This window comes from Enterobacter cloacae complex sp. SHL022, assembly GCF_049237785.1.
Classification (GTDB): domain Bacteria; phylum Pseudomonadota; class Gammaproteobacteria; order Enterobacterales; family Enterobacteriaceae; genus Enterobacter; species Enterobacter hormaechei_C.
Map to the genome: position 1 here is coordinate 400,313 of NZ_JBMKJH010000001.1, position 57,671 is coordinate 457,983.

At 56.1% G+C, this 57,671-nt stretch carries 49 protein-coding genes, 4 tRNA genes and 1 other annotated feature (2 of these 54 running past the window's edge); of the genes, 29 read left to right on the plus strand and 24 right to left on the minus strand.

From position 1 onward, the window contains the following. Positions 1–1,071 carry the 3' portion of a class I fumarate hydratase FumA gene (fumA, locus tag ACOTZD_RS01970; protein ID WP_174401970.1) on the plus strand. The gene continues 579 nt to the left of window position 1, outside the view, so only the last 1,071 of its 1,650 coding nucleotides appear in the window; its start codon lies beyond the left edge, outside the window; its stop codon occupies positions 1,069–1,071. On the opposite strand, the gene ACOTZD_RS01975 is transcribed toward fumA, so the two are convergent. Continuing rightward, positions 1,060–1,965, minus strand: coding sequence for a LysR family transcriptional regulator (locus ACOTZD_RS01975; RefSeq protein ID WP_032609605.1), 906 nt, complete (start codon positions 1,963–1,965; stop codon positions 1,060–1,062). The genes fumA and ACOTZD_RS01975 overlap by 12 nt on opposite strands. Positions 1,966–2,060: 95 nt before the next feature. Between ACOTZD_RS01975 and ACOTZD_RS01980 the strand changes: the two genes are divergently transcribed. The 3 genes from ACOTZD_RS01980 (at position 2,061) to ACOTZD_RS01990 (ending at position 5,713) form a co-directional block, all read left to right on the plus strand. Then, positions 2,061–3,356, plus strand: a complete 1,296-nt coding sequence (locus ACOTZD_RS01980; RefSeq protein WP_045342342.1) for a serine hydrolase domain-containing protein — start codon at positions 2,061–2,063, stop codon at positions 3,354–3,356. A gap of 260 nt (positions 3,357–3,616) precedes the next feature. Then, positions 3,617–4,918 (plus strand): MFS transporter, encoded by a 1,302-nt coding sequence (locus ACOTZD_RS01985; protein WP_003859542.1) that lies wholly within the window; start codon positions 3,617–3,619, stop codon positions 4,916–4,918. 6 nt (positions 4,919–4,924) lie between these two features. Further along, positions 4,925–5,713: a substrate-binding domain-containing protein gene (locus tag ACOTZD_RS01990; protein ID WP_421636245.1), complete on the plus strand. Its 789-nt coding sequence runs from the start codon at positions 4,925–4,927 to the stop codon at positions 5,711–5,713. On the opposite strand, the gene ACOTZD_RS01995 is transcribed toward ACOTZD_RS01990, so the two are convergent. Beyond that, on the minus strand, positions 5,685–6,587 hold the full coding sequence (locus tag ACOTZD_RS01995; protein ID WP_003859540.1) for a LysR family transcriptional regulator: 903 nt from the start codon (positions 6,585–6,587) through the stop codon (positions 5,685–5,687). The genes ACOTZD_RS01990 and ACOTZD_RS01995 overlap by 29 nt on opposite strands. A gap of 266 nt (positions 6,588–6,853) precedes the next feature. On the opposite strand from ACOTZD_RS01995, the gene mtfA reads away from it, so the two are divergent. Then, positions 6,854–7,651 carry a DgsA anti-repressor MtfA gene (gene mtfA, locus ACOTZD_RS02000; RefSeq protein WP_003859539.1) on the plus strand — a complete coding sequence of 266 codons (798 nt, stop codon included), beginning with the start codon at positions 6,854–6,856 and terminating at the stop codon, positions 7,649–7,651. A 3-nt stretch (positions 7,652–7,654) separates the two neighbouring features. Here the strand turns inward: mtfA and ACOTZD_RS02005 are convergent, their stop codons facing one another. Beyond that, positions 7,655–8,854: an MFS transporter gene (locus ACOTZD_RS02005; protein ID WP_045346626.1), complete on the minus strand. Its 1,200-nt coding sequence runs from the start codon at positions 8,852–8,854 to the stop codon at positions 7,655–7,657. Positions 8,855–8,992: 138 nt separating this feature from the next. On the opposite strand from ACOTZD_RS02005, the gene ACOTZD_RS02010 reads away from it, so the two are divergent. The 6 genes from ACOTZD_RS02010 to ACOTZD_RS02035 all read left to right on the plus strand — a co-directional run bounded on the left by ACOTZD_RS02010 (position 8,993) and on the right by ACOTZD_RS02035 (position 17,202). Beyond that, positions 8,993–10,735, plus strand: a complete 1,743-nt coding sequence (locus ACOTZD_RS02010; RefSeq protein ID WP_174401972.1) for an IucA/IucC family protein — start codon at positions 8,993–8,995, stop codon at positions 10,733–10,735. After that, entirely contained in the window at positions 10,735–11,682 is a 948-nt protein-coding gene (locus ACOTZD_RS02015; protein WP_174401973.1) for a GNAT family N-acetyltransferase, read from the plus strand. The genes ACOTZD_RS02010 and ACOTZD_RS02015 overlap by 1 nt, the downstream gene beginning before the upstream one ends. Further along, positions 11,679–13,421, plus strand: coding sequence for an aerobactin synthase IucC (gene iucC / locus ACOTZD_RS02020; protein ID WP_269150365.1), 1,743 nt, complete (start codon positions 11,679–11,681; stop codon positions 13,419–13,421). The genes ACOTZD_RS02015 and iucC overlap by 4 nt, the downstream gene beginning before the upstream one ends. Then, positions 13,418–14,743 carry a lysine N(6)-hydroxylase/L-ornithine N(5)-oxygenase family protein gene (locus ACOTZD_RS02025; RefSeq protein ID WP_048240511.1) on the plus strand — a complete coding sequence of 442 codons (1,326 nt, stop codon included), beginning with the start codon at positions 13,418–13,420 and terminating at the stop codon, positions 14,741–14,743. The genes iucC and ACOTZD_RS02025 overlap by 4 nt, the downstream gene beginning before the upstream one ends. 26 nt (positions 14,744–14,769) lie before the next feature. Next, positions 14,770–16,959 (plus strand): TonB-dependent siderophore receptor, encoded by a 2,190-nt coding sequence (locus ACOTZD_RS02030; RefSeq protein ID WP_421636246.1) that lies wholly within the window; start codon positions 14,770–14,772, stop codon positions 16,957–16,959. A 167-nt stretch (positions 16,960–17,126) separates the two neighbouring features. Continuing rightward, positions 17,127–17,202: transfer RNA gene (locus ACOTZD_RS02035), tRNA-Asn, on the plus strand. A gap of 99 nt (positions 17,203–17,301) precedes the next feature. Here ACOTZD_RS02035 and cbl read toward each other — a convergent pair. Both cbl and nac read right to left on the minus strand, forming a co-directional pair. Next, the gene (gene cbl, locus ACOTZD_RS02040) at positions 17,302–18,252 is read right to left on the minus strand and encodes an HTH-type transcriptional regulator Cbl (RefSeq protein WP_063944315.1); all 951 of its coding nucleotides are present in this window, start codon (positions 18,250–18,252) and stop codon (positions 17,302–17,304) included. 96 nt (positions 18,253–18,348) lie between these two features. Beyond that, on the minus strand, positions 18,349–19,266 hold the full coding sequence (nac, locus tag ACOTZD_RS02045; RefSeq protein ID WP_003859531.1) for a nitrogen assimilation transcriptional regulator NAC: 918 nt from the start codon (positions 19,264–19,266) through the stop codon (positions 18,349–18,351). Positions 19,267–19,586: 320 nt separating this feature from the next. On the opposite strand from nac, the gene ACOTZD_RS02050 reads away from it, so the two are divergent. After that, a tRNA-Asn gene (locus tag ACOTZD_RS02050) sits at positions 19,587–19,662 on the plus strand. A gap of 92 nt (positions 19,663–19,754) precedes the next feature. Here the strand turns inward: ACOTZD_RS02050 and ldtA are convergent. The 3 genes from ldtA to ACOTZD_RS02065 all read right to left on the minus strand — a co-directional run bounded on the left by ldtA (position 19,755) and on the right by ACOTZD_RS02065 (position 23,913). Further along, positions 19,755–20,678, minus strand: coding sequence for a L,D-transpeptidase (ldtA, locus tag ACOTZD_RS02055; RefSeq protein ID WP_023324925.1), 924 nt, complete (start codon positions 20,676–20,678; stop codon positions 19,755–19,757). A gap of 62 nt (positions 20,679–20,740) precedes the next feature. After that, positions 20,741–23,434, minus strand: coding sequence for a cation-transporting P-type ATPase (locus tag ACOTZD_RS02060; RefSeq protein WP_174401974.1), 2,694 nt, complete (start codon positions 23,432–23,434; stop codon positions 20,741–20,743). Between the two features lie 47 nt (positions 23,435–23,481). Beyond that, positions 23,482–23,913: a universal stress protein gene (locus ACOTZD_RS02065; RefSeq protein WP_003859525.1), complete on the minus strand. Its 432-nt coding sequence runs from the start codon at positions 23,911–23,913 to the stop codon at positions 23,482–23,484. 472 nt (positions 23,914–24,385) lie between these two features. On the opposite strand from ACOTZD_RS02065, the gene ACOTZD_RS02070 reads away from it, so the two are divergent. From ACOTZD_RS02070 to ACOTZD_RS02080, 3 genes are read left to right on the plus strand one after another with little or no spacing between them, the layout of a single operon-like run. After that, positions 24,386–25,471 carry an efflux RND transporter periplasmic adaptor subunit gene (locus ACOTZD_RS02070; RefSeq protein ID WP_048210205.1) on the plus strand — a complete coding sequence of 362 codons (1,086 nt, stop codon included), beginning with the start codon at positions 24,386–24,388 and terminating at the stop codon, positions 25,469–25,471. Beyond that, on the plus strand, positions 25,471–28,533 hold the full coding sequence (locus ACOTZD_RS02075) for an efflux RND transporter permease subunit (RefSeq protein WP_174401975.1): 3,063 nt from the start codon (positions 25,471–25,473) through the stop codon (positions 28,531–28,533). Before ACOTZD_RS02070 ends, ACOTZD_RS02075 begins: the two co-directional genes overlap by 1 nt. After that, complete coding sequence (locus ACOTZD_RS02080; RefSeq protein WP_023314439.1) at positions 28,530–29,495, plus strand: acyltransferase; 966 nt, start codon at positions 28,530–28,532, stop codon at positions 29,493–29,495. The genes ACOTZD_RS02075 and ACOTZD_RS02080 overlap by 4 nt, the downstream gene beginning before the upstream one ends. Here ACOTZD_RS02080 and pagP read toward each other — a convergent pair. After that, complete coding sequence (gene pagP / locus ACOTZD_RS02085) at positions 29,492–30,067, minus strand: lipid IV(A) palmitoyltransferase PagP (RefSeq protein WP_003859516.1); 576 nt, start codon at positions 30,065–30,067, stop codon at positions 29,492–29,494. The two genes, ACOTZD_RS02080 and pagP, sit on opposite strands and share 4 nt — an antisense overlap. 256 nt (positions 30,068–30,323) lie before the next feature. Here pagP and shiA point away from each other — a divergent pair, with 256 nt between their 5' ends. Both shiA and ACOTZD_RS02095 read left to right on the plus strand, forming a co-directional pair. Further along, positions 30,324–31,640, plus strand: a complete 1,317-nt coding sequence (gene shiA / locus ACOTZD_RS02090; RefSeq protein ID WP_017383305.1) for a shikimate transporter — start codon at positions 30,324–30,326, stop codon at positions 31,638–31,640. 76 nt (positions 31,641–31,716) lie between these two features. Then, on the plus strand, positions 31,717–33,171 hold the full coding sequence (locus tag ACOTZD_RS02095) for an AMP nucleosidase (protein ID WP_023324933.1): 1,455 nt from the start codon (positions 31,717–31,719) through the stop codon (positions 33,169–33,171). A gap of 134 nt (positions 33,172–33,305) precedes the next feature. Here ACOTZD_RS02095 and ACOTZD_RS02100 read toward each other — a convergent pair. Both ACOTZD_RS02100 and emmdR read right to left on the minus strand, forming a co-directional pair. Then, a tRNA-Asn gene (locus tag ACOTZD_RS02100) sits at positions 33,306–33,381 on the minus strand. A 104-nt stretch (positions 33,382–33,485) separates the two neighbouring features. Beyond that, positions 33,486–34,904 (minus strand): multidrug efflux MATE transporter EmmdR, encoded by a 1,419-nt coding sequence (emmdR, locus tag ACOTZD_RS02105; RefSeq protein WP_023324934.1) that lies wholly within the window; start codon positions 34,902–34,904, stop codon positions 33,486–33,488. 226 nt (positions 34,905–35,130) lie between these two features. Between emmdR and ACOTZD_RS02110 the strand changes: the two genes are divergently transcribed. Then, positions 35,131–35,206: transfer RNA gene (locus tag ACOTZD_RS02110), tRNA-Asn, on the plus strand. 147 nt (positions 35,207–35,353) lie between these two features. Here ACOTZD_RS02110 and ACOTZD_RS02115 read toward each other — a convergent pair. The 4 genes from ACOTZD_RS02115 to dacD form a co-directional block, all read right to left on the minus strand. Further along, the gene (locus ACOTZD_RS02115) at positions 35,354–35,689 is read right to left on the minus strand and encodes a DUF496 family protein (RefSeq protein WP_000450410.1); all 336 of its coding nucleotides are present in this window, start codon (positions 35,687–35,689) and stop codon (positions 35,354–35,356) included. A gap of 147 nt (positions 35,690–35,836) precedes the next feature. Beyond that, the gene (locus tag ACOTZD_RS02120; protein ID WP_003859506.1) at positions 35,837–36,895 is read right to left on the minus strand and encodes an FUSC family protein; all 1,059 of its coding nucleotides are present in this window, start codon (positions 36,893–36,895) and stop codon (positions 35,837–35,839) included. Positions 36,896–36,986: 91 nt separating this feature from the next. Continuing rightward, positions 36,987–37,460 carry a DNA gyrase inhibitor SbmC gene (gene sbmC, locus ACOTZD_RS02125; RefSeq protein WP_003859504.1) on the minus strand — a complete coding sequence of 158 codons (474 nt, stop codon included), beginning with the start codon at positions 37,458–37,460 and terminating at the stop codon, positions 36,987–36,989. A gap of 118 nt (positions 37,461–37,578) precedes the next feature. Further along, positions 37,579–38,751, minus strand: a complete 1,173-nt coding sequence (gene dacD / locus ACOTZD_RS02130; RefSeq protein WP_047740833.1) for a serine-type D-Ala-D-Ala carboxypeptidase DacD — start codon at positions 38,749–38,751, stop codon at positions 37,579–37,581. 191 nt (positions 38,752–38,942) lie between these two features. Between dacD and sbcB the strand changes: the two genes are divergently transcribed. Continuing rightward, positions 38,943–40,379 (plus strand): exodeoxyribonuclease I, encoded by a 1,437-nt coding sequence (sbcB, locus tag ACOTZD_RS02135; RefSeq protein ID WP_371875505.1) that lies wholly within the window; start codon positions 38,943–38,945, stop codon positions 40,377–40,379. A gap of 124 nt (positions 40,380–40,503) precedes the next feature. On the opposite strand, the gene plaP is transcribed toward sbcB, so the two are convergent. The 4 genes from plaP to ACOTZD_RS02155 all read right to left on the minus strand — a co-directional run bounded on the left by plaP (position 40,504) and on the right by ACOTZD_RS02155 (position 43,929). After that, positions 40,504–41,862: a putrescine/proton symporter PlaP gene (gene plaP, locus ACOTZD_RS02140; protein ID WP_003859499.1), complete on the minus strand. Its 1,359-nt coding sequence runs from the start codon at positions 41,860–41,862 to the stop codon at positions 40,504–40,506. Beyond that, positions 41,852–41,914, minus strand: coding sequence for a membrane protein YoeI (yoeI, locus tag ACOTZD_RS02145; protein ID WP_099458931.1), 63 nt, complete (start codon positions 41,912–41,914; stop codon positions 41,852–41,854). Before yoeI ends, plaP begins: the two co-directional genes overlap by 11 nt. 219 nt (positions 41,915–42,133) lie before the next feature. Further along, positions 42,134–43,063, minus strand: a complete 930-nt coding sequence (locus ACOTZD_RS02150; RefSeq protein ID WP_023314446.1) for a LysR substrate-binding domain-containing protein — start codon at positions 43,061–43,063, stop codon at positions 42,134–42,136. A 41-nt stretch (positions 43,064–43,104) separates the two neighbouring features. After that, positions 43,105–43,929, minus strand: coding sequence for an SDR family oxidoreductase (locus ACOTZD_RS02155; protein ID WP_023314447.1), 825 nt, complete (start codon positions 43,927–43,929; stop codon positions 43,105–43,107). Positions 43,930–44,101: 172 nt separating this feature from the next. Here ACOTZD_RS02155 and hisL point away from each other — a divergent pair, with 172 nt between their 5' ends. The 9 genes from hisL to hisIE all read left to right on the plus strand — a co-directional run bounded on the left by hisL (position 44,102) and on the right by hisIE (position 51,318). Beyond that, positions 44,102–44,152 (plus strand): his operon leader peptide, encoded by a 51-nt coding sequence (gene hisL, locus ACOTZD_RS02160; protein ID WP_099516347.1) that lies wholly within the window; start codon positions 44,102–44,104, stop codon positions 44,150–44,152. Further along, positions 44,128–44,251: a sequence feature (His leader region), on the plus strand. It overlaps the preceding gene by 25 nt. Positions 44,252–44,296: 45 nt before the next feature. Beyond that, positions 44,297–45,196, plus strand: coding sequence for an ATP phosphoribosyltransferase (gene hisG, locus ACOTZD_RS02165; RefSeq protein ID WP_003859492.1), 900 nt, complete (start codon positions 44,297–44,299; stop codon positions 45,194–45,196). Positions 45,197–45,201: 5 nt separating this feature from the next. Beyond that, complete coding sequence (gene hisD, locus ACOTZD_RS02170; protein WP_174401976.1) at positions 45,202–46,506, plus strand: histidinol dehydrogenase; 1,305 nt, start codon at positions 45,202–45,204, stop codon at positions 46,504–46,506. Then, the gene (hisC, locus tag ACOTZD_RS02175) at positions 46,503–47,564 is read left to right on the plus strand and encodes a histidinol-phosphate transaminase (protein ID WP_045324832.1); all 1,062 of its coding nucleotides are present in this window, start codon (positions 46,503–46,505) and stop codon (positions 47,562–47,564) included. The genes hisD and hisC overlap by 4 nt, the downstream gene beginning before the upstream one ends. After that, on the plus strand, positions 47,561–48,628 hold the full coding sequence (gene hisB, locus ACOTZD_RS02180; protein WP_003859487.1) for a bifunctional histidinol-phosphatase/imidazoleglycerol-phosphate dehydratase HisB: 1,068 nt from the start codon (positions 47,561–47,563) through the stop codon (positions 48,626–48,628). The genes hisC and hisB overlap by 4 nt, the downstream gene beginning before the upstream one ends. Then, positions 48,628–49,218, plus strand: coding sequence for an imidazole glycerol phosphate synthase subunit HisH (gene hisH, locus ACOTZD_RS02185; RefSeq protein ID WP_003859485.1), 591 nt, complete (start codon positions 48,628–48,630; stop codon positions 49,216–49,218). Before hisB ends, hisH begins: the two co-directional genes overlap by 1 nt. Next, positions 49,218–49,955 (plus strand): 1-(5-phosphoribosyl)-5-[(5-phosphoribosylamino)methylideneamino]imidazole-4-carboxamide isomerase, encoded by a 738-nt coding sequence (gene hisA / locus ACOTZD_RS02190; protein ID WP_045330397.1) that lies wholly within the window; start codon positions 49,218–49,220, stop codon positions 49,953–49,955. The genes hisH and hisA overlap by 1 nt, the downstream gene beginning before the upstream one ends. Further along, positions 49,937–50,713 (plus strand): imidazole glycerol phosphate synthase subunit HisF, encoded by a 777-nt coding sequence (hisF, locus tag ACOTZD_RS02195; RefSeq protein WP_032659326.1) that lies wholly within the window; start codon positions 49,937–49,939, stop codon positions 50,711–50,713. Before hisA ends, hisF begins: the two co-directional genes overlap by 19 nt. Next, positions 50,707–51,318: a bifunctional phosphoribosyl-AMP cyclohydrolase/phosphoribosyl-ATP diphosphatase HisIE gene (gene hisIE, locus ACOTZD_RS02200; RefSeq protein ID WP_174401977.1), complete on the plus strand. Its 612-nt coding sequence runs from the start codon at positions 50,707–50,709 to the stop codon at positions 51,316–51,318. The genes hisF and hisIE overlap by 7 nt, the downstream gene beginning before the upstream one ends. Positions 51,319–51,356: 38 nt before the next feature. On the opposite strand, the gene wzzB is transcribed toward hisIE, so the two are convergent. After that, positions 51,357–52,337, minus strand: a complete 981-nt coding sequence (gene wzzB, locus ACOTZD_RS02205; RefSeq protein WP_174401978.1) for an LPS O-antigen chain length determinant protein WzzB — start codon at positions 52,335–52,337, stop codon at positions 51,357–51,359. A 193-nt stretch (positions 52,338–52,530) separates the two neighbouring features. Between wzzB and ACOTZD_RS02210 the strand changes: the two genes are divergently transcribed. Continuing rightward, a complete protein-coding gene (locus ACOTZD_RS02210) occupies positions 52,531–53,535 on the plus strand; it encodes an NAD-dependent epimerase (RefSeq protein WP_048240498.1) in 1,005 nt (334 codons plus the stop codon). A 49-nt stretch (positions 53,536–53,584) separates the two neighbouring features. Here the strand turns inward: ACOTZD_RS02210 and ugd are convergent, their stop codons facing one another. The 4 genes from ugd to gndA form a co-directional block, all read right to left on the minus strand. Beyond that, positions 53,585–54,751, minus strand: a complete 1,167-nt coding sequence (ugd, locus tag ACOTZD_RS02215) for a UDP-glucose 6-dehydrogenase (RefSeq protein WP_003859477.1) — start codon at positions 54,749–54,751, stop codon at positions 53,585–53,587. A 239-nt stretch (positions 54,752–54,990) separates the two neighbouring features. Continuing rightward, positions 54,991–55,872 (minus strand): glucose-1-phosphate thymidylyltransferase RfbA, encoded by an 882-nt coding sequence (rfbA, locus tag ACOTZD_RS02220; RefSeq protein WP_048240497.1) that lies wholly within the window; start codon positions 55,870–55,872, stop codon positions 54,991–54,993. Next, positions 55,873–56,958 carry a dTDP-glucose 4,6-dehydratase gene (gene rfbB, locus ACOTZD_RS02225; protein ID WP_174401979.1) on the minus strand — a complete coding sequence of 362 codons (1,086 nt, stop codon included), beginning with the start codon at positions 56,956–56,958 and terminating at the stop codon, positions 55,873–55,875. 89 nt (positions 56,959–57,047) lie between these two features. Further along, positions 57,048–57,671, minus strand: partial view of an NADP-dependent phosphogluconate dehydrogenase gene (gene gndA / locus ACOTZD_RS02230; protein WP_006811221.1) — the end only. 783 nt of this gene lie beyond the right edge of the window; only the last 624 of its 1,407 coding nucleotides appear in the window; its start codon lies off the right edge, out of view; its stop codon occupies positions 57,048–57,050.

Below are 57,671 nucleotides of genomic sequence, written 5' to 3' on the forward strand. Positions count from 1 at the left end.
TATCTATATCAGGAAACCAAAGCGCTGATCACCCCGGCGAAGCTGAAAAATTATCTGGTTGAGAAGATGCGGACCCTGGGCACCGCGGCCTGCCCGCCTTACCATATCGCCTTCGTTATCGGCGGCACCTCTGCGGAAGCCACGCTGAAAACCGTCAAGCTCGCCTCTGCGCGCTACTACGATGGCCTGCCAACCGAAGGCAACGCGCACGGCCAGGCGTTCCGCGACGTCCAGCTCGAGCAGGAACTGCTTCAGGAAGCGCAAAACCTCGGCCTGGGCGCGCAGTTTGGCGGGAAATACTTCGCGCACGATATTCGCGTGATCCGTCTGCCGCGCCACGGCGCCTCCTGCCCGATCGGCATGGGCGTCTCCTGCTCCGCTGACCGCAACATCAAGGCGAAGATTAACCGCGAGGGGATCTGGATTGAGAAGCTGGAGCACAATCCGGGCCAGTATATTCCTGAATCCCTGCGCCAGCAGGGAGAAGGCGACGTGGTAAGCATTGATCTGAACAAGCCGATGCCCGACATTCTGGCGCAGCTTTCCGCGCACCCGGTATCCACCCGCCTGTCGCTGAGCGGCACCATCATCGTGGCGCGTGACATCGCCCATGCGAAGCTGAAAGAGCTGCTCGACAACGGGGAAGAACTGCCGCAGTACGTTAAAGATCACCCGATTTACTATGCAGGCCCGGCGAAAACGCCAGAAGGTTACGCGTCTGGCTCCTTAGGCCCAACCACCGCCGGGCGTATGGACTCCTACGTAGACTTACTGCAATCCAACGGTGCGAGCATGATCATGCTGGCCAAAGGTAACCGCAGCCAGCAGGTCACCGACGCCTGTCATAAGCACGGCGGCTTCTACCTCGGCAGCATCGGCGGCCCTGCGGCGGTACTGGCGCAAAACAGCATCAAGAGTCTGGAGTGCGTGGCCTATCCGGAATTGGGTATGGAAGCGATCTGGAAAATTGAAGTGAAGAACTTCCCGGCGTTTATCCTGGTGGATGACAAAGGCAACGACTTCTTCCAGCAGATCCAGAATAAACAGTGCAAAGGGTGCTCACAGCGCTGAGCGTTTCCATAACGCCGGAAGCTGCGACAGCGTATCGTTGATCAACCCGCGCTTGTCGCTGCCCGGCTTCCAGATGGTGACCATCGTCTGGCTTATCCCCTGGCTGCCCACTTCGGTGGGCAGCCTTTTTACGTTTTTCCACTGCGTTGCGTGAAGATGGGTCGGCAAAAATCCCCAGCCGCAGCCCTGCTCCAGCAGGCCGCGCAGCATCTCCAGTTCGTTAGTGAAAAGCGTGTGCCCTGAAATTTGCAGGCGACGGGCAACCGGCTCGTCTGACGCGGCATGCATAACCACCTGTGGAACCAGAGAGAGATCGAGCAGCGACACCGGCGACGCAACCTCCGCAAAAAGCGCCGTTGCGGCGTAAAAATCCATTTCGATCGCCCCCAGCGCCCGCCACTCCATCTCATTGCCCACGCTGCGGTTGCGCGCCTGGCAGATCCCCAGATCGGCCTGACCGTTCGCCAGCATGGCTTCCGCCTCATCGCGCGATGCGCTGGTCAGGCTCAGGCGGATCTTTTTCGTCGCCAGCGTAGCGATCAGCGCCTGCAAAAAGGCTCTGGGGGTGAACGGATCGTAAACGAGGGCAATGTCCTGCGTCGCGCTGTCCGGCACCGTACGGGCAAACGCCTCAAACGCTTTGACCTGCCGCATCAGCAGGTGCGCCTGCCGCTGAAGCTGCTCCCCCTCCGGCGTCAGGCGCAGGCTACGCCCCTCCCGCAGGAACAGCGCGTAGCCCAGCCCATCCTCAAGGAAATCGATCAGATCCCGCAGGGTTGTACGATCTTTGCCGAGTTTACTGGCCGCCTTCATCAGGCTGCCGTGCTCAGCGACGGCGGTGAACGCCTCAAGCTGGGCAAAGGAATAGATCAGTGATGCCACGTCATTCTCCACGCGATTTTTCCGGGGGATTTTCCCCCATAACGCGTTTTTTATTATAGGCCTCAGGTTCTTAAACTGAAGTCCTTCCTGAGCCAAACGAGATAAATATGAAAATCAAAACAAACCGCACACTGCTCACGGCGCTGGTTATCAGCAGCCTGCTCTCGCCCGCCGTCATGGCGGCCTGCAACGGTACCGACCTCACGACCTGTCCGGCGCCTTTCGATGCCAGACTCCCGGACGCACATACCATGCTCACCTGGAGCCAGGCCGATCGCGTGGTGGGCTTTCGCAATGACTACCGCAACTACGCGGGCGATGTGTTCCGCCACGGCAACGCTACGCCACTGCTGCCCGCAGAAAAACCGCTCACCGATGCCCGCTATCAGGTGAAGGGTAAGATTTACAATCTTCAGGATTACCTGAAACGCCAGAACGTCAGCGGCATGCTGGTGCTGAAAAATGGCAAAGTGGCCTATAAATATCTGGGAGAAGGCAATACCGACTCTACGCTCTGGACGTCGCGTTCCGTGGGCAAATCCGTGGTCTCCGCGCTGGTGGGTGTTGCGATTAAAGAAGGGAAAATCCACTCCCTGGACGACCTTGTCACCCAATACGAACCGGATTTAAAAGGCACCGCCTGGGAGGGCGTAACGCTGAAACAGCTCATCACCCACACCTCGGGCGTGGCGTGGACTGAAGATTACACCAACGCGCAATCTGACTTCGCCCGGCTTACCGAATGCGAAGCGAAACCGGGCACCTACGACTGTGTGCGCACCCTGGTGAAGGGGTTACACCGTGAACACCCGGCGGGCGAAAACTGGTCCTATTCCTCGGGTGGTGCCTGGCTGTTAGGCGATGTGCTTGAGCGCGCCACCGGCATGACGCTCGCGGCGTATCTGGAGAAAAGCATCTGGCAGCCGTACGGTATGGCGAGCGACGGCGTGTGGCATGCCTACAGCAAAGGCCAGCACGACGTGGGTGCGCATGGGTTCAACGCCACGCTGGAAGACTGGGGGCGTTTCGGGGAGTTTATCCTGCATAACGGTACCCTGCCGGACGGAAAGCAGATCCTCCCCGAGGGCTGGGTGAAACAGTCCTCAGCCTGGACACAGGCCAAAGGATCGGTGTCCGAGGCGCATCCGAAGGGGTTGTACGGCTACCAGTGGTGGAACAATGAAGTGCCAGCCACCGCCACAAATGTGGAGCCGAAAGTCGAAAATTCGCTGAAGGATTCCCTGTGGGCGCTGGGTATTTTTGGGCAGATGATCATGGTTAATCAGAAAGAAAATCTGGTTATCGTCCAGTGGTCCACCTGGCCGCAGGCAGAGCCGTCATTCAGCGCCCAGCCGCTGGAAGCGTCGCTGATGTTTAGCGCGATTGCGAACGCGCTGCGCTGATAATCCCAAGCCAGGCCCCGCCTGGCTTCTCATCTGCGCGGTGTCACAAAACTGATATATCAGCGACTTAGCGAAACGTGGTAAATAAAAGATCATCGAAATGTTAAGTTATTGTTGAATATGTAAATACTGGTCAACGCATTGTCATTAATGCACCACACGCATCGGTTTATGCGCTATTTGCGCTTATTAATTTCCACTTCCTGATCCAGTTTTCAGAAACAGACGAGCATAACGTCGCTATAAAACTGGAGATAATCATGGTTTCCTCAACCTCACCTGCAACGGTTCGTGCGAAAGCGGGCGCGATTTTTCGCGTCACGTCGGGCAACTTTCTTGAGCAATTCGACTTCTTTCTGTTCGGCTTTTATGCCACCTACATCGCCCATACTTTTTTCCCGGCAAGCAGTGAATTTGCGTCACTGATGATGACCTTCGCCGTCTTTGGCGCGGGCTTCCTGATGCGTCCGATCGGGGCCATTGTGCTGGGGGCTTACATTGATAAAGTGGGTCGCCGTAAAGGGCTGATCGTCACCCTGTCAATTATGGCCGCCGGAACCTTCCTGATCGTGCTGATCCCTTCTTACCAGAGCATTGGCCTGTGGGCGCCGCTGCTGGTGCTGACCGGCCGCCTGTTGCAGGGTTTTTCGGCAGGCGCCGAGCTGGGCGGGGTTTCGGTTTATCTGGCGGAGATCGCCACGCCGGGCCGCAAGGGTTTCTACACCAGCTGGCAGTCGGGTAGCCAGCAGGTCGCCATTATGATCGCGGCGGCGATGGGCTTCGCCCTGAATGTGGTGCTGGAAGAGAGTGCCATTCGCGAATGGGGGTGGCGTATTCCGTTCCTGTTTGGCTGTCTGATTGTGCCGTTTATCTTTTTCCTGCGCCGCAAGCTCGAAGAGACCGAGGAATTCAGCGCCCGTCGCCACCATCTGGCAATGCGTCAGGTCTTCACAACGCTGCTCGCCAACTGGCCGGTCGTCGTCGCGGGCATGCTGATGGTGGCGATGACCACCACCGCGTTTTACCTGATCACCGTTTACGCGCCGACCTTCGGTAAAAAAGTCCTGATGCTTAGCGCGTCGGACAGTCTTCTGGTCACGCTGCTGGTGGCGGTGTCCAACTTCATCTGGCTTCCGGTGGGCGGCGCGCTGTCGGATCGCTTCGGGCGTAAACCGGTGCTGATCGCTATGACGCTGCTGGCGCTGGCGACCAGCTATCCGGCGCTGACGATGCTGGCCGCAGCCCCGAGCTTCTCAATGATGCTGACCGTGCTGCTGTGGCTCTCTTTCCTCTACGGCCTGTATAACGGCGCGATGATCCCAGCCCTGACTGAGATCATGCCAGCAGAGGTGCGCGTGGCGGGCTTCTCGCTGGCTTACAGCCTGGCAACGGCGGTCTTTGGCGGTTTCACGCCGGTGATTTCGACCGCCTTAATTGAGTACACCGGCGACAAAGCCTCCCCGGGCTACTGGATGAGCTTTGCCGCCGTTTGCGCCCTGCTGGCAACGCTCTATCTCTATCGTCGTCGCACGTTAATCCTGCAAACTGCCGTTAAGGAGTGATCCCTCATGCTTACATTCAGAACGGTGATTGCCGCCCTGACCTTCGCCACCCTCAGCGCGGGCGCGCTTGCGCAGGATGTGACGGTGATGATTTCTGGCGGCTTCAAAGCGGCGCTGGAGAAGCTGACGCCGCAGTACGAAGCGCAAAGCGGCGACAGGCTCATTGTGATCTCCGGCCCGTCGATGGGCAAAACGCCGCAGGCCATTCCGGCCCGGCTCGCCCGGGGCGAAAAAGCGGACGTGGTGATTATGGTGGGCGATGCGCTGGCGAAACTGGAACAGGATCGCAGGACGGCGGCGGGCTCCCGCGTGGAGCTGGCGGATTCGCCCGTCGGGATGGTCGTCAAAGCGGGCGCGCCGGTGCCGGATATCAGTACGGTGCCTGCCCTGCGGCAAACGCTGCTGAAGGCGCATTCCATGGCTTATTCCGACAGCGCCAGCGGCCGGTATGTTGAGAGCCAGCTGTTCCGTAAGCTGGGCATAGACGGCCAGGTCCACGATAAAGCGTACCGGGTTGAGCGTATCCCGGTGGCGTCTGAAGTGGCAAAAGGGAAATACGATCTCGGCTTTCAGCAGGTGAGCGAGCTTCTGCCGGTCCCGGGGGTGACGTTTGTGGGTAAGTTGCCTGACGACATGCAGTACATTACCCGTTTCGCCGGAGCCGTAACGCAGAAGGCTGACCATCCCGCTCAGGGAAAAGCGCTGCTGACTTTTCTCGCCTCGCCACAGGCCGCCAGCGTCATTACGGCAACGGGCTTAACGCCCGTCAGTGCACCTCGCGATACTGCTCGGTAATCAGCGTTTCGAGTTCGGCAGCAATATAGGACTGGATCCGACCGCGGCGGCGGATCAGCCCCACGGTTCGCCTGACTTCAGGCTCGGTTAAAGGTACCGACGTCAGCAGCGAATGCTCTGCGCGGGGCATTGACATGGCGGGAACGGCCGCAATGCCGATCCCGGCTTCAACCATCCCCAGCATGGTCGTCACGTGCCGCGTTTCGCAGATGCTGGGGCGCTCAGGCCGAATATGCCCGACCCGCTGGTCGAGAAGATTGCGGTTGCCGGAGGTCTTATCCAGACCGATATAATCCTGCTGATAAAAAGCCTGCCACGTCAGGCTTTTTCTTTTTGCAAGCGGGCTGTCGCGTCGGCAGGCGGCCACGTAGACATCCTCCACCAGCGGGACAAACTCGATGTCGGGCTGCAAACTCCGGGCAAAGCAGATACCAAAATCCGCCTGTCCGCGGGTGACGGCCTCGATAACATTTCCGGCGCTGCTGTCGATCAGTTTTATGCGCACGCGGGGGTAACGGGACTGAAAGCGGCGGATCACATCCGGCATAAAGTAACAGGCGGCTGACGGCACCGTCGCCACGGTGATCAGCCCCGTGCGCTCTTCGCTGGCCTTATCGATATCCGAAAGCATGGACTCCACGTCAGCAAGCAGTTGCCCGCACCGGTCGGCAAAGGTCTGTCCATACAGGGTCAGCGTGACGCGCCGGGTGGTTCTGTCGAACAGTTTTGTCCCCAGTGCCGCCTCCAGCTTTTCAATTCTGCGACTCAACGCCGACTGGGAAAGGCAGATAGATTCTGCCGCAAGACGGAAATTGCCGTATTCCAGTAAAGCGCGGAAGGCATAGAGATCGTTGAGGTCAAAATTGACGGGCATACTGACGGGATCCTTAAGCACGGTAGGGTAAGAAGAGATTTATCATAGCCGCGCACGACATACTTCACAAAATGAAGGGGATACCCCTAAAGCGCTATCAACATGACGGCACATAGTGATAGTTTATGCGGGCTGGATTCCTCTTAAACAGGCCGCCACTCTGCATGCAGCCGATGAGGAGTGTCATACTGCTTAACAGAGTATGTTGGCATGCTAACAGCCCCTGACCTTTCCATTTTGTTCACGTGCGAGTAACGAGCAAAGCGATGATTAAGTGGCCCTGGAAAACGAACGACGCTGGTCGAAATATGGCGCTCCCCTGGGATGAGGCTCTGGCGATCCCCGTGCTGGCGAATCTCTTGCCTGAAGAGCAATCAAAGCTGATTCAGCTGGCCGAGCGTTTTTTACAGCAAAAACGGCTGGTACCGCTACAGGGCTTCGAACTGGATCCGCTTAAAAATTCGCGCATCGCCCTGCTCTTCTGCTTGCCGGTGCTGGAGCTGGGTATCGAATGGCTGGATGGCTTCCACGAAGTGCTGATCTACCCGGCGCCGTTCATCGTCGATGATGAGTGGGAGGATGACATCGGGCTGGTGCACAACCAGCGTATGGTGCAGTCCGGGCAGAGCTGGCAGCAAGGGCCAATCATCCTCAACTGGCTGGATATTCAAGACTCGTTCGATGCCTCGGGCTTCAACCTGATCATTCACGAAGTGGCGCATAAGCTGGATACCCGTAACGGCGATCGCGCCAGCGGCGTGCCGCTGATCCCGCTGCGTGAAGTCGCGGGATGGGAGCACGACCTGCACGCGGCGATGGAAAACATTCAGGATGAGATCGACCTGGTGGGTGAAAGCGCGGCCAGCATTGATGCCTACGCCGCGACCGATCCCGCCGAGTGCTTTGCGGTGCTGTCCGAATATTTCTTTAGCGCACCTGAGCTTTTTGCCCCGCGCTTCCCGGCGCTGTGGCAGCGTTTTTGCCAGTTTTATCAGCAGGATCCACTCCAGCGTCTGCGGCAAAGTGAGGACGCAGCCAGCACATCCTCTCATCCGTTCCACTAATGTTTAAGGGGTACGATCGGTCGATCGTACCCACACGCTCACCGCGAGAAACAGCAGTGCCATTCCCCATGCGGCAGTAATCAAAAACTGCTCACCGTAAAAGCGCGTCACCACGGGTACCAGCAGCGCGCTGGCCCCGTAGCCCAGCGTATGGCTGGTGGCGATCACCCCTGCGCCTTTGCCCGTCGTCAGCCGATCGTTGAGCAAAAGCTGGTATCCCGGCGTTGCCATGGCGGCCCCCAGCGAAGTGATGACAATGCCCACGTAGAACAGGGCTAAACTGGCGAGAGACATCAGCCCAAGACCCGCCACCATCAGCACTGCGGCAATTAAGAGTAAAACTCTCGGGGTAAAATGCTGCGGGCGTACCACCAGAAACTGCGCCGCCAGGGTCGCCAGGGCGGCCAGACTTAGCAGCAGCGCGACATGATGGCTGATTTGCACGGCATCGCCATTGAATAACGGATGAAGATGCGGCGATAAGCCAAGCTGCATCAGGCTGACCAGCGCTGCCAGCAGCAGCGCCAGCACCAGGAAAGGCAGCATGGAGGCCTGTAACCGCGTCGACTGGTGCGCCACCGGCGGCAGCGGGGGATCGGCGGCTTCGCGCAGCACCAGCAGCAGCGCGATCAACGGCGCCAGCGCCATCAGCCAGAGCGGTGCGACCGGGCTGACGCTGAGCATCAGCGCGGCCAGAGGCGGTCCCAGCAGACGCCCGCAGCTCAGGCCAGAGCTTATCGTCGCCAGCGCCGCCATCCTTTTATCCAGCCCCGCGCGTTGAATGGCCCACGTCTGGGCCGCAGGCACCAGCCCTGATACCGTCAGGCCGTACAGCATGCGCGACAGAACCAGGCCCGCCATTCCCCAGAGGGCATTCAGCGCGCCGTTCGCCATCGCCCAGACTACCAGCGCCATCACGACGAAGCTCGCCAGGTAGCCGCCCAGCGAGGCCAGCATAACGATCTTACAGCCGTGCCGCTCGCTCTGGCGTCCCCACCAGGGCGATGCGGGTAAAAAGAGCATCGAGCCGAACATCAACAGCCCGGCCCAGACGGAGAGCGACAATCCGGTCAGGGAGACCAGCTGCGGCAGCATGACCAGCAAACCGTTTTGTCCAATACCTAATAAACCGGCGCCCAGTGCCAGGGGCCAGTTAGCTTTGGGGGCCACAACGTCAGTGAGATTCTCGGTACGGGTGCGCATAAAATTGTGAAGATAATGTCAATAAATGTGTGGAAATTATGAAGTTTATGAAAACAAATATTGCAAAAATAGTTGCCACTGTAAACAGAATGAATATCATAACGAGAATTATTATCAGTCATGGAATGAGGTACAACTATGCGTACTCTGCTCCGCTCCGCCGGTACAGATGTTGCGGCCCAGTGTTTTTTGAACGCGCTGCTGCGCGAAACGAAGGACTGGCACTATCTTCCCGCAACCCGTGCGGATGAGTTATCGCAGATTCATATCCCGCTCTCCCCAACCCAGGCCATTCGGGTTCCGGTACGCTATTTCTCCCCCACACAGCATCACCAGTATCTTTTCCCGGCAACGCTGATTCAGGCCGACAGCGACGGCGGTGACACGGTCACATTCCATCAACTGATTGATTTAATTATTGAAAAAGAGACGGTTAAAGGCGCTCTGGATGCCGATACGCTGGCTCGCTTTAAGCAGCGCGTCCTGGAAAGCCATACACACACCTGGCAGGCCATTGATTTACGCCACAACTGGGCAAACCTGCGCGATAAGCCGCTGACCTTTGCCGAAGCGGAACAGGCGCTGCTGGTCGGCCATGCTTTTCATCCTGCCCCAAAGTCGCACGAGCCGTTTAACGAGGCCGAGGCGCGTCGCTATCTGCCGGATTTCGCCTCCCGCTTCCCGCTGCGCTGGTTTGCGGTTGAGCATGAGCTGATTACCGGCGACAGCCTGAATGTCTCCCTGCGGGAACGTCTGCTGCGCTTTGCAGCGCAGAGCGCGCCGGCTCTTCTCGGTCACTTCACCGACACCTGCTGGCTACTGCCGATGCACCCGTGGCAGGCCGACTATCTGCTGGAGCAGGACTGGTGCCAGCGTCTGGTAGAAAAAGGCGCCCTGCGCGATCTGGGCGAAGCCGGTGCGCCATGGCTACCCACCAGCTCTTCCCGCTCGCTGTACAGTGAAACCAACAGCGACATGATTAAGTTTTCCCTGAGCGTGCGCCTGACCAACTCCGTGCGCACGCTGTCGGTGAAAGAGGTTAAGCGCGGCATGCGCCTGGCGCGGCTGGCGAAAACGGCACGCTGGCAGGAACTTCAGGCGCGCTACCCGACCATGCGTGTGATGCAGGAAGACGGCTGGGCGGGGCTGCGCGATGAGCACGGCGTCATTCAGGAAGAGAGCCTGATGGCCCTGCGCGTCAATCTGCTGTTCGATACCCCTGAAACGCAAACCAACGTGCTGGTGAGCCTGACCCAGGCCGCGCCGGACGGCGGCGACAGCCTGCTCGCCGCGGCGGTGCGTCGTCTGAGCCAGCGTCTGGACTTACCCCTCGCCCAGGCCGCGCGCTGCTGGCTGGATGCCTACTGCGACCGCGTATTGCTTCCGCTGTTCAGCGCCGAGGCGGACTACGGTCTGGTCCTGCTGGCGCACCAGCAAAATATCCTCGTTGAGATGCAGCAGGATTTCCCCGTTGGGCTGATCTACCGTGACTGCCAGGGCAGCGCCTGGACCGAAGGGGCCGACGCGTGGCTGAATGAGGCAGGTGAAACCGAAGTTGAAAACCGCTTCGGTGAGAGCCAGCTGCTGCGCTACTTCCCTTATTACCTGCTGCTGAACTCTACCCTTGCCGTCACCGCCGCGCTCGCCGCTGCCGGTTTCGACAGCGAAGAGAACCTGATGTCCCGCGTGCGTGACGCGCTGGCCGAACTGCGCACGACGGCGAAGCAGACCCGCTGCCTTGATTATGTGCTCGACAGCCCGACCTGGAACTGCAAAGGCAACTTCTTCTGCTACCTGCACGATCGCAACGAAAACACCATCGTCGATCCGGCGGTGATCTATTTCGACTTTAGCAACCCGTTTTATAAGGAGAAGGCGTGATGGCAAACGCGAATATCGTCCATTCCGGCTACGGCTTTCGCTGCACGGTCACGGAACAAAACCTGCCGCTGACGCTGGGTCTCGACGGCTGCGCGGTGCTGGAGCGGCTGATCGGGCTCCCGGACGGCTGGCTGGTGGACGCCCTCGACCAGCTGTTTGTTGCCGCGCCCGCCCTGACCGGCATTACCCTGCCGTGTGCAGCCTGGCAGGATGAACCTCAGGCGCAGGCGCTGTTTAGCCTCGTTCACGGAGATTATCTGGCGCGTGAAATTTTCTGGCAGCTGCCGCTGTGGCTGAAAGGCGAACGCCCGCAGGCGAGCGGCGGAATGCAGTTTGACGAAAGCCGTCAGCTGTACTTCCCGCTGCGCCCTCACCGCCCGCAGGGCGAGGTGTATCGCCGTTACGATCCGCAGATTAAGCGCACCCTGAGCTTCCGCGTGGCGGACGTGGCGCTGGACGGCGAGCGTTTTACCCGCTGGATGAACACCCCACGCGTGAACGCTTTCTGGGAGATGGCCGGCCCGCAGGCCGAGCAGGAGAACTACCTGCGTCGCCAGCTCGACTCGACCTATTGCTATCCGGTGATCGGCTGCTTTGACGATCAGCCATTCGGCTATTTTGAACTCTACTGGGCGGCGGAAGACCGCATTGGCCGCCACTATCGCTGGCAGCCCTTTGACCGCGGGCTGCATATGCTGGTGGGCGAAGAGAACTGGCGCGGAGCGCAGTATATCCGCAGCTGGCTGCGCGGCCTGAGCCACTATCTGTATCTCGATGAACCGCGCACGGCGCGCATTGTGGCGGAACCGCGCTTCGACAACCAGCGTCTGTTCCGCCATCTGGCGTCCGCCGGTTTCGACACGGTGAAAGAGTTCGACTTCCCGCACAAACGCTCCCGCCTCATCATGAGCGAGCGTCATCGCTTCTTCCACGAGGTGGAACTGTGAACGCACTCTGGCAGAAAGTGAACCGCGAGATGGTGGCGAAGATCCTCGCCGAACTGGAATATGAACGCACCCTGCGCGCCGAGCCGGATTCGGCGGACTACTGGCGCATTAGTATGGGCAACGCGTGCTGGCAGTTTCGCGCCACGCGTGGGATCTGGGGCTGGCTGCATATTGACCCTGATACCCTGACCACCACCAGCGGCGCGGCGGTCGAAGCGGAAAACGCGCTGCTGCAACTGGCCACCGTACTGGAGATGAGCGACGCGCAAACAGCGGAGCACATGGAAGATCTCTACGCCACGCTGCGGGGCGACATGCAGCTGTTGCAGGCGCGTGAAACGCTGGATGCCGATGCGCTGATCCACCTTGACCCGGACGAGCTACAGTGCCTGATGCGCGGTCACCCGAAGTTTATTTTCAATAAGGGACGCCGCGGCTGGGGGCTGGATGCCCTGCGCCTGTACGCGCCGGAATATCGCGGGCGTTTTCGCCTGCACTGGGTCGCCGTGCAGCGCGATCGTCTGGTCTGGAGCAGCGACGCCGATTGCGATATTAACGCCCTGCTCTCCAGCGCCATGGACGATGCCGAGCGCGAGCGGTTCGACGCCCGCTGGCAGGAGCTGGATCTGGATGATAGCTGGCTGCCGGTGCCGCTGCACCCGTGGCAGTGGCAGCAAAAAATTGCCATTCATTTCCTGGCGCAGCTCGCACGCGGTGAAATGGTGGAGTTGGGTGAGTTCGGCGATGAGTATCTGGCGCAGCAGTCCCTGCGCACGCTGACCAACGCCAGCCGTCGCGCGCCGTATGACATCAAGCTGCCGCTGACCATCTACAACACCTCCTGCTATCGCGGTATTCCGGGCAAGTATATTGCCGCCGGTCCGCTGGCCTCGCGCTGGCTACAGCAGCAGTTTGCCAGCGATGCCACGCTGATTCGCTCCGGGGCGCAGGTGCTTGGCGAACCCGCTGCCGGATATCTGTCGCATCCGGGTTATGCCGCATTGCCTGAGGCGCCGTACCGCTATCAGGAGATGCTGGGGGTGATCTGGCGCGAGAACCCATCCTGCTATTTACAGGATAGTGAACAGGCGGTGCTGATGGCGGCGCTGATGGAAACCGATAATCAGGGGCGCCCGCTGATTGACGCATGGATCAAACGCTCGGGGTTAACCGCTGACGCATGGCTGGAAAAGCTGTTTGAGGCGACGGTGATCCCCTTCTATCACCTGCTCTGTCGCTACGGGGTGGCGCTCATCGCCCACGGCCAGAACGTCACGCTGGTGATGAAAGATTACGTTCCGCAGCGCATTTTGCTGAAGGATTTCCAGGGCGATATGCGCCTGGTGGATGAAGATTTCCCGCAGGCGCAGAGCCTGCCGGAGCAGGTAAAAGCGGTGACGGCGCGCCTCAGCGCGGATTACATCATCCACGACCTGCAAACCGGCAACTTTGTCACGGTGCTGCGCTTTATATCCCGCCTCACCCTGCAATGCGGCGTGAATGAAACCCGCTTCTATCAGATCCTGGCGCTGGTGTTACATCGTTATATGGCCGCCCATCCGGATCTTGCGGCGCGCTTCGCGAAGTTCGACCTGTTTAAGCCGCAGATTATTCGCGTGATCCTCAACCCGGTCAAACTGACCTTCTCTGAACACGACGGCGGCAGCCGCATGCTGCCGAACTACGTCTGCGATCTTGATAACCCTCTTTTTCTGGCCTCCCGGGAGTCAGCGCAATGAAAACCTATGATTTCATCGGCATTGGTATCGGTCCGTTCAACCTCAGTATTGCCGCGCTGGCGGAGGGGCTGGACGGTTTTAGCTCGCTGTTTCTTGAACGCAAGCCGCACTTCTCCTGGCACCCGGGGATGATGGTGCCGGACTGCCATATGCAGACCAGCTTCCTGAAGGATCTGGTCAGCGCCGTAGAGCCAACCAACCGCCACAGCTTCCTGAACTACCTGGTACAGCGCAAAAAGTTCTACCGTTTCCTCACCACCGAGCAGCGCACCGTGTCGCGCGAGGAGTTTGCCGACTACCTGTGCTGGGCGGCGGATAACCTCACCAACCTGGCCTTCAGCCAGCAGGTACAGCAGGTCAGCTTTGATGAGCAAAACGGCCTGTTTGAGATCGTGACCCAGCGGGATCGCTTCCTGGCGCGGCACGTCTGCGTGGGGATTGGGAAGCAGATCAATCTGCCAGACTGCGTCACCGCGCAGGACGATACCTGCTTCCACGCCAGCGAAATGATGCTGCGCACGCCGGATTTAGCGGGCAAGCGCGTCACCGTCGTCGGCGGCGGCCAGAGCGGTGCGGATCTGTTCCTGAATATCTTCCGTGGGGAATGGGGCCAGCCGCTGAGCCTCAACTGGGTGTCGCGCCGCAACAACTACAACGCGCTGGATGAAGCCGCGTTTGCTAACGAGTATTTCACGCCAGAGTATGTGGACAGCTTCTCGACCCTCGGTGACGACGCCCGACGTCAGATGTTGCAGGAGCAGAAAATGACCTCCGACGGGATCACCACCGAGTCCCTGCTGGCGATTTACCGCGCCATGTACCACCGTTTCGAAGTGCTGCGTGAAAAACCCTGGGCGCACCTGATGCCGTCCCGCTCGGTGACGGCGCTGACGCGCCAGGAAACCGGACCTCGCCTCAGCATCCAGCATCACCTGGACGGCGGGCGCGAACAGCTTGAAAGCGACGTGGTGATTTTCGCCACCGGCTACCGCGCCGTGCAGCCTGCTTTTCTCGTCCCGCTCTCTTCCCGACTGCGTCTGGATGAGGATGAAGCCTTCTGCATCAACAACGATTTTACCCTTGAATGGGACGGCCCGCAGAGCAACCGCCTGTTTGCCGTGAATGCCGGGATGCACCGTCTCGGTATTGCCGAACCCCAGCTCAGCCTGATGGCCTGGCGCGCGGCGCGAATTTTGAATCGCGCTCACGATGACGAGCCGTTTGAGCTGGCAACCACCCCCGGCGTGATCCACTGGCGGAGCACCACCAGCCCGGAGAGCAGCCAGGTTTTTAAATCATTAATAAAGACCACCGAGTACTGACACACACATTCAGGATCAACATAACAATGAAACGTTCTCATCTTTGGGTTTTAAATCCGTGCTTGCTTGCCATGCTTTCTACCTCTGCGTGGGCGGAAGAACAAAAGGAAGAAGATATTGTGGTCTCCGCCAGCCGGGCACATCGCAGCGTGGCAGAGATGGCGCAAACCACCTGGGTTATTGAGCGGGCGGAAATTGAGCAGCAGGTTCAGGGCGGGAAAGAGATTAAAGACGTTCTGGCCCAGCTGATCCCCGGCATGGACGTCAGCAGCCAGGGACGTACCAACTACGGCATGAACCTGCGCGGTCGCTCCATGATGGTGATGGTGGACGGCGTACGTCTGAACTCGTCCCGCAGCGACAGCCGCCAGCTCGACTCTATCGATCCGTTCAACATTGACCGCATCGAAGTGATCTCCGGCGCCACCTCGCTGTACGGCGGCGGCAGTACCGGCGGGCTGGTGAACATCGTCATCAAAAAAGGCCAGCCGGAGACCGAAGTGGAGTTCCAGACCGGGGCAAAAAGCGGGTTTAACAGCCATAACGACCATGATGAGAACGTCTCCGCAGCCGTGAGCGGCGGCAATGACAACGCCTCTGGTCGTCTGTCGGTCTCCTATCAGCGCTACGGCGGCTGGTATGACGGCAACGGCGACGAGGTGATTATCGATAACACCCAGACCGGCTTGCAGTATTCCGACCGTATCGACGTGATGGGGACAGGCACCATCAACATCGACGATCATCAGCAGCTCCAGTTAACCACGCAGTACTACAAGAGCGAATCTGACGGCAAGCACGGCCTGTTCCTTGGGGAGAATTTCGCTGCGGTCACGGGAGATGCCAAAGCCTATAACAAAGACAACCTGAACTCTGACCGTATCCCGGGCACAGAGCGTCACCTGATCAACCTGCAATACTCGAACACCGATTTCTGGGGTCAGGATCTGGTTGCGCAGATTTACTACCGTGATGAGAGTCTGACCTACTACCCGTTCCCGACGCTGAGCAAAGGCGCGGTGACCAGCATTGGCGCGTCCCAGCAGAAAACCGATTTTTACGGCGGCAAGCTGACGCTGAACAGCAAGCCGATGGACGACCTGACCCTCACCTGGGGCGTGGATGCCGACCATGAAACGTTCGATGCCAACCAGCAGTTCTTCGACTTAAGCAAAGCGGCGGCGAGCGGCGGCATGGAGCTGGACAATGCCTACAACGTGGGCCGTTATCCGGGTTACAGCATTACCAACCTCGCGCCGTTCCTGCAAGCCAGCTATGACATTGACGCCATCACCCTGAGCGGCGGCGTGCGTTATCAGTACACCGAAAACAAGGTGGACGATTTTGTCGGTTACGCCCAGCAGCAGGCAATCGCCACGGGCAAAGCCACCTCCGCTGACGCGGTGCCGGGCGGGAAAACCGACTACAACAACTTCCTGTTTAACGCCGGGATCCTTGGGCGTCTGACCGAACAGCAACAGCTGTGGTTTAACTTCTCCCAGGGCTTCGAGATCCCGGACCTGGCGAAGTACTACGGCTCCGGCACCTATCAGCTGGTCGATGGTCACTATCGTCTGCAAAACAGCGTCAATGTGAACGACTCAACGCTGGACGGGATTAAGGTCAATGCTTACGAGCTCGGCTGGCGCTTCACCGGCGATAACCTGCGTACTCAGGTGGCGGCATACTACTCGCTCTCGGATAAAACCATCACCATCAACAAGAGCGACATGACCATCAACCTGGAAGACGACAAACGTCGTATCTACGGGATTGAAGGCCAGGTGGATTATTTCTTCACCGACAGCGACTGGAGCACCGGGGCGAACTTTAACGCCATCAAGTCCGAAACGCGTGAAAACGGTAAATGGGAGAAGCTGACGGTCGACAGCGCCAGCCCGTCTAAAGCCAGCGCATGGGTCAACTGGGCGCCGGGCGACTGGACGCTACGCGTGCAGAGCACACAAACCTTTGACGTGTCTGACGCCGACGGTAAGAAGATTGATGGCTATAACACCGTTGATTTCCTGGGTAGCTACGCCCTGCCGGTGGGCAAAGTCAGCTTCAGCGTGGAGAACCTGCTGGACAAAGACTACACCACCGCCTGGGGCCAGCGCGCACCGGGGCTGTATAGCCCAACCTACGGCGCACCGGGTCTTTATACTTATAAAGGCCGTGGACGTACGTTTGGTCTGAATTACTCCGTTCTGTTCTGATCCTGCGCGCCGCCTGTCTGCGGGCGGCGCGATTTGCTGTGCAATTTGAAAGCAAATTTGCTATTAAATCATCGGTTTGCTGAAATTGTCGACAAACGAACAAAAACGGTGTTTTCCCCTTTGACAAGGCGCACGCAGGTCGATAATATGCGCCTCGTTCACACGATTCCTCTGTAGTTCAGTCGGTAGAACGGCGGACTGTTAATCCGTATGTCACTGGTTCGAGTCCAGTCAGAGGAGCCAAATTTGAAAAGCCTGCTTTTAAAGCAGGCTTTTTGCTTTTGTGGGTTCGGTAAATTTGCCGGGTGGCGGCTGCGCCTTACCCGGCCTACTGATTAGCGACTAAATCTGATAATCAATCGCCACCTCTTCCGGCTCCATCACCTGGCGTTTGATCTCATCCACCGACAGCCCCGCGTTGCATAGCTCAATAAAACGCCACACGTAGTTACGCTGAAGCTGCCCGCGCTTTAGCCCCAGCCAGACGGTATTCGCATCGAACAGGTGACGCGTATCCAGACGCACCAGATTTCCGGCCTCATATTCTCCGCCAGACTGCTCGGCCACCAGGCCAATCCCCAGCCCTAACTCGACGTAGGTTTTGATCACGTCGGAATCCTGCGCGCTCAGCACCACGTCCGGCGTGAGCCCTTTACGCTTGAACGCTTCATCAATGCGCGAGCGCCCGGTAATGCCCTGCCGGTAGGTAATCAGCGGCCATTTGACGATCTCTTCCAGCGTCAACGGCGAAACCTGATTCAGCGGGTGATCGGCGGGTAACAGCAGGCTGTGGTGCCAGCGGAACCACGGGAACGCCACCAGCAGCGGGTCGTTGCTCAGCCGTTCACTGGCGATACCGATATCGGCCCCGCCGTTATGCAGCAGCACTTCGATTTCCTGCGGCGTGCCCTGGATCAGTTCGAGACGTACGTCCGGGAAGATCTCACGAAATGCTTTGATAACCGTCGGAAGACTGTAGCGCGCCTGCGTATGGGTGGTGGCGATAGTCAGCATACCGGAAGCGTCGTTGGTAAAGAGATCCGCCAGCCGGCGAACGTTGCTGGCCTCGTTGAGAATGCGCTCAGCGATGGTCAGCAATGCCTTGCCTGGCTCGGTCATACCCAGCAGGCGCTTGCCGCGACGGATAAAAATCTCAATGCCTAACTCCTCCTCCAGCTCGCGGATATGCCGGCTGACGCCCGACTGAGAGGTGTAAAGCATATTGGCGACTTCGGTCAGGTTGTAATCCCGCCTGGCCGCCTCACGAATAATTTTAAGTTGCTGGAAATTCACAATTCACTCCGGCGCATCTGACATAAGGCTATTGTTAGAGTCAGCCGGGCTGGAGAACAAATAATAAAAACCAGCATCTTATGCTTATTTGGAATATCAGCTGACCAGTTGCAGCTCGCGATTTTCCAGCGACGGCTTACTGACCAGAGACATCAGGATCTCTTTCACCGCCTGCGCCTGCGGTGACAGGGAGCCGCGCGCGGACATATTTAACGACAGCGGTAAGCTCATGGATGGCGTGGTGATACGGGCCATCCAGCCGTTTGCCGCGCTGCACAGTGAACGTGCGGCAGACTCGGGCAGAACCGTTACACCCATGCCGCTGGCAATGGCGGCAGTCAGCGTGGAGATGGAGTCGATCTCGCCGATGATCTTCGCCGTCAGACGGCGCAGCGAAAACGCTTCGTCAACGCGCACGCGCACGGCACTGTAGTCGCGCGGCAGAAACAGGTTCATCTCTGCCACAGCTGTTAAATCAATGCTCTGGCCAGGGCAATCACGGGTACCGACCAGATAAAGATCTTCCTTCAGCAGCGGCTGGCTGGTGATCCCGGCAACCGGGGAGCGATCGTACAGCACCGCCATATCCAGCTGACCGTTGAGCAGTTTGTCATTGAGCACGGAACCACTGTTCTCATGCAGATAAACCAGCACTTCCGGTAGCTCTGCTCGCACCGCCTGAAGCAGCGGCATGGTTACCGACGATGCGGCCGTTCCCGGCGCCAGCCCGATAGAGACATGGCCACTCAGGGTCTGACCCACATTGTGCACGGCCAGCTGCGCTTGTTCACACTGACGCAGGATCGTGCGGGCATGGGTATATAAAATTTTTCCCGCTTCGGTAGGCGTTACGCCGCGCTTGGTGCGGATCAACAGTTGCTGGTCCATTTCGCCTTCCAGAGTCGCGACCTGCTGGCTCAGCGCAGGCTGCGCGATATGCAGCACTTCAGCCGCCTGGGTCAGGCTGCCGATATCGACGATTTTTACGAAGTATTTCAGTCGTCTTAAGTTCATGTTGCCCCCTGTTCGAAAATAGCGTGCCGGTAACGGCTGTGTTGTTAAACAGGTTTTGCAATATGGATGCCAGTTTTTTGCAGCGGGTGTATGTCTCTGCTAAGCGGCTGAAAATAAGGAAAGCCAATCACTGATGCCTGTTTTGAGATGGGGACAACGGTTTCCGATCTGCCCCATTCGGGGTATATCTGCACAATAATGGTGCATTCCGTTGGCAAAAACGTCACTTTGCTGGTTTTGTCAGCAAACAGTCTAAAGTGGGCGATCCATCCTTTGACAAGGCGTACGGAGGTCGATAATATGCGCCCCGTTCACACGATTCCTCTGTAGTTCAGTCGGTAGAACGGCGGACTGTTAATCCGTATGTCACTGGTTCGAGTCCAGTCAGAGGAGCCAAATTTGAAAAGCCTGCTTTTAAAGCAGGCTTTTTGCTTTTCTGCGTTCGGTAAGTTTGTCGGGTGGCGCTCCGCTTACCCGACCTACGGTACTCAAGGCCCGGCAAGCGAAGCGCTACCAGTCATAGCAAGCTTCACCGGCATCCCCGACCGCCGTTCCAGTTCAGCGCCCGCCCCTTCACTTATCAGCTGCGTCCTTTGTGCGGCTGAAATGGGCAGCGGCACCTTATTTGTCGATTCAAATTCCGCGCGATTGCGTGAAAGCGGCTCGTGAACCTCTACCCAACGGCTACCGTCCGGCTCCGTGGTCACTTTTACGGGCTGATCGATAAGCTGTACCCGCGTCCCCACCGAAACGTTATCGAACAGGTATTTGATATCGTTATTACGCAGGCGAATGCAGCCCTGGCTGACGCGCAGACCAATGCCGAAATTTGAGTTAGTACCGTGGATCGCGTACAGCCTGCCGATATAAAGGGCATACAGCCCCATCGGGTTATCCGGCCCGGCGGGAACGAACGCGGGCAACGTTTTCCCTTCCTTCGCGTAAGCGCGTCGCGTATTTGGCGTGGGTGACCAGGTTGGGCCTTCCTGTTTGCGCTCAACGGCGGTTACCCAGTTACGCGGCGTTTCGCGCCCGGCCTGACCGATGCCAATAGGCAGCACCTCAACCGTGTTGCTGCCGGGTGGATAATAGTAAAGCCGCATTTCCGCGACGTTCACCACAATTCCCTCACGCACCGTTGGCGGCAGAATAAGCTGCTGGGGTACCGCAAGCTGTGTTCCGGCTCGCGGTAAAAACGGATCCACCCCCGGGTTGGCTTCCAGCATATTGCTCAACCCCTGTCCGTGCTGCGCTGCAAACGCTTCGAGCGGCAGAGTATTGCCCTCAGGCACGGTGATGGTGATCGGCACCCCCACCAGGCGGCTGCCCTCGGGAGGGAGGGGGTAGGTTACAGCAGATGCAGCGGGAACCAGAATACCAAGCGTAAAAACGAACGAGGCAAATCGAATCATAGTGTTCTGTACTCAGTCAAAGAGAAAGCCTGCCGGTGGGCAGGCTTAGCCTGCTCATTCAGTCATCTTTTCGTCGTGCGCCATCTCCGGGTAAGGACTTTTTCTGCTTCAACAATCATGAACATCGCAAACCCAATCAGGAAGGTAATGATCCAGTAGCGGAACGGTAGCGCTTCGGTACCGAACAGCATTTGCATGAACGGCGCATAGATGATCAGAAGCTGAAGGGCCAGAAGTACGCCGCTCACGATCCATATCCCCTTATTAGCCAGCAGACCTTTACTCAGGGAGAAGCCGTCGGTGACGCGGCAGTTGAGCATGTAAAACCACTGGGCGGTGACCAGCGTTTGCAGCAACACGGTGCGGATGAACTCCGGCGAGTAGCCGCGAGGTTGCAGCCAGGCCTCCAGCACAAAGGCGCTGATGGCAATCATCAGGCCGACAAACACCACTCGCCAGATGGCATAACCGTCCATCACATGCAGGTTAGACTTACGCGGCGGCCGGTTCATGATGTCCTTCTCACCCGCTTCAAACGCCAGGCCAAACGACAGCGTTGCCGAGGTTGCCATGTTCATCCACAGGATCAGTACCGGTGTTAACGGGATCAGGTTCCCCGCCAGCAGGGCAATAATGATCAGCAGGGCCTGGGCGATGTTGCTCGGGATAACGAACAAAATGGTCTTTTTCAGGTTGTCGTAGACCCGACGCCCTTCATGGACCGCCCGGGCAATGGTGGCAAAGTTATCATCCGTTAACACCATATCGGCGGCTTCTTTGGTGACTTCAGTACCTTTGATCCCCATCGCGATGCCGACATCCGCCCGCTTCAGCGCAGGCGCATCGTTCACCCCGTCCCCGGTCATTCCGACCACTTCCTGCTTACTTTGCAGCGCCTGCACCAGGCGGAATTTATCTTCCGGGCTGGTTCGGGCAAAGATATCGTATTTTTGCGCCGCCTCGCTCAGCTGGTGGTCGTCCATCGCTTCCAGCTCGCGCCCGGTAATGGCGCTCGCCGCGTTGCCAATACCCAGCATCTGTCCAATGCTCATCGCCGTTTGTGGATGATCCCCGGTAATCATTTTCACGCGAATGCCCGCCTGCAAGCAGTCGGCAATGGCCGAAATGGCTTCCGGGCGCGGGGGATCCATCATGCCCGCAATGCCGAGCAGTATGACCCCCTCTTGCAGATCCGCATGCGTCAGCTCGCGCTGCCCGCTGGCGGCCGGTTTCCAGGCCGCAGCCACCATGCGCAATCCCTCGCGCGCATACTCTTCAATCTTCTCTTCCCAATAGTGCAGGTTGAACGGCTCCAGCCCGTTTTGGGTCTGCTGGTGCAGGCAAAGACGGAAAAGGACGTCCGGCGCACCGGTGATTAACATCACCTCTTCGTCGCCCAGGCGATAAAGGGTGGACATGTATTTATATTGCGAATCGAATGGGATTTTACTGCGCAATTCGGCGTCAATTGTCGGAAGCGGGATTTTGGCCGCCAGCACCTTCAGCGCGCCTTCGGTTGGCCCGCCGGTGATTTTCCACAGCCCCTGCTCATCTTTGATCAGCTGGCTGTCATTACAGAGATCGACGGTGCGCAGATAGCGCTCAAGCACAGACCCCTGGGTCACGGTGACCGGTGTTGGATCGTCAACAGGGTGAATAGCGCCCACCGGTTCGTAACTGTCTCCCTCGACGCGGTAGGTGGTGTCCGCGGTAATCACCGCTTTTACCGTCATCTCATTCATGGTCAGGGTGCCGGTTTTATCCGAGCAGATAACCGTCATCGCCCCCAGCGTTTCCACGGTAGGCAGCTTGCGAATAATCGCCTTGCGACGCGCCATCGCCTGCACGCCCAGCGAGAGGATGATCGAGATAATGGCCGGTAATCCTTCCGGCACCGCCGCCACCGCAAGGCTAATCAGCGACAGCACCAGCTCTGAAACGGGCATATCGCGGAAGATGAGGCTGAAAACGAACAGCGCCAGCATCATCACCAGAATGGTGATAAAAATGGTCTTGCCGAGCTTGTCCATTTGCACCATCAACGGGGTACGGTGTTTTTCAATGTCTGACATCATCTGGTTGATATGGCCGAGTTCGGTCTCCCCACCGGTTGCCACCACCAGCCCTTTTCCCCCGCCGGAGCTGACGGTGGTGCCCGAATACAGCAGATTGTAACGGTCACCTAACGGGAGTTCGCCGCTGAGCACATCGCTGCTTTTCTCCACTACCGTGGATTCGCCGGTGAGAATAGCTTCTTCCACCCGCAGGTTGTGCGCCTCTATCACGCGAAGATCGGCAGGAATGCGATCCCCGGCGCGTATCACCACGATATCTCCCGGCACCAGCGCTGTCGTCGGGATAGTTTCATGGTTGCCCTGCCGGATGACCACAGCCTCGCTGGAGAGCATATTACGAATGCTTTGTAGCGACTTCTCCGCATTGCTCTCCTGAATATGGCCAATCAGGGCGTTAATGATAGCCACCCCAAGAATGACAAACATATCCACCCAGTGTCCCATTATCAGCTTCAGCAGCGCCGCCGCCAGAAGGACGTAAATAAGGACATCGTTGAAATGGGCCAGAAAGCGCAGCCAGCCAGGTTTACCCGGTTTTTGCGGTAAGGCGTTTTCGCCGTATTTTTCCAGCCTGGCGGTGGCTTCTGTACTGCTAAGTCCGTCGAGGCTGGATTGGATATTTGTCAGGGTTTCATCAACGGTCTGTTGATAATACGGGCGGTGAGGCTTTTCTGTTTTCATCGTTCCTTCCTCGGGTTCTTTTCAGAAATCACCTTGCTTTCATGTCATTAACGAATAACGAAAACAGGAACATGCGCATAACGAACGATACTCGCCGCCTCTGACCCTAATAAATGGGTTTGAATATTGGGATTACGCGATCCCACAATAATCGCACCGACGTTAAGTTCATCCGCCAGTTTGATTACCTCATCACGTATATTCCCGCTGCGAACATGCAGATGGACATTTGCTTCCGGCAGGTTGATTTTTTTTACCAGCGCAGCCAGTTTTTCTTTAGCATTATTAATCATATATTCATCCATCTTTCTCGCGTCTGCAATAAAACCGCGGGTCAGTTCCGCCGAGAACTTTGGCATAACGTACAGCAGATGGACATTACCCGATGCGCTTTGCGCCAGGAATTGGGCATGCTGTAGCGCTTTATCAGACAACGCTGTTTCGTATACATCCACCGGCACCAGAATCGTTTTATACATATCAAGCATCCTTTTTATAACCAACACAACAGTGAGTGAATCAGGAGAGATCGCATCAACCCCATGGGTACAGGCGTGAATGCCTTTTACGGAAAAAAGGAATGGATGCTATTAAACGTAGCACAGGAATATCAGGATGTTATTCAAAGGGGATACGCTATTGTAACGCTTGTTTCGCCTGAGTATGTCACGCCACTAATAATGGTTATTTAACATTTATTTATTCACCGACTATGCTCATAGTCAGGCATGCAACACGTTCATTCTCTTTATCCCGCGCCACCTTCAACCTCATGGAGGAATGCATGTACGGTTTAAGCCTGATTCGCCTTGGTTTGTTTATTGCGCTCGCCATTATCGCCAGCACAGCAATCGGTTTATTTACCTATGTGGTCGTCTCGGCCCTGGCAGAATAGCGCCACCCCAGCATTGATGACGAAATAAATAAAACAATTATTATCAGGGGAATACTGTGAAGCGCTACCTCTCTCTTCTGCCTGCTGTTTTATTGCTGCTGACGGCGTGCGATCCGAAATCCGACCGCGCCGCGCCCCTGCCGAAAATGGTAAAAGTCGCAGAGGTGGTGAAGGCTGGCAACGCGCAGCAGCGCGTCTTTCCCGCCCGTATCGAATCCGGCGACGCCACGGATCTTGCGTTCAAACGTGCCGGGCAGATTGAGACCCTGGACATTCGCCAGGGTGTCGTTGTCAAACAGGGGCAACGGCTCGCCAGTCTTAACGATCGCGAAGCCCGGCAGCGTCTGAACGACAGGCAAACGGCGGCGACCCTGGCTCAGCGGCAATTCGACCGCTTCCAGACCCTGGCAGGACGCCAGGCCGTGTCGAAGGCCGAGATGGATGTCCAGCGCGCAAACCGCGATTCTGCAAACGCCGCGCTTCAGATTGCACGCGAAGAATTGAGTCAGATGACGCTCGTCGCCCCCTTTAGCGGGACAGCGGCCAGCGTACATGTGCGAAACCATCAGGTCGTCTCAGCCGGCCAGCCCGTCGTCACATTGACCCGTACCGATCTGCTGGACGTGGTGTTCAGCCTTCCAGAGAACCTGTTTAACACCTTCGATATTCGCAATGCGCAATACAAACCGGTAGTGAGGATCAACGCCCTGCCCGGTCGCGAGTTTACCGCTGTGTACAAAGAGCACTCAGGCAGTAGCGACAGCAACACTTTGACCTGGCAGGTAATTTTAACCATGCCCCGCCCGGATGATTTTCCCGTCGTGGGCGGCGTCAGCGGAACGGTCACCATCAATTTAACCAACCTACCGGCGGGCGTGGGCAGTGAGGCGCTGGTGGTGCCGGTTGAAGCGGTCTTTAACCCGGATAACCGCCCGCGCAATGAGCCACACGTCTGGGTGGTGACGGGCGAAGGCGATACGTTGCACCTTGAAGATCGTAAGGTCAGCGTGGGACAAGTCAGCGCTGAGGGGGTCATCATCGTCGGTGGGCTTAAGGCGGGTGAACGCGTGGTGGCCGCAGGCGTTGGGGAGTTACATCCCAACCAGCCGGTACGTATCTGGACGCGTGAACGGGGACTGTAATGGATATCTCTCGTCAGTTTATCAGCAACCCGGTTCGCGTCTGGCTGACGATTTTGCTGCTGGGCGTAGGCGGCATTATTGCCCTGTTGAACATCGGCAGACTGGAAGATCCGGCGTTTACCATCAAAACGGCGGTGGTGATCACCCATTATCCGGGCGCGTCGGCGCAGCAGGTTGAGGAAGAGGTCACCCTGCCGCTGGAAAACGCGCTTCAGCAATTACCTTACCTGGATAACGTCAGCTCCATCTCCTCCAGCGGCCTGTCGCAGATCACGGTCAATATAGCCTCGCGCTACCACTCAAATGCGCTGCCGCAAATCTGGGATGAACTGCGTCGCCGGGTGGGAGATGCCGCCCGACAGTTTCCACCCGGCGTAGTGACCCCGTTTGTGAATGACGATTTTGGCGATGTGTTCGGCTTTTTCTTTGCCATTTCCGGCGATGAATTCAGCAATCCGGAACTGGTCCGGTATGCCGAGCAGCTGCGCCGGGAGTTGGTCCTCGTGCCAGGCGTGGGCAAAGTGGCCATCGGCGGAGCCCTCACCCAGCAGATTAACGTGGATATTTCTCTGAGCAAAATGGCCGCGCGCGGGATAACGCTGAACCAGCTTTCTGCCCAGCTCAGCAGGCTGAACGTGGTCTCCAGCGCGGGAGAGATCCCCTCCGGTACCGAGTCAATTCGTCTGCATCCTACCGGTGAATTCGAAAGTATTGACGAGCTGGCCGATCTCATCGTGACCCCGCCGGGCGTTGGGGCGGCTACCCGCTTACGGGATATTGCCACCCTGTCACGCGGGCTGGATGCCTCCCCTGCCACCATCTACCATGCCAACGGCAGAGAAGCCGTCACCATGGGCGTCTCCTTTATCCCCGGCGTTAACGTGATCGACGTGGGACATGCCCTGGAGGCGAAGCTTGAGCAGATGTCAGCCGAGAAACCGGCAGGTATCCATATCGACCTGTTTTACGATCAGGCGGCGGAGGTCGGGCATTCCGTTAACGGATTTATCATTAACTTCCTGATGGCGCTGGCGATTGTTATCGGTGTGTTGCTGATCTTTATGGGCTTACGCAGCGGGATCATTATCGCCTTTTCCCTCGCGCTTAATGTGCTGGGTACGCTGCTGATCATGTATCTCTGGGGTATTGAACTACAGCGCATTTCACTGGGCGCGCTGATCATCGCCCTCAGCATGCTGGTCGACAATGCCATTGTTATTGTCGAAGGGGTACTGATAGCCCGGCAGCAGGGCTCGTCCCTGATGAACGCCATTAGCAACATTATTCGCCGTTCTGCGCTGCCGCTGCTGGGTGCGACGGTGATCGCCATCCTGGCCTTTGCGCCCGTCGGGCTGTCGCAGGACTCTACCGGCGAATACTGTAAGTCGCTGTTTCAGGTTCTGCTGATTTCGCTCATGCTGAGCTGGTTCTCTGCCCTCACCATTACACCGGTGCTGATCAAATGGTGGCTGTTTAAACGGGACGCTGCGCCGCCAGAGGCTGACGAAACGGATCCCTATGACAAACGCATCTATCGGATCTATCAGGCGGTGCTCAACGCGCTGTTACGGCGTAAAGCGCCAACGCTGGTGGTGATGGCCGCACTGCTGGCAGCCGCCATCTGGGGCTTTGGCTCGGTGCGGCAGAACTTCTTCCCCTCCTCCAGCACGCCGATTTTCTTTGTCGACCTCTGGCTCCCTTACGGTACCGACATTAAATGGACCGAGAAGATGACCAGTGATATCGAGAAAACCATTAACGGCCAGCCTGGCGTGGAAACCACGGTCTCGACGATTGGTCAGGGAAGTATGCGATTTATTTTGACCTACAGCGGACAGCGGCAGTACAGCAACTATGCGCAAATCATGGTGAGAATGGACGACCAGCGTAACATCCCCGCCCTGACCCGCCACGTTGATGAGTACATCGCTCGGAACTATCCGCAGGTTAACGCCAGCACGAAGCGGGTGATGTTTGGCCCCTCCGGCGACAGCGCTATTGAAGTGCGTATTAAAGGCCCCGATCCCGACAGGCTGCGTCTGATCGCCAGCCAGGTAGACAACATTCTTACGCGCGATCCGGCGACGGACAGCGTCAGGAACGACTGGCAAAACCGCAGCAAAGTGATCCGCCCGCAGTACGTTACCGCGCTCGGACGTGAGCTTGGCGTGGATAAGCAGGACGTCGATAACGCACTGGAGATGAATTTCTCCGGCAGCCGGGCAGGCCTGTACAGAGAAGGAAGCGATCTGTTACCCGTGGTGGTGCGCCCGCCGGAAAGCGAGCGGCTGGACGCCAACCACCTGAACAACGTCCTGGTCTGGAGCCAGACCCGGCAGCAGTATATTCCGCTGAGCAACGTCGTCAGCGGCTTCGCGCTGGAGTGGGAAGATCCGCTGATCTTGCGTCGCGACCGCTCGCGCGTGCTGACCGTGCAGACCGACCCTGACCCGTTGAGCCAGCAAACGTCCGGCGATATTCTCGCCCGCGTGAAGCCGCAAATAGATGCCCTGCCCCTGCCTCACGGCTACAGCATTGAGTGGGGCGGGGACGCGGAGAATTCCAGCGAAGCGCAGCAGGGGCTATTTACCACGCTGCCGATCGGGTATCTGGTGATGTTTGTGATCACGGTGCTGATGTTCAGTTCGGTGAAAAACGCCGTCGCTATCTGGCTGACCGTGCCGCTGGCGCTGATCGGCGTGACGCCGGGGTTTTTAATTACCGGCATCCCCTTTGGCTTTATGGCGTTGATTGGCCTGCTGAGCCTGAGCGGGATGCTGATCCGCAACGGCATTGTGCTGGTGGAAGAGATAGAACAGCAGAAAGCGCAGCAGGATCAGCACAGTGCGATCGTTTACGCCGCCACGTCGCGCCTGCGTCCCATCCTCCTCACCGCCTTTACGACCGTACTCGGCCTCGCCCCTCTGCTGCTGGATGTGTTCTTCCAGAGCATGGCCGTTGTGATTATGTTTGGGCTTGGGTTTGCTACAATCCTGACGCTGCTGGTACTCCCCGTAATTTACGCGTGTTTCCATCGTAAGGACAAAGCTGAACAACAATGAATGCGACAGGGCTGAATATCATCAAGACGCTGGGCTGTATGACGGCGGTTACCTTTTTCACCATCTACAACACCTGGGATCATTACGATTATGACTATCACTGGATCCTCGGTTTTTTAACCTTCATTTCGACCATCGCCACACCGTTATTTTTTGTGGTTGCAGGGTATCTGGACGGGCAATCCCGACACGGCACGCGCTGGCAGCTGGATAAGATCAAACGCCTGGTGATCGTCTTTCTGTTCTGGGTAACCATTTACTACCTGTGGGAGCCCTACCAGCGCGGATATCTGATCCAGCCCTGGTTCGTGTTCGCGTTTATCGTGATTTACACGTTTCACCCGGTGGTGGAGCGGCTCAGCCAGCGACGAACGCTCTTTTGCGGGGTGATTGCCGCCCTGCTGCTTTTCTCATACGGGTACGATTTGCTGTCGGCCCTCTATCCTGATGCCCACGTCCTTTCATTGTCGCCGCAGTATCGCCTGTGGACGTGGCTGCTGTTTTATCTGACAGGCCAGCTCTTTTGCGATCCGCAGATCGCGGCGTGGATCGGCCGCAAAAACGTGGTCAGGGCCGCGGTGATTGCGATACCGTTTATCTATCTCTTCACATGGTTTTACGAACGGCACTTCTTTTTTGCGCTATTTAAAGCAGACAGAAACGCCTTTATCCTCACCGGATCGCAAATTTACATTCTGATTATTGCCCTGGTGATTGCGGCAAATGGCGTACGGTTTCGCCGCAATGCGGAGTTTAAAGAGTCCGTGCTGGCCGCCATTAGCAAAACGATGACCGGGGTCTATATCATGCACTACTCGGTGTTTCACCTGCTGACCGCGCTCATTCCGGTGACGTCCCTGAGCACCAAACTTGCTCTGATTGTGCTTACGTTTGTTACGTCGGTCCTGTTTTCGCTGCTGATCCTGTCCAACACAGTGGCCAAAAAAGTGATCACCCTCTAAAAGCCCAGGCGCAGCCAGGCAAACAGCACGTTGCCGTTGTTGTAGGTCCCGGGAATATAGGTGAACTGGACGGTGACGCGCTTATATCCGGCAGAGAAAAGCGGGAAGATAAACGGCAGCGGGACATAGTTGGCAAAGTCGTCGCGCGCGGTGATCCCCGCGGCGGCCCCGAGCCCCAGACGGAAATCTTTTGCGTTATCCAGATACCACCCCTTCTCCCAGCCGTAACCCATCGCGGGCTGCCACTCGTTGTGGGAATCTTTAAACATCATGGCAAACAGCGCGCTCCAGTTGCCCTCGTCGTTGTAGCGAGACACGCCCAGCCCCCCGCCCCACGGCATTTCGTTGTAATTATCCGTTTTCTCTTTGTCATACATGAAGCGTGCATGCCAGCTCAAAAACGGAAGGTAGAGATCGTAACGATCCGGCTGTTCCCAGGTTTGCGCAATATCGTCCGTTACTGCATCCCACCAGCGATGAATACGCTGTTCGCCATAGACTTTCGGCTCCGCATGCAGCGGAGATACGACTAAAAACAGGACTACCCACAGTGCAGGAAAGAGGCGTTGCATCGTTATTCCCTCAGCTTACTTCACACAGCGATCATTATTACTGTAAACCATTCAGCCCTAACCGGAGCCAAACAGGCTGATTTATGTTGTCGCCCGATAAGATGAAATTTATTTATTCTGCGCTTTCAGGAAAGATAAAAACGTTTTCTCAGGCCGCGTGTCGCGGTAGTCTCATACGTTCCGCCAATATGACGGCCGTGATGTGAGTGACCTTTCCTTATACCAATAATTAAAAATCAGTACAGACAGGACAACTATGGACTCCACCCTTATCTCCGCTCGCCGCAACGAGGAGACACCCTCGCTTAACCGCGCCCGCCGCGCCGCTTTAGGTAGCTTCGCAGGCGCCGTCGTCGACTGGTATGACTTTCTGCTCTACGGTATTACCGCTGCGCTGGTCTTTAACCGTGAATTCTTTCCCCAGATCAGCCCCGCCATGGGTACGCTTGCTGCGTTTGCCACCTTCGGTGTCGGTTTTCTGTTTCGTCCGCTGGGCGGGATAATTTTCGGCCACTTCGGCGATCGCCTTGGCCGGAAACGTATGCTGATGCTCACCGTGTGGATGATGGGTATTGCCACCGCGCTAATCGGTATTTTGCCCTCCTTTGCATCGATTGGCTGGTGGGCCCCGGTGTTGCTGGTGACGCTGCGCGCCATTCAGGGCTTTGCCGTTGGCGGCGAATGGGGCGGCGCGGCATTGCTGTCCGTGGAAAGCGCGCCGAAGAACAAGAAAGCGTTCTACAGCAGCGGCGTGCAGGTAGGTTATGGCGTGGGTCTGCTGCTCTCCACGGGCCTGGTGTCGCTAATAAGCCAGCTCACGACAGACGAGCAGTTCCTGAGCTGGGGCTGGCGTATTCCGTTTATCTTCAGCATTGTGCTGGTCGTGGTGGCCCTGTGGATCCGTAACGGCATGGAAGAGTCGGCTGAGTTTGAGCGGCAGCAGCGCGAAAAACCGGTCGCCAAAAAACGGCTGCCGGTGATGGAAGCGCTGGTGCAGCACCCTGGCGCTTTTCTGAAAATTATCGCCCTGCGCCTGTGCGAACTGCTGACGATGTATATCGTCACCGCCTTTGCCCTCAACTATTCCACGCAAAACCTCGGCCTGCCGCGGGAATTGTTCCTGAATATTGGCCTGGTGGTGGGCGGGATCAGCTGCCTGACTATCCCCTGCTTCGCCTGGCTGGCGGATCGCTTTGGCCGTCGACGGGTGTATATCACCGGGGCGCTTATCGGCACACTCAGCGCCTGGCCGTTCTTTATGGCCCTGGAGGCACAGTCGGTCTTCTGGATTGTCTTCTTCGCGATCATGCTTGCGAACATCGCTCACGATATGGTGGTCTGCGTGCAGCAGCCGATGTTTACCGAGCTGTTTGGCGCAAGCTACCGCTACAGCGGCGCGGGCGTGGGATATCAGGTGGCGAGCGTGGTCGGCGGCGGGTTTACGCCGTTTATCGCCGCCGCGCTGGTGACGTTCTCCGGCGGTAACTGGCATAGCGTGGCGATTTATCTGCTGGCGGGTTGCCTGCTTTCTGCTGCCACCGCCCTGTTGATGAAGGAAACCGCGCACAGCTGATCTCCTCACTTTTGTTTCACAGGCGTGTGACATACTATCGGGTATAGCCGCACACCTGTGGAACAAGGAGACAGACATGAATAATAAGGGCTCCAGCCTGACCCCGGCTCAGGCACTGGAAAAACTCGACGCGCTGTATGAACAGTCCGTCAATGCACTGCGCAGCGCCATCAGTGACTATATCGAAACAGGGAAACTTCCCGATGAAAAGGCCAGAACCCAGGGCCTTTTTGTTTATCCATCGCTCTCTGTCACCTGGGACGGTAGCGCCAGCAGCAATCCGAAAACCCGCGCCTATGCGCGTTTCACCCACTCCGGCTGTTACAGCACAACCATCACGCGACCTGCGCTGTTCCGCCCCTACCTGGAAGAGCAGCTTACCCTGCTGTATCAGGATTACGGCGCGCATATCAGCGTTGAGCCGTCCCTGCACGAGATCCCTTACCCGTACGTGATAGACGGCTCAGCGCTGACGCTGGATCGCTCCATGAGCGCAGGGCTGACCCGTCATTTCCCGACCACTGAGCTGTCGCAGATTGGCGATGAGACGGCGGACGGGATCTATCACCCGGCAGAGTTTTCACCCCTGTCGCACTTTGATGCCCGCCGTGTCGATTTCTCGCTGGCACGCCTGCGCCACTACACCGGCACGCCAGCCGAACATTTCCAGCCGTTCGTGCTGTTTACCAACTACACCCGCTATGTAGACGAATTTGTCCGCTGGGGCTGTAGCCAGATCCTCGACCCGGACAGCCCTTACGTCGCCCTCTCCTGCGCGGGCGGGATCTGGATCACCGCCGAAACCGAAGCACCGGAAGAGGCCATCTCCGACCTGGCGTGGAAAAAGCACCAGATGCCAGCCTGGCACCTGATCACCGCCGACGGTCAGGGCATTACGCTGATTAACATCGGCGTTGGCCCGTCGAATGCGAAAACCATCTGCGACCATCTGGCGGTACTGCGCCCGGACGTCTGGCTGATGATCGGCCACTGCGGCGGCCTGCGTGAAAGCCAGCTGATTGGCGATTACGTCCTCGCCCACGCTTATCTGCGTGACGACCATGTTCTTGACGCGGTTCTGCCGCCGGATATTCCTATCCCGAGTATCGCGGAAGTGCAGCGCGCCCTGTACGACGCCACCAAAGAGGTGAGCGGCATGCCGGGTGAAGAGGTGAAGCAGCGCCTGCGTACCGGTACGGTCGTTACCACCGACGATCGTAACTGGGAGCTGCGCTATTCCGCCTCCGCCCTGCGTTTCAATCTTAGCCGTGCGGTCGCAATCGATATGGAAAGCGCCACCATTGCCGCGCAGGGCTACCGCTTCCGCGTCCCTTACGGCACGCTGCTGTGCGTGTCCGATAAACCGCTGCACGGCGAGATCAAACTGCCGGGCCAGGCGAACCGTTTTTACGAAGGGGCGATCTCAGAGCACCTTCAGATTGGTATTCGCGCCATCGATTTACTGCGTGCAGAGGGCGACAAACTGCATTCCCGCAAGCTGCGCACCTTCAATGAGCCACCGTTCCGCTGATAACAAGGACACATCACGCATACCACTCACCCGGCCTGGGATTTCGTAGACCGGGTAAGGCGAAGCCGCCACCCGACAATTTTACCGAACGCAGAAAAGCAAAAAGCCTGCTTTAAAAGCAGGCTTTTTAAATTTGGCTCCTCTGACTGGACTCGAACCAGTGACATACGGATTAACAGTCCGCCGTTCTACCGACTGAACTACAGAGGAATCGTGTGAACAGGGGCGCATATTATCGATGCGCCCTGAGGATGTCAAAGGGTGAATGCAGATTTTCAATCGTTTGCCGATTTATTCTCCACTTCGCACATTTGTCAGGCACTTGCCGTTTCCGAAACCTCCTGCTCCGGTTTTTTTCGCGGATATTTCCACAGCCAGCGCCCGCTCACCATGCGCCAGTAGAACAGCGCGCCGCGCACGGCCCAGTCAAGGAACATCCCCAGCCAGACGCCGACAACGCCCATACCTAACATTACCCCCAGCGTGTAGCCCGCCACGACGCGACAGCCCCACATGCCGAGCATGGAGACCCACATCGCAAACCGGGCATCGCGCGCCCCTTTCAGCCCGGCAGGAAGTACCCAGGACGCGGCCCAGATTGGCATAAACGCCGCGTTGAGCCAAATGAGCACCTTCACGACCTCTTTCACGTCATTTTCATGCGTATAGAACGAGGCCATCAGCCCGGCAAAAGGCGCAGTTCCCCACGCAATCGCCGTCAGTCCAATGGTTGAAAGCCAGAAGACATGCCGAAGCTGCCGTTCCGCCTGCCCTATCTGCCCCTTTCCGAGACGTCTGCCGGTGATGATCGTCGACGCCGACCCCAGCGCGTTTCCCGGCAGGTTAATGAGTGAGGCAATGGAGAAGGCAATAAAGTTGCCGGCGATGACGTCTGTTCCCATCCCGGCAACAAACATCTGCGTCAGCAGTTTCCCGCCGTTAAACAACACGGATTCGATGCTGGCCGGAATCCCGATCCCCATCACTTCCCAGATAATGGCGAAGTTAAGCGGACGGAAATAACTTTTCAGCGTCAGGCGCAGCGATGGCGTAATTCCCGCCATCAGTACGCCGATTATCGCCGCCGCACCAATATAGCGGGAAATGGTCAGTCCTAAACCCGCGCCGACAAAGCCCAGCCCCTCCCAGGAAAAGACGCCATAAATCAAAACGCTGCTGATAATGATGTTCAGGATGTTCATGCCGCCGTTGATCAGCAGCGGGATTTTGGTATTCCCTGCTCCACGAAGCGCACCGCTACCAATCAGCGCGATGGCAGCCGCCGGATAACTCAGCACCGTCATTTCCAGGTAGGTGAGAGCCAGATCCTTCACCTCACTGGTCGCTTCTCCCGCGACAAAGTCGATAATTTCTTTGCCGTAATAATGGATAACCGCCGCAAGGATGATCGAAAAGAGGGTCATGATCATCAGCGACTGTCTGGCCGCTTCGCGGGCACGCTTCGGATCGAGCTTACCCAGGCTAAACGCCACCACCACCGTCGTACCGAGATCGATAGCGGCAAAGAAGGACATCACCACCATATTGAAACTATCCGCCAGCCCTACCCCGGCCATAGCTTCTTTACCGAGCCAGCTCACCAGGAATGTGCTCAGCACGCCCATCAACAGGACGCAGGTATTCTCCAGGAAAATAGGCACAGCAAGGGGGGTGATTTCACGCCAGAAGAGAACTCGATAACTCTTACGTTTTGCATACCAGGGCGTGCGCATAATCGCCTGGCGTAGGGGTGCGGTGACGTTCAAAATGGACCTTAGCGAGAAAGTTGAAACTCCATTTCAAATGATGGGGCAGAAATGCGTATCCTGCAAAGTATTTTCCATAAAATTATGTTTGGATTTACAACAAAATGACGACAGAATCATCAAACAAACGCTTTTGCCTGAGATCAGGTTTGACAAAAGTTTTTTCGCCGCTAAGATAAGCCTCCACAACGATTCCTCTGTAGTTCAGTCGGTAGAACGGCGGACTGTTAATCCGTATGTCACTGGTTCGAGTCCAGTCAGAGGAGCCAAATTTAAAAAGCCTGCTTTTAGAGCAGGCTTTTTGCTTTTTTGCGTTCGGTAAAATTTTCGGGTGGCGGCTTCGCCTTACCCGACCTACGTGATAACAGTCCTGTAGGCCCGGTAAGCGCAGCGCCACCGGGCAACAGAGTGTGCGATTACTCGCCTTTCGCGTCGACGTTTTTGATTTCGCCCATCACTTTCAGCTTCTTGGAGATGTCGCGACGCTCTTTGGACAGCTCAGCGTTTTTGATGATGTAGTCATCAACGCGATCTTCATAATCGCTCTTCATGCTGGCGATGATGCCCTGAATAGCTTCAACGCTCATACCTGGCTTGATGTAGTCGCTCAGGTTGTCCAGCAGCAGGACACGTTTCTGGTTGTCACGGATCTTCTTCTCTACGTCCTGGATTTCGCGCTGTAGCTTGTTTTTGCGGCGGAACAGGCGGACGAACTCCAGAACATCCTGGAACGAAGGCTTGGTAGTTTCCATTTTTACACCCCTGATAATGTGAGATTCGGATTCGTTAAAGCAACCGTTTTAACAGACAGCGGCTGCGAATGACAATGAGTATATCGTTTAAAACCATCATAACCCTAATTGTTGCTGAATCGAAGCAGCAGGCATCACATACGCTTTTTATTTGCGCAGAGCCCGGCAAATCAGCTGCGATAACAACTCCAGCTGCCGCGCCAGCTCCATACTCAGCCAGACATAACCATGGATGGGCGTTTCCGCCACATTGTCGCCCTGGCGCTCATTCATCAGCTGTTTGAGCTCGGCGACGATTTCGTTCAGCCGCTCGCTGTTCGCCCGTATTGGCTGCGGGTTACCTTCATAGAGCGCATGAGCGATGGTCAGCAGGGTTTGTTGCGTCATCTGCTGCGTCTCTTTCAGCGTATGCGCGTTGAGCATCAGAAGATGGCTGGGGCGTGAGGCCCAGTGGGCATTGATTTGCAGTTCAAGCATACAGACCAGATTACGGCTGACCGTCTGAATAGCTTCAAAGATGGCTTTCTGGATATGGGTTTCTTTGCTTGCTGGCGTAATTAACCCGCGCATTTTGACCACATCATTGAGGATTTTTTGCAGATGCTTTTCCAGCCGCGGACGCTCAATCAGATTCGGCGAAAACCCGGCCTGGTAGACCCGGTTAAATGCCGTGACGTAGTTTGCCATCTGAATGCGCCAGTGCAGGAAGGCGCGCTGCGGCCAGATGCCGGTAAACAGCATGGCGAGCAACGAGCCGAGGATCACGTCCCCGCTTCGCCACAATGCGGTGGTCATATCGCCCGCAGGTGCGCCGACCACAACCGCGAGCGTAATGCCAATCAGCAGCGCCTGATACGGTTTCTTGCCGAGGGCCAGCCATCCGCAAAGAAACATCGCCACCGCGCACCACAGCAACATGAACGGAAATGAAATCAGCTCCAGCTTCAGGGCGATAAGCCCAAGCGCTGAGCCTAAAACGGTGCCGCCTATGCGTTCGAAAGCGCGCGGGACCACGTTCCCCCAGAATGAGATCGGCCCCATCACCACCACCAGCGTGATCAGCGGCCACGTCCCTTCCGGGATATCCAGCAAACGAACCAGTACGAAGGTCAACACAAACGCCAGCGCAATGCGGCAACCGTGCACCACGCGATAATGTTTGTATAACCGAATTTCAAAAGGGGTTAATGACTTGTCGGGGCGCACACCCGTCTCCAGCTCTACGGCAAACCACAATTGTACTGTGTTTTCAGCCGGGTGGATCGCGCCCGGCTGAAAAACCCTGCGTTTCGCAGGATTATCCCACTTTGTGCTCTACCGGTACAAACATCTCAATATCCCAGTAGCCGTCAGCATTGCCATCGTTCAGATAGCGTTCGAAGCAGGGTTTTGCTGCAATCTGGAATTTGCTGTCTTCCAGAAGGGAGTTGAAGAACTGATACCACGGCGTGGCGAAATCATGATTTTCGACGCGCGCGGCAGCAATAGCATACTCTCCGGCAGCAATTTCGGTCATCATCACCCCTTCGCTGTTTTCAGGAATAGTGAAATCGTCTACTACCGTTACGGCGGTAACGCAGCGGAGCTTTTCTGCCGGCACGTCATCCGGATTGTCATAATAAACGGCCACCCACTCCTGCGGCTGAATATGACGACCATCTACCCACATGACCAGCTGTTCAAATCCCTGCTTGACCGTCTTTTCCCACGGCCCCACGAGATGAAAGCCTGCAATCGTACGTTTCTGTAGCTGCCTGATGCTGTAGTCCATGCTGCCTCCGTTTATTACTGTATATATATACACTGTAAAGCAGAATCGAGATTATCGGCAATCCAGGAGTGTTTATTATGTGAGCAGACTCGCAACACTGCCAGTCTGCCCGAAAAGGTCAGAGTTTATGATGCAGATAATCGCCAAGACGGGAGAAAAGCCCACCCTTTTCAACGCTTTCCAGCGTAACCAATGGCCAGTGCGCGACCACCTTGTCACGATCGTACAGCTGGATCTCCCCTACCCGCTGATGCGCGGCGATCGGCGCTTCCAGCTCTTTTTTATCCATCACGTATTTCGCCTTGATGTTCGGCACTTCCGATTTGGGTAATGCCAGCCAGAAGTCCTGATCCGTGCCCAGCGCGATCTGCTCTTTATCGCCGTACCAGATGCGCTCGGTTCCCACTTTTTTACCGTTATGCAGGATCTGCACCGTATCAAAATTTTGCTGTCCCCAGTGCAGCAGCTTGCGCGCCTGATCTTCACGTCCTTTCGGGCTGTCTGCACCCATCACCACCGCAATCAGTCGACGCTGACCGTCCACCGCTGAGGCAATCAGGTTAAAGCCCGCGCCCGAGGTGTGTCCCGTTTTCAGACCATCCACGTTCATGGTCTTATCCCACAGCAGGCCGTTGCGGTTCTGCTGGGTGATGCCGTTCCAGGTCAGGCTCTTCTCGCTGTACATGTGGTAGAACTCAGGCTCGCCGTGAATGATGGCCCGTGAAAGCACGGCGAGATCGTAGGCGGAGCTGTGCTGACCCGGTGCATCCAGCCCGTGTACGGTTTCGAAGTGGGTATCGCGCAGGTTCAGCTTTTCAACATAGTCATTCATCATCCTGACGAACTGCGGCTGACCGCCCGCCACGTGATCCGCCAGCGCCACGCAGGCATCATTGCCGGAATCAACAATCAGGCCGCGGCTGAGATCGCGCACGGAAACCCGATCGCCCTCCTTCAGAAACATCAGCGACGAACCGTCAAAGACCGGATTGCCTTTTGCCCAGGCGTCACGTCCGACCGTCACAATGTCATCGGGGCTGATGCGGTGGCTATCAATGGCGCGATCGACAACGTACCCCGTCATCAGTTTGGTCAGGCTCGCCGGATTGCGCTGCTGATGTTCGTTGCCCGCCGTTAAGATTTGACCCGTGGTGTAATCCATCAATACCCAGGAGCCAGCCTGGATGGCAGGCGGCTGAGGTGAAAAATCCAGCGGCTCGGCAGCCAGCGCGGATGAAATACTCGAAGCGAGTAAAGAAACAGCAATAAACAGACGGCGTTTCAACGGTATATCCTCAGGTCAGTAAAAATCGATGACCTTTTTACGGGAGTTCTGATGTCGTTACCTGCCTTAATTGCAAAAAAATGTGACAGCACGCAGATTTTTTCGGAACAAATCTAGCAAATTTCTTGCCTGACGGTGCTTTTTGTTCGGACTGCTCACCCCAATCGTTTACCATAGAGACGTCAACTTTTAACAGGATGAGATTACTGGTGTCTGACTCTGCCGCGCGCCCGACTTTTTTGTTCCACGATTACGAAACCTTTGGCACCCATCCGGCGCTGGACCGACCGGCGCAGTTTGCGGCTATCCGTACCGATGACGAATTTAACGTCATTGGCGAACCCGAGGTGTTTTACTGTAAACCCGCCGATGACTATCTGCCGCAGCCGGGCGCGGTGATGGTGACGGGCATCACGCCTCAGGAAGCGCGGGATAAAGGCGTTAGCGAAGCAGAATTTGCCCGTCGCATCCACGACCTGTTCACGGTGCCCAATACCTGCGTGGTGGGTTACAACAATATCCGTTTTGACGATGAAGTGACGCGCAATATCTTCTACCGCAACTTCTACGATCCGTATGCCTGGAGCTGGCAGAACCGTAATTCACGCTGGGATTTGCTGGATATCATGCGCGCCTGCTATGCGCTGCGCCCGGAGGGGATTAACTGGCCGGAGAACGACGACGGCTTGCCGAGCTTCAGGCTCGAGCACCTGACGCGGGCCAACGGCATTGAGCACAGCAATGCCCACGACGCGATGGCAGACGTTTACGCGACCATCGCTATGGCGAAACTTGTAAAAACCGCGCAGCCGCGCCTGTTTGAGTATCTGTTGAGCCATCGCAGCAAGCAAAAGCTGATGACACTGATTGACGTGCCGCAGATGAAACCGCTGGTGCATATTTCAGGGATGTTCGGCGCGTGGCGCGGGAACACAAGCTGGGTGGCGCCGCTTGCCTGGCATCCGGACAACCGTAACGCCGTCATCATGGTGGATCTTGCCGGAGATATCTCCCCGCTGCTTGAGCTCGACAGCGACACCTTACGTGAACGGCTCTATACGCCGAAAGAGGCGCTGGGTGACCTGCCAGCCGTACCGGTAAAACTGGTGCACATTAATAAGTGCCCGGTGCTGGCGCAGGCCAACACGCTACGCCCGGAAGACGCCGACCGGCTGGGGATTAACCGTCAGCACTGCCTCGATAACCTGAAAGTGCTGCGCGACAACCCGCAGGTGCGCGAGAAAGTCGTCGCCATTTTTGCCGAAGCAGAGCCGTTCGTGCCGTCTGAGAATGTGGATGCGCAGCTTTATAACGGCTTCTTCAGCGACGCCGATCGCGCGGCGATGAATATCGTGCTGCAAACCGACCCGCGTAACCTGCCCGCGCTGGATATCACCTTCGCAGATAAGCGCATTGAGAAGCTGATGTTTAATTATCGCGCGCGCAACTATCCCGGCACGCTGGATGAAGCAGAGCAGGAGCGCTGGTTACAGCATCGGCGCAACGTGTTTACGCCGGAGTTTCTTAATAGCTACGCCCAGGAGCTGGAGATGCTTTACGGTCAGCATGAAGGGAATGCTGAGAAGCAGGCGCTGCTGAAAGCGCTGTTCCAGTATGCGCAAGAGATTGTCTGAATAGCGGGTACAAAAAAGCCGGAGGCGATGTCTCCGGCTTTTTTTTTTGCCCGATGGCGCTTCGCTTACGCGGGCCTGCGGGGTATTTAGGTCGGGTAAGACGTAGCCGCCACCCGACGCAGTCTTACGCGACGTCTTCGTACTGAGGAACCGGGTTGCGGAAGCTCTTCGTCACACAGGCCAGGTAAACCAGGCCGATACCTGCCCAAATCAGGCCAAGCACCATTGAGCTCTCTTCCAGGTTAACCCACAGCGCGCCCACGGTCATAGCACCACACATCGGCAGGAACAGATACTGGAAGTGGTCTTTCAGCGTCTTGTTACGCTTTTCACGGATCCAGAACTGAGAGATCACCGACAGGTTAACAAAGGTAAACGCCACCAGCGCACCAAAGTTAATCAGCGCCGTTGCCATCACCAGGTCAAAGTTAATCGCCAGAAGCGCGATCGCACCGACCAGAATGATGTTCATCGCCGGGGTACGCCATGTTGGATGCACGTAGCCGAAGAAGCTTTTCGGGAATACGCCATCGCGGCCCATAACGTACATCAGACGCGCAACGCCTGCATGCGCGGCCATACCGGACGCCAGTACGGTGATGGTGGAGAAGATCAGCGCGCCGACCTGGAACGCTTTACCCGCCACATAGAGCATAATTTCCGGCTGAGAAGCATCCGGATCTTTGAAGCGAGAGATATCCGGGAAGTACAGCTGGAGGAAATAGGTCGAGAAAATAAAGATCAGGCCACCAATCAGCGCCGTCAGGAAGATTGCACGCGGAATTACGCGCTCTGCATCTTTCGTTTCTTCAGACAGGTTGCTGATACCGTCAAAACCGGTAAAGGAGAAGCACAGAATCGTCGCCCCGGTAATCATCGGGATCACATGCGCATCACCAGACCAGAACGGCTTGCTGCTCGCCAGAGTGCCCGCGCCTTCACCGTGGAACACACCGTAAATCACCATGCCGAGGATCACGGCAATCAGTACAACCTGAAGCACAACGATAACGGAGTTAAAGTTGGCAACGGACTTGATGCTGCGAAGGTTGAAGGCCGTCATAAAGGCCACCAGCGCCACGACGAACATCCAGGATGGAATCGATGGCACCAGCGCTTCAAAATAAATTTTTGCCAGCAGAATGTTGATCATCGGCGCGAACAGATAGTCGAGCAGCGAAGACCAGCCCACCATAAAGCCTACCGTCGGGCTGATGGATTTCTGGGCATAGGTGTAGGCGGAACCGGCAGACGGATAACGGCGCACCAGTTTACCGTAGCTGAGCGCGGTAAAGAGGATCGCAATCAGTGCAAAGCCGTAAGCCGTCGGCACATGACCGTCCGTGAGGCCTGAAACGATACCGAATGTATCGAACAGCGTCATCGGTTGCATATAGGCAAGGCCCATCATGACAACCGGAATCAACGTAAGCGTTTTACGTAATTCCACGCGAGAGGTGTTTGGAGTTGCGTTATGCGACATAGTTATTCTCCTTTACGGTGATAACCGCCACGTAAGCGAAAAATTGCCCCATTTCTTTCTTCCTCAGCGACAACAACTGTCGGATTTTAGTAAGTATCTATCCGGTACGAAGCCCGGCCTCTTGGTTTTTAGTTTCGTTTCGTACATGCAAAAAAAAATAACCGACGCCTTTTATATCGTCGATTATTTATTTGTTTGCAGCGGCGGCATTTTGCCCTATTCAAGATACAAAAGGCAATACATTGAGAAACCTGCCCATAAAATAATTTTTCTAACTGGTTGATTTACCATCATCTGCCTGAGTGTAAACTGTCGCGATAGCACTATTTGCTAAAATTTCGTCTCGCCACCAGGCGCTGGCAAGGCCGGCGGTCTGTTCATTCCAGCCCACCCATACCGATTCGTTACTGCTCTGCGCTAAAACTTGTTTTTCCACCAGCGCTCCGCTGTCAATAAACCGCTGCGCTAAATAACGGGGAAGGTAACCGCACCCCAGGCCGCTTATTTGCAGCTCCAGCTTGGTTTTAAAATCAAAAACGGTGATGGCCTCCTGCTCATCCAGCAGCTGCGATGAAATACCGCACTCGGGGCGAGAACTGTCTCCAACCACAATGGCACGATAGTTTTTAATGACGCGTCGGGTAACCGGCTCCGGTTCATTCGCCAGCGGGTGATGAGGCGCAACGGCAAAAACCTGCTCCAGAACACCCAGCCGCGCAAAACCAAATTCGCTCAACTGGGGAGGCTCATGCAGCGCGCCAACGATGATATCCGCCCTGCCCTGCGTCAGGGCCTCCCAGGAACCGCCCAGCACGCCATTGATAAAAACCAACCGCGTGACGCTGTGGCGCTGATAGAACGCCTCAATAAGCGGGGTAAGCAGGGAGAAAGGGAATGTATCATCAACCCCAATCACCAGCTCATTTTCCCAGCCCTGGTGAAGCTTAACGGCCTGTTTTTCCAGCTCGCGAACCGTATGCAGCACGTCACGCCCTTTTTCCAGCAGCATCTGCCCTGTACGGGTGAAACGCGCGCGATGCCCGGTGCGGTCAAGGATTTGGATATTAAGATCGCTCTCGAGCTTTTGCACGGTGTAGCTCAGAGCCGAAGGGGTTTTATAGAGCTTCGCCGAGGCGGCGGCAAAGCTCCCCTCTTTTTCCAGCGCATCCAGAATAACAAGAACATCCAGCAGCGGTTTCATCTTCGCCCCCTTGCGGTGTGCGATTGTCTCCGCCGGCGCAATTATTCCATGGGCATTACCAGCGGATCGGGATACTGATATTCAAATCCCAGTTCATGGCAAATACGATTGCCATCAATAATTTTGCCTTTGCGCTCCCCCTGCGCATCACTGAATACCGGCGGCGCCAGGCCAAGCTGGCGCGCCATCAGCGGATAAAAGGTACTACGCGGCGGATGCGAAGGCGCACATATATTATAGATGTGCCCCCCTTTCGGAGCCTGTAAAAGCAGCTCTATTGCACCGATAACATCTTCAAGGTGTACAAGGTTAACGCCGTGCTGGCCATCCGGCGCGGATTTACCGGCAAAGAAGCGTCCCGGATGACGCCCCGGCCCCACCAGCCCGGCGAGGCGTAAAATATCCACCTGCGTGCCAGGCAGATTGTGCAGCCAGTCTTCCAGCTCTTTCAGCACCCGGCCGCTGGCGGTCACCGGACGGCGCTCGGTGTTTTCTTTCGCCGTACCGTCGATATCGCCATAGACGGAGGTGGAGCTGGTGAAAATGATGCGCGGGATATGGTGCGCCAGGGCGCTGTCGACAATCTCCTGCACCGCCTGCAAGTAAAACGTCTCGCCCGGGCCGCTGCGCCGCGCCGGTAAGGTAATGACCAGCGCGTCCACATTCATCAGTTCATCCAGCTCGTCGGTATCGCAGATAAGCTCGGGTTCGAGACGCAGCTCGACACCATCAATGCCGCACATGCGTGCCGCTTCAACCCCATCTCGGGTGGTCTTACTCCCTGTCACCTGCCAGCCTTTCGCGGCTAATGACATCGCCAGTGGCATTCCTAACCATCCTAACCCGACAATCGCGACCTTTTTCATTACATTCTCCGCTTAACGATGCCTGTTATAAGGCTACGCCAGCCTGGTGGAACGCACAATTCATACCATCAATATGAAATGAATTAATGATCAAAAAAAGCCCTTGCTTTATGGCGTACAACTGGTTTAGGTTAAAAGACATCAAATGCATAAGCATTCAACGAGAATTTATATGACACGCGTTCCTTTTAAAAACCACCATCATCACCATCATCCTGACTAGTCTTTCAGGCGATGTGTGCTGGAAGACGTTTGGATCTTCCAGTGGTGCATGAACGCATGAAAAAGCCCCCGGAAGATCTTCTTCCGGGGGCTTTTTTTTGGACCGCATTCAGACAGGTTAAAACAGGTTAACGAGGAACACAGAATGTTAGATAACTCACGTTTACGCATAGCTATTCAAAAATCAGGCCGTTTAAGCGACGATTCACGCGAACTGCTGGCCCGCTGCGGGATTAAAATCAACCTGCACACCCAGCGCCTCATCGCCCTGGCTGAAAATATGCCGATCGACATTCTGCGCGTACGTGATGACGATATCCCGGGCCTGGTGATGGATGGCGTCGTTGATCTCGGCATCATCGGCGAAAACGTACTGGAAGAAGAGTTATTAACCCGCCGAGCGCAGGGCGAAGATCCGCGCTACTTTACCCTGCGTCGTCTGGACTTTGGCGGCTGCCGCCTGTCGCTGGCCACGCCGGTCGATGAAGCCTGGGACGGCCCGGCCGCGCTGAACGGCAAACGTATCGCCACCTCTTACCCTCACCTGCTGAAGCGTTACCTCGATCAAAAAGGCGTGCAGTTTAAATCCTGTCTGCTGAATGGCTCTGTTGAAGTGGCGCCGCGTGCGGGCCTGGCCGATGCCATCTGTGACCTCGTCTCCACCGGCGCCACGCTGGAAGCGAACGGCCTGCGCGAAGTGGAGGTGATCTACCGCTCCAAAGCGTGCCTTATCCAGCGCGACGGCGAGATGGCCGACGCCAAACAGCAGCTCATCGACAAACTGCTGACCCGCATTCAGGGCGTGATTCAGGCGCGTGAATCCAAATACATCATGATGCATGCGCCAACCGAGCGTCTGGAGGAAGTGATTGCCCTGCTGCCGGGCGCTGAGCGTCCAACCATTCTGCCGCTGGCGGGCGACCAGCAGCGCGTGGCGATGCACATGGTGAGCAGCGAAACCCTGTTCTGGGAAACCATGGAAAAACTGAAGGCGCTGGGCGCAAGCTCCATTCTGGTGCTGCCAATTGAGAAGATGATGGAGTAACGACCATGAGCTTTAACACAATCATCGACTGGAATACCTGTAGCGACGCGCAACAGCGCGAGCTGCTGATGCGCCCGGCAATTTCCGCTTCGGAGAGCATCACCCGCACCGTGGCGGAGATCCTCGATAACGTCAAAGCCCGCGGAGACGACGCGCTGCGCGAGTACAGCGCGAAGTTTGACAAGACGGAAGTCGGCGCTTTACAGGTTACCGAGCAGGAAATCATTGATGCCAGCAATCGTCTGGGTGATGACATCAAACAGGCGATGGCCATCGCGGTGAATAATATTGATACCTTCCACACAGCGCAGAAATTGCAGGCGGTGGATGTGGAAACCTTGCCCGGCGTGCGCTGCCAGCAGGTGACGCGCCCGGTGGCGTCCGTCGGCCTCTATATTCCCGGCGGCTCTGCCCCGCTGTTTTCGACCGTCCTGATGCTGGCCACCCCGGCACGTATTGCCGGTTGTCAGAAGGTTGTGCTCTGCTCTCCGCCACCGATCGCCGACGAGATCCTGTACGCGGCGAAGCTGTGCGGCGTGCAGGCGATCTATAAAGTGGGCGGTGCGCAGGCGATTTCCGCCCTGGCGTTCGGGACAGTATCCATTCCTAAGGTCGACAAAATCTTTGGTCCGGGCAATGCGTACGTAACCGAAGCAAAGCGTCAGGTCAGCCAGCGTCTGGACGGCGCGGCGATTGATATGCCTGCCGGTCCGTCTGAAGTGCTGGTGATTGCCGACAGCGGCGCTACACCAGATTTCGTGGCCTCTGACCTGCTCTCGCAGGCCGAGCACGGCCCTGACTCGCAGGTGATTTTACTGACGCCAGATGCAGACATGGCAAAACGCGTGGGCGACGCCGTTGAGCGTCAGCTGGCTGACCTGCCGCGTGCGGAAACGGCGCGTCAGGCGCTATTGGCCAGCCGCCTGATTGTGGCCCGCGATCTTGACCAGTGCATCGCCATCTCCAACCAGTACGGTCCTGAGCACCTGATTATTCAGACCCGTAACGCGCGCGATCTGGTCGACAGCATCACCAGCGCAGGCTCAGTGTTCCTCGGAGACTGGTCACCGGAATCAGCCGGGGATTACGCCTCCGGCACCAACCACGTGCTGCCCACGTATGGCTATACCTCAACCTGCTCCAGCCTGGGGCTGGCGGATTTCCAGAAGCGCATGACTGTGCAGGAACTCTCCCGCGAAGGGTTTGCCTCGCTGGCGTCGACCATTGAAACCCTGGCCGCCGCCGAACGTCTGACTGCCCACAAAAATGCCGTGACGCTGCGCGTTGCCGCCCTGAAGGAGCAAGCATGAACATCGAAGAATTAGCCCGCGAAAATGTCCGTCGCCTGACGCCCTATCAGTCTGCGCGTCGTCTTGGCGGCAACGGCGATGTCTGGCTGAATGCCAACGAATACCCCACGCCGGTGGCCTTTGAGCTTTCGCAGCAGACGCTGAACCGCTACCCGGAGTGTCAGCCGAAAGCGGTGATCGAGAACTATGCGCAGTATGCAGGCGTAAAGCCTGAGCAGGTGCTGGTCAGCCGTGGGGCGGATGAAGGGATTGAGCTGCTGATCCGTGCCTTCTGCGAGCCGGGTAAAGACGCGGTGATGTACTGCCAGCCCACCTACGGCATGTACAGCGTCAGCGCCGAAACCTTTGGCGTGGCCTGCCGCAACGTGCAGGCGCTGGACAACTGGCAGCTGGATTTGCAGGGCATTGCCGATAACCTCGACGGCGTGAAGGTGGTGTTTGTCTGTAGCCCGAACAACCCGACCGGGCAGATTATCAATCCGCAGGATATCCGTTCTCTGCTGGAAATGACGCGCGGCAAAGCGCTGGTCGTGGCCGACGAAGCCTACATTGAGTTCTGCCCACAGGCGACACTGGCAGGCTGGCTTGAAGAGTATCCGCATCTCGTTGTGCTGCGTACCCTTTCCAAAGCCTTCGCCCTCGCCGGCCTTCGCTGTGGATTTACGCTGGCAAATAAAGCAATTATCGACCTGCTGCTGAAAGTCATCGCCCCGTATCCGCTCTCGACGCCAGTTGCCGATATTGCGGCACAGGCGCTGGCCCCGCAGGGCATCAGCGCGATGCGCGAGCGTGTGGCGCAGATCCTGGAAGAGCGTCAGTATCTTGTCGATGCCCTGAAAACGATTCCGTGCGTGGAAGAGGTGTTCGACTCGGAAACCAACTACATCCTGGTGCGCTTCACCGCCTCAAGCGCGATATTTAAATCGTTGTGGGATCAGGGCATTATCTTACGAGACCAGAATAAACAACCTACCCTGAGCGGCTGCCTGCGTATTACCGTCGGCACCCGTGCAGAGAGCCAGCGCGTGATTGACGCCCTGAAAGCGGAGAAAGTATGAGTCAGAAGTATCTCTTTATCGATCGTGACGGCACCATCATCTCGGAGCCACCCAGCGATTTTCAGGTCGATCGTTTCGACAAGCTGGCGTTTGAACCCGACGTGATCCCGGTGCTGCTGAAGCTTCAGAAAGCAGGCTATAAGCTGGTGATGATCACCAACCAGGACGGTCTGGGCACCGACAGCTTCCCGCAGGCGGACTTTGACGGCCCGCACAACCTGATGATGCAGGTGCTGACCTCGCAGGGCATCGCCTTCGACGAGGTGCTGATCTGCCCGCATATGCCTGCCGACGAGTGCGACTGCCGCAAGCCAAAATTGAAGCTTGTTGAACGTTATCTGGCTGAAGAGGCGCTGGATAAAGCCAACAGCTATGTGATCGGCGATCGCGTCACGGATATCACGCTGGCGGAAAACATGGGCATTGCGGGTCTGCGCTATAACCGCGACACGCTAAACTGGGCGATGATTGGCGAGCAGCTCACCAGACGCGACCGCTATTCCCACGTTGAACGCAACACCAAAGAGACGCAGATCGACGTGAAGGTCTGGCTCGACCGCGAAGGCGGCAGCAAGATCCACACCGGCGTCGGTTTCTTTGACCACATGCTGGATCAAATCGCCACTCACGGCGGCTTCCGTATGGAGATCACGGTTAAGGGCGACCTGTATATCGACGATCACCACACCGTGGAAGATACCGGCCTGGCGCTGGGCGAAGCCCTGAAGCTGGCGCTCGGCGACAAGCGCGGCATCAACCGCTTCGGCTTTGTTCTGCCGATGGACGAGTGCCTGGCGCGCTGCGCGATGGATATCTCCGGACGTCCGCACCTGGAATATAAAGCTGACTTCACCTACCAGCGCGTGGGCGATCTCAGCACCGAGATGGTGGAACACTTCTTCCGCTCGCTTTCTTACACCATGGGCCTGACGCTGCACCTGAAAACCAAAGGCAAAAACGATCACCACCGCGTCGAGAGCCTGTTCAAAGCCTTTGGCCGTACCCTGCGCCAGGCGATCCGCGTGGAAGGTGACGCCCTGCCCTCGTCGAAAGGAGTGCTGTAATGAACGTGGTGATTCTGGACACCGGATGCGCCAATCTGAACTCCGTACAGTCGGCGATTATGCGCCACGGCTACGAGCCGGTGGTGAGCCGCGACCCGGACGTGGTTCTGCGCGCAGATAAACTCTTTCTGCCGGGGGTTGGCACCGCCCAGGCGGCGATGGATCAGATCCATGAGCGCGAGCTGGTAGATCTCATCAAAGCCTGTACTCAACCGGTGCTGGGCATTTGCCTCGGCATGCAGCTGCTTGGCCGCCGCAGCGAAGAGAGCAACGGTGTCGATCTGCTGGGCATTATAGAAGAAGACGTGCCGAAAATGACCGACCACGGCCTGCCGCTGCCGCACATGGGCTGGAACCGCGTTTATCCGAAGGCGGGCAACAGGCTGTTCCAGGGTATTGAAGACGGCGCGTACTTCTATTTCGTCCACAGCTACGCCATGCCCGTGAATACCTACACCATCGCCCAGTGCAATTACGGCGAGGCGTTCACCGCCGCCGTGCAGAAAGATAACTTTTACGGCGTGCAGTTTCACCCGGAACGCTCCGGTGCCGCCGGTGCGCAACTGCTGAAAAATTTCCTGGAGATGTGATGATAATTCCCGCTTTAGATTTAATTGACGGCACGGTTGTTCGTCTCCACCAGGGCGATTACGGGCAGCAGCGCGACTACGGCAACGACCCGCTGCCGCGGTTACAGGCTTATGCCGCCGAGGGCGCTGAGGTGTTGCATCTGGTCGATCTGACCGGCGCGAAAGATCCGGCGAAGCGCCAGATCCCGCTGCTTAAAACACTGGTGGCTGGCGTGGACGTCCCGGTGCAGGTGGGCGGCGGCGTGCGTACGGAAGCCGATGTTGCCGCCTTACTGGACGCGGGCGTGGCGCGCGTGGTGGTCGGTTCGACCGCTGTGAAAGATCCTGAGACGGTCAAGGGCTGGTTCCGCCGCTTCGGTGCGGATGCGCTGGTGCTGGCGCTGGATGTACGCATTGACGAGCAGGGTAATAAGCAGGTCGCGGTCAGCGGCTGGCAGGAAAACTCCGGCGTAACGCTGGAAGAGCTGGTCGGGATGTATCTCCCCGTAGGGCTGAAGCACGTCCTGTGCACGGATATTTCACGCGATGGTACGCTCGCAGGCTCTAACGTCTCGCTGTATGAAGAGGTTTGCGCGCGTTATCCGCAGGTGGCGTTTCAGTCCTCTGGCGGTATCGGCGACCTGGCGGATATCGCCGCTCTGCGCGGAACCGGTGTACGTGGCGTGATCGTGGGTCGCGCGCTGCTGGAAGGCAAATTTACGGTGAAGGAGGCGATTCAATGCTGGCAAAACGGATAATTCCCTGCCTGGACGTGCGTGATGGTCAGGTTGTAAAAGGCGTGCAGTTCCGCAACCACGAGATCATTGGCGACATCGTTCCGCTGGCAAAACGCTATGCCGAAGAAGGCGCAGACGAACTGGTATTTTACGATATCACCGCCTCCAGCGATGGCCGCGTGGTGGACAAAAGCTGGGTGGCGCGCGTGGCAGAGGTGATTGATATTCCCTTCTGTGTAGCGGGCGGGATTAAATCTGCTGACGATGCGGCGAAAATTCTCTCTTTCGGTGCGGACAAAATTTCGATTAACTCCCCTGCGCTTGCAGATCCGGCGCTGATTACGCGTCTGGCGGACCGCTTTGGCGTGCAGTGCATTGTCGTGGGGATCGACACCTGGTTTGATACCGCGACGGGAAAATATCACGTTAACCAGTACACCGGCGATGAAAGCCGCACGCGCGTCACCCAATGGGAGACGCTGGACTGGGTGCAGGAAGTGCAAAAACGCGGTGCGGGTGAAATCGTTCTGAACATGATGAACCAGGACGGCGTTCGTAACGGTTACGACCTCGAGCAGCTGAAAAAAGTGCGCGCGGTCTGCCAGGTTCCGCTGATTGCCTCCGGCGGCGCAGGCACCATGGAACACTTCCTTGAAGCCTTCCGCGATGCGAACGTGGACGGCGCGCTGGCCGCCTCCGTGTTCCATAAACAGATTATCAATATTGGTGAGTTAAAAACGTACCTGGCCGACCAGGGCGTGGAGATCAGGGTATGTTAACAGAGCAACAACAGGCGCAGCTGGACTGGGAAAAAACTGACGGATTACTGCCGGTGGTTGTACAGCATGCCGTTTCAGGCGAAGTGCTGATGCTGGGATACATGAACCATGAGGCACTGGCAAAAACGCTCGACAGCGGCAAGGTGACGTTTTTCTCGCGCACCAAACAGCGCCTGTGGACGAAAGGGGAAACCTCGGGTCACTTCCTGAATGTGGTCAGCATTACGCCAGACTGCGACAACGACACCCTGCTGGTGCTGGTCAACCCGATTGGGCCGACCTGCCACAAAGGCACCAGCAGCTGCTTCGGTGAGACGAGCCACCAGTGGCTGTTCCTCTATCAGCTGGAACAATTACTGGCAGAGCGTAAATCAGCGGATCCTGAGAGCTCATACACGGCGAAGCTGTACGCCAGCGGCACCAAACGGATTGCGCAGAAAGTGGGTGAGGAAGGCGTTGAAACGGCGCTGGCGGCCACCGTGCATGATCGGGAGGAGCTGACGAACGAAGCGTCTGATTTGATGTATCACCTGCTGGTACTGCTTCAGGATCAGGAGCTGGATTTAACGACGGTGATTGAGAATTTGCGGAAACGGCATAAATAAAAAAGACCGGGGAAACCCGGTCTTTTTTTGTGTGTAAATCAGGCTCGTGGCTTGTAGTTTCTCAGCGCGTTACGGCCAAGGACGACAGCAGAACCGATGATCCCGCCGACGAGAACGGCAAGGATGAGGGTAATAGCAATTTTCGGGCTGTCGCGTCGGATTGGAAGGTTCGGCTTCATGACGTAACGATAGACGTGAATAGTGTCTGGGTTAACGTTGAGATTCTGGATATCCAGTAAGTTCTGTTTGGTTTGGTAGTAAGCGCCTGAGAAGACCAGCGGACGTGACGCTTCGTTATCAATCATTGATTTCAGCGCTGCTGTCCCCAACAGGAACATAGTTTCTTGAGTCACATCCTGTGTTTGCTGAATCTGGGGTGTAGTAATCTTCGCGGCTTCCGCATTCTTAAATGACTCAGTGATCTGTTTAATACGCAGATCTTTTTGCTCCTGCGCGACTTTCTCCTGGTTCTGGAGGGAGTCGTTCAGGGTTGTGATCTGCTGCTTGAGATTGTCAGTGAGGTCAAGCGTCAGTTCTTTTGCTGTCTGCTCGTCAACCTGCTGAATGTACTGAGCTAATTGCTTTTGAGCTGCTTCAGCGGATTCGCCCTGATAGCTTACGGTTAAAGGTAAACTTTGCCCTTTTACGGTAGGCTCAATAGTCAGTTTTTCCGGATCTTCCTGATTCTCCAGCGCCTGAGCTAATGCCGAGAAGGAAGAATTAAAACGACCAATAGCACGATTCTGAATATCCAGCATGGATGGAGCTGCCCCACCATAGAGGATATTCAACGCATTGGAATAAGTGGCGATTTGTGCCGCATCTGGCTGGGCTATGATGGCGGATGACGTCCATTTCTCTTTAGCAACAGTGATGTAAACAACGGCAAGAACGATAAAAGCAGCAACGAATGCTCCAATTACCCACTTACCACGCCACAGCTGTAGCACTAAATCCAGTAAATCAATTTGCTCCGGGTCATTGTTGCGTGTGACCAGGCTATTGTTGTTTTGCGTCATACAATCCCTAACAGATGAAAAAGGGCAAAAATAATCTTGTTTCCTTAGTGTATCTGTTGCTGGCGATTTTTCTATAAGAATCCGATGAGTTATATCGGAAAGATGGGTTATGTATGTCGATTCCAACGCGTTATCATAGATGGACTTTGATGCCCAGTGGCATCAACAAGAACACAGACTAAATGAGGAAACTATGAAATTTCTGGTAACGGGCGCGGCGGGCTTTATCGGTTCTCATGTCAGCAAGCGCCTGCTTGATGCAGGGCATGAAGTTGTTGGGATTGATAATCTGAATGATTACTATGACCCTAACCTCAAGCTCGCTCGCCTCGAACTGCTCAAATCCGAGAGTTTCACCTTCCACAAGCTTGATTTAGCGGACCGCGAGGGCATGGCTGCGCTCTTCGCCAATGAGAAATTTGACCGCGTGATCCATCTTGCCGCCCAGGCGGGAGTGCGTTACTCGCTGGAAAACCCGCATGCCTACGCAGATGCAAACCTGGTAGGTCACCTGAACGTACTGGAAGGCTGTCGCCACAATAAGGTTCAGCACCTTCTGTATGCTTCATCCAGCTCTGTCTACGGCCTCAACCGTAAGATGCCGTTTTCTACTGACGACTCCGTGGATCATCCGGTATCCCTGTATGCGGCAACCAAAAAAGCTAACGAGCTGATGTCGCATACCTATTCGCATCTGTACAATCTGCCTACCACTGGCCTGCGCTTCTTTACCGTGTATGGCCCATGGGGCCGACCGGACATGGCGCTGTTCAAATTCACCAAAGCCATGATTGAAGGCAACAGCATCGACGTATACAACTACGGCAAGATGAAGCGCGACTTCACCTATATCGATGATATTGCGGAGGCGATTATCCGCCTACAGGACGTTATTCCTCAGGCCGATGCCGACTGGACGGTCGAAGCCGGTTCGCCAGCAACCAGCTCTGCCCCGTATCGCGTGTATAACATCGGTAACAGCTCACCTGTCGAACTGATGGATTACATCACCGCGCTTGAAGAGGCGCTGGGGAAAGAAGCGGTGAAAAATATGATGCCGATCCAGCCGGGGGACGTGCTGGAGACCAGTGCGGACACCAAAGCGCTGTATGACGTTATTGGGTTTAAACCACAAACCTCAGTCAAAGAAGGAGTGAAAAACTTCGTCGACTGGTACCGCAACTTCTATAACGTTTAAAAACAAAAAACCCGGCACAGTGCCGGGTTTTTTTATATCACGATTTTGATCAGTCGCTGCCGAACAAATCGCGGGTATAGACTTTATCTTTCACGTCCGCCAGCTCTTCCGCCATACGGTTGGAGATAATTACATCCGCTTCTTTCTTAAACGCATCCAGATCGCGGATCACACGCGAATGGAAGAACTCATCTTCCTGCATCGCCGGTTCATAAATAATGACCTGCACGCCCTTCGCCTTAATACGCTTCATGATCCCCTGAATGGAAGAAGCGCGGAAGTTATCGGAACCGCTCTTCATGATCAGGCGATACACGCCCACCACTTTTGGCTGACGAGCGAGAATAGAATCCGAGATGAAGTCTTTACGCGTGCGGTTGGCATCCACAATGGCAGAAATCAGGTTGTTCGGCACCGCCTGATAGTTAGCCAACAGCTGCTTGGTGTCTTTTGGCAGACAGTAGCCGCCGTAACCGAATGACGGGTTGTTGTAGTGGTTACCGATACGCGGGTCAAGACACACGCCCTCGATGATCTGACGGGTGTTCAGACCTAAGCTCTCTGCGTAGCTGTCAAGTTCGTTGAAGTAAGCCACGCGCATCGCCAGATAGGTATTGGCGAAAAGCTTAATGGCCTCTGCCTCGGTGGAATCGGTGAACAGCACCGGAATATCTTTTTTGATTGCGCCTTCCTGAAGCAACGCAGCAAAACGCTCTGCGCGCTCGGAACGCTCGCCAATCACGATACGGGATGGGTGCAGGTTATCGTATAACGCCCTGCCCTCGCGGAGAAATTCCGGCGAGAAGAAGACATTATCAATACCCAACTCTTCTTTAATCGATTTGGTGAAACCCACTGGAATTGTCGACTTGATGATCATCACTGCGTTCGGGTTGATTGCCGTAACGTCTTTGATCACCGCTTCAACGGTTGAGGTATTGAAGTAGTTGGTTTTAGGATCGTAGTCGGTTGGGGTGGCGATGATGACGAAATCCGCATCGCGGTAAGCGTCTTCTTTGTCCGTGGTAGCGCGGAAGTTCAGCGGTTTAGTCGCGAGGTACTCTTCAATCTCTTTATCGACGATCGGGGACTTCTTCTGGTTAAGCATGTCCACTTTTGCCTGCACGATATCCAGCGCAACCACTTCATGGTTTTGTGCAATCAGAATACCGTTTGAGAGACCAACATAGCCTGTTCCGGAGATGGTTATTTTCATTTGTTTGACTTCTACACGTTTGAGTTTTTGATGACCATAACACAGTCACCACAATGATTAACTAAGCGTTTTTTATCGCTAACCTTCATTCGCTGTCAAGGTTTCAGGTTTTTTGAAAAATGTTTTTGCTCAACAAAAAGTTCTGTCGTTACACTAAGCAAAGTACCTGTTTTACAGCGACAATAAGACGTTAAAGGGCAGTCGATAGCAAGCAGAGGAAAACTGCTTACTTCGTCAAATCAGACTAATCCCTTGGTCAGATTCAGCAGATACTGACCATACCCTGTCTTTTTCAATGGGTCAGCGAGTACCCGAAGTTGTTCGGCATCAATAAAACCTCGTCGGAACGCAATCTCTTCAGGACATGAAACTTTTAGCCCCTGTCGCTCTTCAATTGTGGCGATAAAATTGCTTGCCTCGATCATACTCTGATGCGTTCCGGTATCCAGCCAGGCATAACCGCGTCTCATCATCGCGACAGACAATCGTCCCTGCTGCATATAGATGCGGTTGATGTCGGTAATTTCGAGTTCACCTCGCTCGGACGGCGTTAAACTTTTGGCCATCTCAATCACATCGTTGTCGTAAAAATAAAGACCGGTTATTGCGTAATTACTCTTGGGTTGCTGAGGCTTCTCCTCAAGACCAATTGCAGTACCGTCTTTATCAAACTCAACGACGCCATAGCGTTCCGGGTCGCTGACATGATAGGCGAATACGGTCGCACCCTCTTGCTGGCTTGCTGCGCCTTCAAGCAGTCTGGGGAGATCGTGTCCGTAAAAAATATTATCGCCTAATACCAGCGCACAATTATCCTCACCGATAAACTCTTCACCCAGAATAAAAGCTTGTGCCAGTCCATCAGGACTTGGTTGCACTTTATACTGGATATGCAATCCCCACTGGCTACCGTTTCCGAGCAGTTGTTCAAAACGCGGAGTGTCCTGAGGCGTGCTGATAATCAGAATATCTCGTATACCTGCCAGCATAAGCGTAGAGAGCGGATAATAGATCATTGGCTTATCGTAAATTGGCAACAATTGCTTACTTACGGCCATAGTCACGGGATAAAGACGTGTACCCGATCCGCCAGCTAATATAATCCCTTTACGTTTCGTCATTTACTTACGCTCCCCATAATTCTGCTCAATCCAGCTCTTATAGGCCCCGCTTTTCACATTCGAAACCCACTCCTGGTTATTCAAATACCATTCAACCGTTTTACGGATGCCGCTTTCAAAGGTTTCCAGAGGAGTCCATCCGAGCTCGTCGCTAATTTTATGAGCATCAATTGCATAACGTCTGTCGTGACCTGGTCGGTCCGCGACATAAGTAATTTGTGCGCGATAGGATGTTTCTTTCGGTACCATTTCATTGAGCAGATCACAAATTGTCTGAACGACTTCAATATTTTTCTTCTCGTTATGGCCGCCAATATTATAGGTTTCGCCCGGCTTACCCGTGGTCAGAACCGTATACAGTGCACGAGCATGATCTTCAACGTATAACCAGTCACGGATTTGATCGCCCTTACCGTAGATCGGCAATGGTTTATTATCCAGCGCATTAAGGATAACAAGAGGGATCAGCTTTTCAGGAAAGTGGTATGGGCCATAATTATTCGAACAATTTGTCACAACCCCAGGTAAACCATAGGTGCGTATCCAGGCTCGAACTAAATGATCGCTGGACGCTTTTGACGCTGAGTAAGGGCTGCTTGGCTGGTACGCTGTTTTCTCGGTAAACAGCGGTAACGGGGTAGAGTCATAATTTTCATCGGGATGAGGCAGATCGCCGTAAACCTCATCAGTTGAAATGTGATGGAAACGGAAGGTAGATTTTGCTGCCTCGTCCAGTGAAGACCAGTAAGCACGGCTCGTTTCTAACAGGTTATACGTGCCAACAATATTGGTTTCAATAAACGCAGCGGGACCGGTAATAGAACGGTCGACATGGCTCTCGGCAGCCAGGTGCATTACCGCATCAGGCTGATGGGTAGCAAAAATACGCGCCATTGCCTCTTTATCACATATATCGGCATGCTCAAAAACATAGCGCTCGCTATCGCTTACTTCACGCAAGGATTCCAGATTACCGGCATAGGTCAATTTATCAACGTTAACAACGCTATCCCGAGTATTGCTAATAATATGTCGGATAACCGCGGAACCGATAAAACCGGCACCGCCAGTAACTAGAATTTTCACGCAATCTATTCCATTAAACAGTAGGTGGATCGGGTAAGATAAAAAAGCCCGGTATCGCTACCGGGCTTGATGGCATGGCTAACCGTATATTAATCCAGCCATTCGGTGTGGAACACACCTTCTTTATCCGTACGCTTATAGGTATGCGCACCGAAGTAGTCACGCTGTGCCTGAATCAGGTTCGCTGGCAGAACGGCAGCACGATAGCTGTCGTAGTACGCCACCGCAGCGGAGAAGGTTGGAACCGGGATACCATTCTGCACCGCGTACGCAACAACATCACGCAGCGCCTGCTGATATTCGTCAGCAATCTGCTTGAAGTAAGGCGCCAGCAGAAGGTTGGCGATACCCGCATTTTCAGCATAGGCATCGGTGATTTTTTGCAGGAACTGGGCGCGAATGATACAGCCGGCACGGAAGATCTTCGCAATCTCACCGTAGTTCAGATCCCAGTTGTTCTCGTCTGAAGCTGCACGCAGCTGAGAGAAGCCCTGCGCGTAAGAGACGATTTTACCCAGGTACAGTGCACGACGGACTTTTTCAACGAATTCAGCTTTGTCACCAGCGGGTTTAGCCTGAGGACCAGACAGCACCTTAGATGCCGCAACGCGCTGCTCTTTCAGAGAAGAGATATAACGTGCAAATACGGATTCGGTGATCAGGGATAATGGCTCACCCAGGTCCAGAGAGCTCTGGCTGGTCCATTTACCGGT

Bases quoted from the DNA above. Each gene is read 5' to 3' on its own strand.
- ACOTZD_RS01980 (WP_045342342.1), top strand. From the start codon at position 2,061: ATGAAAATCAAAACAAACCGCACACTGCTCACGGCGCTGGTTATCAGC.
- ACOTZD_RS01985 (WP_003859542.1), top strand. From the start codon at position 3,617: ATGGTTTCCTCAACCTCACCTGCAACGGTTCGTGCGAAAGCGGGCGCG.
- ACOTZD_RS01990 (WP_421636245.1), top strand. From the start codon at position 4,925: ATGCTTACATTCAGAACGGTGATTGCCGCCCTGACCTTCGCCACCCTC.
- ACOTZD_RS01995 (WP_003859540.1), bottom strand. From the start codon at position 6,587: ATGCCCGTCAATTTTGACCTCAACGATCTCTATGCCTTCCGCGCTTTA.
- mtfA (WP_003859539.1), top strand. From the start codon at position 6,854: ATGATTAAGTGGCCCTGGAAAACGAACGACGCTGGTCGAAATATGGCG.
- ACOTZD_RS02005 (WP_045346626.1), bottom strand. From the start codon at position 8,854: ATGCGCACCCGTACCGAGAATCTCACTGACGTTGTGGCCCCCAAAGCT.
- ACOTZD_RS02010 (WP_174401972.1), top strand. From the start codon at position 8,993: ATGCGTACTCTGCTCCGCTCCGCCGGTACAGATGTTGCGGCCCAGTGT.
- ACOTZD_RS02015 (WP_174401973.1), top strand. From the start codon at position 10,735: ATGGCAAACGCGAATATCGTCCATTCCGGCTACGGCTTTCGCTGCACG.
- ACOTZD_RS02025 (WP_048240511.1), top strand. From the start codon at position 13,418: ATGAAAACCTATGATTTCATCGGCATTGGTATCGGTCCGTTCAACCTC.
- ACOTZD_RS02030 (WP_421636246.1), top strand. From the start codon at position 14,770: ATGAAACGTTCTCATCTTTGGGTTTTAAATCCGTGCTTGCTTGCCATG.
- nac (WP_003859531.1), bottom strand. From the start codon at position 19,266: ATGAACTTAAGACGACTGAAATACTTCGTAAAAATCGTCGATATCGGC.
- ldtA (WP_023324925.1), bottom strand. From the start codon at position 20,678: ATGATTCGATTTGCCTCGTTCGTTTTTACGCTTGGTATTCTGGTTCCC.
- ACOTZD_RS02060 (WP_174401974.1), bottom strand. From the start codon at position 23,434: ATGAAAACAGAAAAGCCTCACCGCCCGTATTATCAACAGACCGTTGAT.
- ACOTZD_RS02065 (WP_003859525.1), bottom strand. From the start codon at position 23,913: ATGTATAAAACGATTCTGGTGCCGGTGGATGTATACGAAACAGCGTTG.
- ACOTZD_RS02075 (WP_174401975.1), top strand. From the start codon at position 25,471: ATGGATATCTCTCGTCAGTTTATCAGCAACCCGGTTCGCGTCTGGCTG.
- ACOTZD_RS02080 (WP_023314439.1), top strand. From the start codon at position 28,530: ATGAATGCGACAGGGCTGAATATCATCAAGACGCTGGGCTGTATGACG.
- pagP (WP_003859516.1), bottom strand. From the start codon at position 30,067: ATGCAACGCCTCTTTCCTGCACTGTGGGTAGTCCTGTTTTTAGTCGTA.
- shiA (WP_017383305.1), top strand. From the start codon at position 30,324: ATGGACTCCACCCTTATCTCCGCTCGCCGCAACGAGGAGACACCCTCG.
- ACOTZD_RS02095 (WP_023324933.1), top strand. From the start codon at position 31,717: ATGAATAATAAGGGCTCCAGCCTGACCCCGGCTCAGGCACTGGAAAAA.
- emmdR (WP_023324934.1), bottom strand. From the start codon at position 34,904: ATGCGCACGCCCTGGTATGCAAAACGTAAGAGTTATCGAGTTCTCTTC.
- ACOTZD_RS02115 (WP_000450410.1), bottom strand. From the start codon at position 35,689: ATGGAAACTACCAAGCCTTCGTTCCAGGATGTTCTGGAGTTCGTCCGC.
- sbmC (WP_003859504.1), bottom strand. From the start codon at position 37,460: ATGGACTACAGCATCAGGCAGCTACAGAAACGTACGATTGCAGGCTTT.
- sbcB (WP_371875505.1), top strand. From the start codon at position 38,943: ATGAGATTACTGGTGTCTGACTCTGCCGCGCGCCCGACTTTTTTGTTC.
- plaP (WP_003859499.1), bottom strand. From the start codon at position 41,862: ATGTCGCATAACGCAACTCCAAACACCTCTCGCGTGGAATTACGTAAA.
- ACOTZD_RS02150 (WP_023314446.1), bottom strand. From the start codon at position 43,063: ATGAAACCGCTGCTGGATGTTCTTGTTATTCTGGATGCGCTGGAAAAA.
- ACOTZD_RS02155 (WP_023314447.1), bottom strand. From the start codon at position 43,929: ATGAAAAAGGTCGCGATTGTCGGGTTAGGATGGTTAGGAATGCCACTG.
- hisG (WP_003859492.1), top strand. From the start codon at position 44,297: ATGTTAGATAACTCACGTTTACGCATAGCTATTCAAAAATCAGGCCGT.
- hisD (WP_174401976.1), top strand. From the start codon at position 45,202: ATGAGCTTTAACACAATCATCGACTGGAATACCTGTAGCGACGCGCAA.
- hisC (WP_045324832.1), top strand. From the start codon at position 46,503: ATGAACATCGAAGAATTAGCCCGCGAAAATGTCCGTCGCCTGACGCCC.
- hisB (WP_003859487.1), top strand. From the start codon at position 47,561: ATGAGTCAGAAGTATCTCTTTATCGATCGTGACGGCACCATCATCTCG.
- hisH (WP_003859485.1), top strand. From the start codon at position 48,628: ATGAACGTGGTGATTCTGGACACCGGATGCGCCAATCTGAACTCCGTA.
- hisA (WP_045330397.1), top strand. From the start codon at position 49,218: ATGATAATTCCCGCTTTAGATTTAATTGACGGCACGGTTGTTCGTCTC.
- hisF (WP_032659326.1), top strand. From the start codon at position 49,937: ATGCTGGCAAAACGGATAATTCCCTGCCTGGACGTGCGTGATGGTCAG.
- hisIE (WP_174401977.1), top strand. From the start codon at position 50,707: ATGTTAACAGAGCAACAACAGGCGCAGCTGGACTGGGAAAAAACTGAC.
- wzzB (WP_174401978.1), bottom strand. From the start codon at position 52,337: ATGACGCAAAACAACAATAGCCTGGTCACACGCAACAATGACCCGGAG.
- ACOTZD_RS02210 (WP_048240498.1), top strand. From the start codon at position 52,531: ATGAAATTTCTGGTAACGGGCGCGGCGGGCTTTATCGGTTCTCATGTC.
- ugd (WP_003859477.1), bottom strand. From the start codon at position 54,751: ATGAAAATAACCATCTCCGGAACAGGCTATGTTGGTCTCTCAAACGGT.
- rfbA (WP_048240497.1), bottom strand. From the start codon at position 55,872: ATGACGAAACGTAAAGGGATTATATTAGCTGGCGGATCGGGTACACGT.